Origin of the sequence: Micromonospora mangrovicola (assembly GCF_047200535.1) — a bacterium.
GTDB lineage: Bacteria > Actinomycetota > Actinomycetes > Mycobacteriales > Micromonosporaceae > Micromonospora.
On record NZ_JBJZOG010000051.1, the window covers coordinates 1 to 48,325 of the forward strand.

The window sequence follows — 48,325 nt, forward strand, 5'->3', positions numbered from 1 at the left end:
CGTGACCACGAACGTTCGCGGTGTTGGGTCAGGCTGCGCGGGCGGCGGGTTGGCCCCAGCGTCGTTGGCGTTCGCTGCGGATGCGGGCGCGTTCGCGGCGTTGGGCGGCCAGGACGTCGGGGTGGCGGGCGTTGGCGTTGCGCCAGCGCAGGTAGGCCTGCAGTTTCCGGGTCAGGGCGGGATGGTTGGGGTGGTTCGAGCCGGCCATGACGAAGGTGCGTAGCGGCCCGAACTGGGCCTCGATCGGGTTGGCCCAGGAGGCGTAGGTCGGGGTGAAGCAGAGCTCGACCTTGTTGCGGGCCGCCCACTGGCGGATCTTCGAGCCCTTGTGCGCGGACAGGTTGTCCAGGATGACGTAGATCGGCGCCCCGTCCGGACGCGCGGCGCGGATCGACTTGAGGGCGGCGAAGGTGTTCGCGGCGCAATTACGGCATCGGACGGCGCCCCAGAGCTGGTCGTCGCCGACGGAGTAGCAGCCGTGGAACTGCCGGACGCCGTGCAGCTTGTGGTAGTTCGCGGGCAACCTGCGCGGATGCCCGGCCGGCGCCCACCCGGTGCCGGCCTGCGGGCGGATCACCAGGGGCCCGAACTCGTCGAAGGCGAACACCCGCTGCGGGAAGTGGCTGCTCACATGTTCGATCCGGGCGAGTTTGGCGTCGCGCTGCGGGTCGGTGGACTCCTTCCACGTCTTGGTCCGCTGGAAGGTGAGCTTGTGTCGGTGCAGGATCTGCCGCAGCCGTTGCCGCCCGATCCGGATCCGTCGAACGGAGTGAACGCGCAGGTGATCGGCGAGCTTGCGGATGCTCCAGCGGGTGAACGGCCGCCCCAACTTCTCGGGGCGGGTGTTGGCCGTCTCGACGATGAACTGCTCTTCGTCAGGACTGATCTGGCGGGGACGGCCACCCGCCCATCGAGGGTCCAGGCTGGCCATCCCCATCTCGTTGAACCGGTGAATGACCTGCCGGATCGTGTCCTCGCCAGCTTGAACCAGGCGGGCGATGGCCGGCACCGTGTTCCCGCCGGCCGAAGCGAGCACGACCATCGCCCGTCGCAGCCGGATCGGGGAACCGGTTCCCCGGCGGGTGATTCTGAGCAGCTGCTGACCTTCCTGATCACTCAGCCGCCGCACGCGTACAAGATCTGCCACCGCCACAGCTTGACCGGCACAACGCCGCCCGGCCGACAGGCCGCGCGGCGTGTCAACCAACACCGTGAACGTTCGTGGTCACGGCACTAGCAGCATCTCATGCAGCCGCTGCCACACCCCAGCCCGGTTCCACTCCTCCAGGCGCCGCCAGCAGGTCATCCCCGACCCGAACCCCAGCTCCTGGGGCAGGAACTCCCGCTGGATGCCGGTGTGCGGCACGAACAAGATCCCGCACAGCACCTGCCGGTCCGGGATCCGCTTACGCCCCGGATGCCGCGGATTGCGCACGGGTTTGGGCAGCAACGGCTCGATGCGCTGCCACAGCCCGTCCGGCACGATCCACGGCGGCTGCTCACCACGCCTCACGGCCCGACATCGTAGATCATCCTCTACAAGGGGCGGACGGCCTAGAGATCCTTTTGTTAGGAACTCTTTAGTGGAGGGGCGGATGACCTGAGCAGTCCCTCGAAGGCATCCGGTTCCTGGAACGCACCAGGCGCTGGCGAGTTCGCCGTACCCCCACTGCTCTGAACCGCCCCGGGGCAGGTAGAGATCCGAGAAACCCGGGGAACATCAGCCCCGGCGGTTCAGTTCCGCGGCCCGGCAGGGCCGTGAAGGCCCTGCCGGGGTGGTGCGGGTGAGGGTGTTTGTTAGTTGTAGCGGTTGAGGGGGTGAAATTTGTTGAAGGTCCATTCGGTTGGTGAGGACCATCCGTTGGACGGGGGGTTGAAGCCGCCGCTGGTGGTGCTGGGCCAGGTGAACATTCTGACGGTGCCGTTGCTGTAGCCGTGGAGGGCGGCGAGGTCGTCGCGGCCGTCGCCGTTGTAGTCACCGGAGACGATCTTCATGTTGGGGTAGTAGTAGTTGCCGGCTGTGGCTGCCCAGGACTTGACGGGGGCGTTGAAGAGGGGATCAAGCCGGACACCCTCACGACTTTGCCGGGCCCTGCGGCCCTGGGGCCGGCCTCGCTGTGACGCGCCGGATTCTGACGCTCTCCTTCTCACGCCACTGTCGGCGCTGTGGCGGGCAGGAGACGGTCAACCAGGCGGAGGGCGCCTGGCCGCGCCTCGGTTGCCCGCCTGAGCGGGGTCTGAAGACGAATGATGTGTCTCCTGATCAAGGAGTAGGCGCCGATTCCCGGCATGACGACCGCCGTGGATACCGACGACGCGGCGGTGGACTTCACGCCCCGCGAGGTGCTCCTCAGTGCCGAATCGCATGTGTGGTCCTGCCTGGCCGAAGGCGAGGTGCGGGAGATGGGGCGCTTCCTCGCGCCGCGGGAGACTGGACCTGCTCTGACGGGTGACCCGCCGCGGCCGGCGGGACCTCGGCCGATGCATAACTTGCCGGCCTGGACGGCGTGCTCACCGACCTCCTCGCGGAGGCGGACCCGGCGCTGAGTCTCGATGATCGGCTTGGTCGGCCGGCGGGACGACCACAAACGGCAGAGCTTCGTGAACCAGCTCTAACTCGCGCTGTTCGCCTGGATCAAACGCAACCCGGCCGGGACCGTCCGCTCGGTGGCCTGTTTGTCATGGATGAGGCGCAGGCCCTCGCTCGGTCGAGGGCCTCGACCCCCTGCACCGAGAGCACGCTCGCCCTCGCCTCGCAAGTACAGGCTCGGCCTGGTCTTCGCCCCGCAGGCGCCGAAGAGGTTGCACAACCGCGTGGCCGGGAAGGCGGTGACGCAGTTCTTCGGCCAGCTCAACAGTCCCAGGTCGACGGCGAGGGTACTCGCCCGCGACAACGGCAGCGACATCCCGGACATCGCTCGCCTCGGCCGGGCCAGTTCAAGGCCGCCATCGAAGGCGGCTCCGAGCTCAGGAAGGTCCAGACGCCGCTGTGCCTGACGCACCAACCGCGAAGCCCGCAGACTAACGAGGAGGTCATCGACCGGGCCCGGCGGGCCAGTGACCGCAGCCGCGTCGGCGACCGGCCGTGGCGGACTCCACGACCGAGGCCGCCCGGCGCGGGGTGCGTCGTCGGCGTGCGCCCGCACGACGCGCCCCGCGCGGCCAGATGGCCCGCGCTTAGGCGACCATGGTGGTCGGCCGGGTGTCCGGCGCGGCGATCTGGACCGCCTCGGCCGCCGAGTCGTCGAGTTCGACGTGTGCGCGCCGCTCGGCCTCGACCCGGGCCAGGTACGCCTCGATCTCCTCCTCACGCCGCTGCTCGTCCCAGCCAAGCACGTCGGACACGAGGTCGGCGACCGCCCGCGCGGTCTCGGTGCCGCGGTGCCCCTCCTCGATGGAGATCCGCGACCGGCGGGCCAGCAGGTCGTCTAGGTGGAGGGCGGACTCGTGGGTGGCGGCATAGCGGAACTCGGCCCGCAGGTAGCGCTCGGCGCCGGGCACCGGCAGCAGCAGCGACGGGTCGTCCGCCCCGGCGGCCAGCACCTCGCCGATCAGTGAGCCGTACCTGGCGAGCAGGTGCCGGACCGTCCAGGTGGGCAGCCCGTGACGCTCGGCCAGGAGCGTGACTTGGTTGCGCAGCGCCGGATATCCTTCCGCCCCGAGCAGCGCGATCCGGTCGGTGACGGTCTTCGGCAGCGGCCGGTCGAGGTCCACCGCCGCGGCATCCACCGCGTCCGCCGCCATCACCCGGTACGTCGTGTACTTGCCGCCGGCCACCGAGATCATGCCCGGCTGCGTCCGGGTCACCACATGTTCCCGGGACAGTTTGGTGGTGTCCTCGCTCTCCCCGGCCAGCAACGGCCGCAGTCCGGCGTAGACGCCCTCGATGTCGTCCCGCGTCAGGGGCGTGGACAGCACCTCGTTGACGTGCCCGAGCAGGTAGGAGATGTCCGCCTCGGTCGCCGTCGGGTTTGCCTTGCCCAGCTCCCACGATGTGTCGGTGGTGCCGACGATCCAGTGCGCACCCCATGGGATGACGAACAGCACCGACCGTTCGGTGCGCAGGATCAGCCCGGTGCTGGAGTGGATCCGGTCCCGGGGCACCACAATGTGCACGCCCTTGGAGGCGCGGACGTGGTACTGCCCGCGTCGACCGGCCAACCGGTGTAGCTCGTCGGTCCAGACACCGGCGCAGTTGATGACCACGGTCGCCGATACGTCGTGGTGCTCGCCGGTTTCCACGTCCCGTACCCGGGCGCCGATGATCCGGTCGCTGGACCGGCGGAACTCCACCACCTCTGCGGAGTTGAGCACGGTGGCACCGTAGCTGGCCGCGGTGCGCGCCACGGTCAGCGTGTGTCGTGCGTCGTCGACCTGGGCGTCGAAGTAGCGGATGGCCCCGACGAGGGAGTCCGAGCGCAGCGACGGGCACAGGCGGCGGGCGGCGGTACGCGACAGCTGCTGGTGTCGGGGCACCGAGCGCTTGCCGGCCATGGTGTCGTAGAGGGTCAGCCCCGCGGTGACGTACGGCCGCTCCCACACCCGGTGCCGCAGCGGGTAGAGGAACGACACCGGCGTCACCAGGTGCGGCGCGATCCGGGTGAGCATCAGCTCCCGTTCCCGCAGCGCCTCCTTGACCAGCGAGAAGTTCAGTTGCTCCAGGTAGCGCAGGCCGCCGTGGAACAGCTTGCTTGACCGGGACGAGGTGCCGGCCGCGAAGTCCTTGGCCTCCACCAGCGCGACCTTCAGGCCCCGGGTGGCCGCGTCCAGCGCCACCCCGGTGCCGGTGACTCCGCCGCCTACCACAAGGATGTCGAACTGCTCGGAGCCGAGCCGCCGCCAGTTCGCGGCACGTTCCGCCGGTCCGAGCCGGGCCGTGTCAATCATGTGCCTACCTTCCGCTCCAGTTCAACGATCGATTGACGGCTTCCCGCCAGGTGACCCGCTGGCCCTCCCGCCAGGCGAGGTCGCGCTGCGGCGTGAAGCGGGCACCCGGGCGCCAGTGCCGGCGCAGCGTGTCCAGGTCCGGCCACACCCCGACGGCGAGGCCGGCGGCATACGCTGCCCCCGCCGCGGTCGTCTCGATGTTCTCCGGCCGCACCACCGGGATGCCGAGCTGGTCGGCCTGGATCTGCAACAGCAGGTCGTTTGCGGCCATGCCGCCGTCCACCGGCAGCTCGTCCAGCTCCATCCCGGTGTCCGTGCGCATCGCCTCCAGCACGTCGCAGGTTTGCGCCGCCGCCGCCTCCAACGCGGCCCGCGCCAGGTGCCGGCGGTCGGCGTACCTGGTCAGGCCGACGATGGTGCCCCGCGCGTCCGGGCGCCAGTGCGGCGCGAACAACCCGGAGAACGCCGGCACCACGTATACCCCGCCGTTGTCGTCAACCTGCCGGGCCAGCACCTCGACCTCGTCGGCGCTGCTGATGACGCCCAGGTTGTCGCGCAGCCAACTGACCAACGCGCCGGTGACCGCGATCGAGCCTTCCAGCGCGTACACCGGATCGTGGCCGGCCTGCTGGTAGGCGACCGTGGTGATTAGCCCGTGCCGCGACGGCACTGCGTCGCCACCCGTGTTGAGCAGCACGAACGAGCCCGTTCCATACGTGTTCTTCGCCTCGCCGGCGGCGAACCGGGTCTGCCCGAACAGGGCAGCCTGCTGGTCACCGAGGATGCCACCGATCGGCACGCCGGGCAGCGGGCCGTCCGGGTCCCCGTGGCCGAGTGTCCCGATCGACGGGCAGATCTCCGGCAGCATCCGCGGTGGCACCCCGATCTCGGCGGCGATGTCGACGTCCCAGGAAAGCGTGGTCAGGTCCATCAGCAGAGTGCGGGAGGCGTTCGTGCCGTCGGTGACGTGCCGCCCGCCCGAGACACCGCCGGTCAGATTCCACACCAGCCAGCTGTCCACCGTGCCGGCAGCCAGTTCCCCCCGCTGCGCCGCGTCCTGGGCACCGGGCACGGCGTCTAGGATCCAGCGGATCTTTGGCGCCGAGACGTACGTGCTCAGCGGCAGCCCGGTGCGCGAGCGGTAGCGGTCCGCGCCGGCCGGTCCGGCCAGCCGGCGGCACAGCTCGTCGGTGCGGGTGTCCTGCCAGACGATTGCCCGGTGCACCGGACGTCCGGTCCGGCGGTCCCACACCACCACGGTCTCCCGCTGGTTGGTGATGCCCACGGCGGCCAGGTCGGCCGGGGTCCGGCCGGCCCGGTCGAGCACACCGGCGATCACCGCGCAGGTGTTCGCCCAGATCTCCTCCGGGTCGTGTTCCACCCAGCCGGGCCGGGGAAAGTGTTGCCGGTGCTCGACCTGTGCCGTGGCCGTTGGCCGGCCGTCGGCGTCGACCAGCAGCGCGCGGGTGCTGGTGGTGCCCAGGTCGAGGGCGAGGACGAGGTTTCTCACAGCTGGACCACACCCTTTCCGACGGTGATGGCCGCGCCGGCGAGCGCGAGGATCACCACGGCCTGCCGGGCCCGCTGCGCGGGCACTCGGCCGGCCAGCCGGTCACCGGCGACGACGCCGACGAGCAGCGCGGCCCCGACGGCCACCCACCCGGCGGGGGGTAGCGACGGCGGCGCGCCCTTGGCCGCCAGCGATGCGGCGCCGAGGGCGGCGAAGACCAGCTGGGCGGTGGCGGCGAAGGACCGTTGCGGCCAGCCGGTGGAGATCGCGTACACGGTGAGCGCCGGGCCCCCCACCCCGGCGGTGACGTTCATGAAGCCCGAGCCGGCCCCGGCCAGCAACGCTCCTCGCCGGCCGCCGGTGGCTGCACCGGAGGTCTCGCCGGGCCGACGGAACCGGGCGGCGACGAGCACGGCGGCCAACGCCAGCAGCACCAGCCCGCCGACCAGCACGGCCAGCAGTGGAGCGGCCAGGTGGCGGGCCACCCACGCGCCGGCCGGTACGGTCAGCAGCGCCGGCACCAGCAGCCGTCCGGCCCGGCCGGTGTCCACGTCGCGCCACACCTGGACGAGCACCACCAGCGCGGTGACCATGCCGCACGCGTTCACCAGGAGCACCCCGTTGAACGGGTCGGTGAGCAGCACGATGAACGGCGACGCGACCAGCGCGAACCCGAGCCCGGTGATGCGCTGAGTGCCAGCGCCGACGAGGACCGCGGCGGTCAGTCCTGCCAGATGTCCAGCGGTCACGGCAGTCACGGGCGCCAGGCGAGGTACCGCACGTCGGTGAACTCGGCCAGCCCTTCGGCGGCGCCCTCCCGGCCGATCCCGGCCTGTTTGACCCCGCCCATCGGGGCGTACGCCACGGACGGCAGTGGGTCGTTGGCACCGAGGATGCCGACCTGCATGCGGTCCGCCATCCGCCAGATCCGGCCGGCGTCGCGGCTGTAGACGTAGCCGGCCAGGCCCACCTCGGGCACGTTGGCCATGGCGAGCGCCTGCTCCTCGGTGCCGAACCGGAACACCCCGGCGGCCGGGCCGAACACCTCCTCCCGGGCCAGGCCCATCTGCTCGGGCACGTCGGCCAGCAGGGTCGGCGCGAGGTAATGGCCACCCGTCGGCACCGCCCGGTCGGCGGTGAGCCGCCGGGCGCCGGCCGCGAGCGCCTCGTCCACCAGCGCGGTGACCGCCGCCACCCGGTCGGCGTCGATGACCGGGCCGAGGTCCGGGCAGGGCTCCGCCGACCCGTCGCCGATGGTCAGGGCGTCCAGCCGTGCGGCCAGCCGGTGCGCGAACTCGTCGTACACCCGCTCGTGCACCACGAATCGGTTCGCCGCCACGCAGGACTGCCCGGTGTTACGGGTCTTCGCCAGCACCGCGCCCTCGACGGCGGCGTCGAGGTCCGCGTCGTCGAAGACCACGAACGCGGCGTTCCCACCGAGTTCGAGCAGAGGGCGCACGATCCGGCGGGCGGCACCGGCCATGATCTGCCGGCCGACCCCGGTGGAACCGGTGAAGGTGACCACCCGCACCGCCGGATGGTCGAGCAGTGCCCCGGTGGTCTCCGCCGCCGGCCCGTGCACCAGATTGACCACCCCGGGGGGCAGGCCCGCGTCGGTGAGCGTGCGGATCAATTCGGTGATCGCCAGCGGTGCCTTCTCCGAGACTCGAGCCACCACCGAACAGCCGGCGGCGAGCGCCGGGGCCAACTTGCGAGCCTGGATCGAGCAGGGGAAGTTCCACGGGGTGAGGCTGGCCACCACCCCGGCCGGCCGGCGCAGGGTCAGCTGCCGCCGGCCGGGCTGTTCGCTGGTGAGCAGGTCACCGTGCGGACGCCGCGCCTCTTCTGCGAACCAGCGGAAGTACTCGGCACTGAAGGCGACCTCGGCGAGCGCCTCAGGCAGCCGCTTGCCTGACTCCCGGGCGAGTAGTTCACCGATCGTATGCTGGCGTTCATCGATCAGCTCCGCCGCACGTCGCAGCAGGTCGGCGCGGGTACGAGCCGGCGCGTCACCCCATTCACCGAGCGCGGCCGCGGCGGCGTCGGCGGCGGATCGCGCCCAGCGCCGCGCGTCGTCGACGTCGCCCCACCCGATCCGGCCGACCACGCTGCCGTCCGCCGGGTTGGTGACGTCGAGGTGCTGGTCGGGGCTGTGCCAGGTCCCGTCGATGAGCATGGTCCCCGGGCTGTTCACGAGGTTCCTCCTTCAGCCGATGAGCAGATCGGGTCGGGTACGGCCGGCGACGGTGACCGCCGGCCACTCGGGGTCGTGCACCAGCGTCTGCGGCCCGTCGGCGACGACCAGGCAGGTGTCCTCGACCTTCCAGCCGCCACCGGACGGGTTCCACGCCACCACGCTGTGCTCCGCGATGACGTCGGTGGCGCCCGGGTGCGCGGGGTACTCCCGGGGCTGCCAACCGGAGAAGCCGCCCTGGTGGTGGCGGTGCCACTCGGTGGGCGAGAAGCCGTGCGCCGGGTAGCCGCCGGTGCCGGCGGTGAACGCCTGGCCGATCCGGGCGCCGACCCGGGTGGCGTCGAGGAACGCGGCCTCCACGTCGAGCAGCCGCCGGTAGGTCTCGCGTCGCACGACGTCGGGCGGGGCGAAGCAGCGGATCCGGGTGACCGAGGCGATCAGGCCGTCGCGCCGGGCGCAGCAGACCAGCATCACCTGGTCGGTCATCGTCGCGGTGGTGGGCAGCGGGTGGCGGTGCCGGTCGCCACGCCCGTCGGCGGCCACGAACAGGGCGACCGGATCGAGCTCTCGCACCAGCAGTTCCTCGGCCAGCACCGCGGCGGCGGCGTACTCGGTCATGCCGGGCCGGCACCGACCGGCGGCCACGGTCGTGGCCCGCGCCGCGTCCGCGCAGACTCCGGCCAGCGTCTGCGCCTGGCCGGGAGTGAGCTGGCGGCGGGTGGCGGCGATCTCCGTTCGCACGTCGGTCATGCCGGCGACCGGCCGGTCCGACCCGACGGTCGGTCCCACCGGCAGCGCCGAGGTCCGCTGCGACCACCAGGGCAGCACGGCCCAGTCCAGCGGTACGCCGACGAGTTCGGTGTCGCGCAGCCGGGGCGCCTCGATCGAGTTGGTCACGGCGGTGAGCCGGGCGCCCCCGTCGTGCGGCTCCACCACGATGTCCATGCAGGACGTGTCGAGGGTCTGCGGGACGTGGCTGCGCGCACCGGTGAGCCAGCTGATCGTCGCCGGTTCGCGCAGCACCAGCGTGTCCAGGCCGCGCACCCGGGCCAGCGCGGCGAGCCGGGCGAGTTTCTCGGCGATGTCACCGGTGTGGGCGTCCACCCGGCCCGACTCGTCGGGGCGGGCCGTCGTCGGTCGCTCAGTCATGGCGGACGATCTCCGTCCGGATCGGTTGCCCACCGGTCGCGGTCACGCGAGTCTCGCGGATCGACACCGTCGTGTCGGTGCCGTCGAAGCCGGTCAGCCGCGCCTCGCGGTCGCCGGTGCCGTAGACGTGCAGGGTCCACGGCAGGCCGACCAGGTCGTCGGTGCGCCGGAACCGGTCCGGCAGCTCGATGCGGGGCAGCACCGCACCGCCACGCACCAGCACCGGCATCCGCTCCAGCGGCACCACGGTGGTGTGCCATCCGGGGCCGGGGTAGCGCTCGCCGGTGAGCAGGTCGAACCAGTCACCACCGGGCACATGGAACCGGCGGGGGACAGCCGCCTCACCGTCGTCGAAGATCGGCGCGACCAGCAGGTCGGCACCGAGCAGGAACTGTCCGTCCAACCCGGCGGCTACCGGGTCGTGCGGGTGGTGCAGCGCGTACGGGCGCAGCATCGGCCAGCCCTGGGCGGCCGACTCGGTGGCCACCTGCCACAGGTATGGCAGGAGCGAGTAGCGCAGCCGGATCCAGTCGCGGCTGATTGCCAGTGCCCGTTCACCGAACTGCCAGGGCTCCCGGGGCCGCAGCCCGTGCGCCCGCATCAGTGGTGAGAAGGCGCCGAGCTGGGTCCAGCGGACGTACAGCGCCGGGGTGAGTTCCGGGCCGAAGAAACCACCGATGTCGTGGCTCCAGAAGCCGGGTGCGGACAGCGCGTACGACAGGCCGCCGCGGACGGTCGCGCGCATTCCGGCCACGGTGGACTCGGCGTCACCACCCCACTGGCCAGGGTAGCGCTGCGAGCCCGCCCACCCGGATCGGCCCCAGACCAGCGGCGCACGGCCGGTCCGTTCGGCGATCACCGCGCTGACCGCGCCGTTGTAGCGCAGCGGGTAGAGGTTGTGGGCGTGCTGGGGCGGGGTGCCGTCGGCCAACGCCACGTCGTCCGGCAGCCCCTCGCCGAAGTCGGTCTTGAACACCGCGACCCCGTCGGCGAGGAAGTCGGTGTGCAGGTTCTGCCACCACCGGCGGGCCTCCGGGTTGGTGAAGTCGATCAGTGCTCGGGGTCGGCCGTCCGGCGTGGGTGTGCCGCGCAACCGGGCGATGTCGCCGGCGGTGTCCCGGACGAGGTAGCCGCGGTCCTGCGCCTCGACGTACCGGGGGGAGGCCGGGTCGAGGTAGGGCAGCTCCCAGACCGACAGCCGGCACCCGAGCCGGTCCAGCGCCGCCACGAACTCGGCCCGGTCACCGAACCGATCGGTGTTCCAGATGAAGTCGGTGTTCAGCCGGTCCACCACCAGCCAGTCCGGATCCAGGTGCAGCACGTCGCAGGGTACGTCGTGCTCGGCCATGCCCCGGGCCACCTGCTCCATCTCGGCACGGGAGTGGTAGCGGCAGCGGCCCATCCAGTAGCCGAACGCCCACAGCGGCGGACGGGGCGGTCGGCCGGTCAGCGCGGTGTAGTCACCGAGCCGAACGCCGGGGTCTGGGTCGGCGCAGACGTACAGGTCGAGGGCCTCGTCATCGGCGGTGAGGGCCAGCACGCTGGGTCGGGTGTGCCCGACGTCCGCGGTGACCGTCGCGCCGGTGTTGAGAAAACCGGTGTAGCCGGCGGTGGAGTGCCACACCGGTACCGGCTTGTACGCCCTGCCGGTGCCGGTGCCGAGCGCGTCCTCGACCCGCAGCCGCAGGTGCTGCCCATTCTTGACCAGCCGTCCGAACTGCTCACCGAAGCCGGTGATCTCCTCCTCGGGCCCGAGCTCGCAGTGCAGCGTGGTGCCGCCGTCGCCGTCGGCGAGCACCGGGGGCGCCATCGGGAAGCCGGCCACCTGACGCAGCCGTTCGGCGGTGCGCAGCACGGTGCGGCCGTCGGCGCCGAGCACCTCGATCGCGAACGGGAACCGGGTGAGCCGCACCCTGACCGATCCGGTGTGGACGTTGACGTGGCCGTCGTCCTCGGTGATGTCGGGCTCGACCGGCTCCGGGCACGCGTCCGTGACGATGCCCAGCCAGGTCGCCTCCTCGTCCCACACCCGCGCGCCGTCCGGCGCGGCCGTGATCCGGACCGTACGGGGTCCGGCGACGGACACCCGGACCCGCCAGGGCCGGCTGCTCAGCGGCGGCAGCCGCAGCTCGGGCAGGTTGGGCATGGTGGTCTCCACGCCCTGGTCGGTGACGGGCTCCCCGGTCAGCCAGCCAGGGGTGCCGGGCAGCCGTACCGCCGGATGGGCGTCGACCTCCAGCAGCACCGATGCGCCCTCCCGGCGGACCGCGCGGACCCGGCGAAGGATCTCGGTCATCGGCTCAGGCCCGCCGCCGCGTCATCGCCTCGTCCACCACATCGCCGAGGTGGCGCAGCCGGTCCACGGCGTGGGTACGCAAGCTGGCCGGCACGTCGTCGGCCCCGATGCAGGACGCCCACACGGCGCGGCCGGCCAGGAAGCCGGAGGCCCCCGCGGCGCACGCCAGCCGGACGGCGTCGGGGAACCTGTCCTGCGGTACGCCGGAGGAGAGCACCACCCACGGGCCGGTCACGCTCTCGCTGATCTGGGCGCACCGCCGCCGGATCTCGTCCGGGTCGCCCTGGCCGCGCAGCGGCACCTCCGCCTTGTACAGGTCGGCGCCGAGTGATCCGAGTTCGACCGCGGCGGCCAGCACACCCTCGTCCCAGTCCCAGGCCCGGCCGTCCAGCGGCTTGCGGGAGACCGGCTCGATGATGCTGACCAGGCCGGCTTCCCGGCACCGGGCGACGAATCGGTGCACCATGTCGACGCGGGGGGCCGGGTCGGTGTCCGGCCGCCAGAGCACGAGCAGCTTCATGGCCACCGCACCCTGGTCACGGACCCGTTCGGGCACCACCTCGGGGTCGATGCCCACCTCACCGACGAGTTCGCCGTGGGCCGGGTGGAACCGGTCCGCCGCCGCGATCAGGGCGCAGCCGGGTGCGACCGCACGCTCGGCGACCACCCGGTCGAACGCGAACTGCCGGTCGACCAGGACGGCCGACGCGTACGGGGTGAGGGTCCGGGTGGCGACGAGCTTGAAGGCGGTCACCTGTTCGTCGCTGACCGGCTCGGTCTGGTGTTCGGCGAACATCGCCCGCATCGCCTCGCGCTGGTCGACGGCGAGCATGGCGTAGCCGCCCGACGGTCGGCGCAGCGCGGACAGGTCCACGGTGGCGGACCCGCCGTCCACCGCACTGGTTTCGGTTTGCGGCTGCGGGGCCCACAAAGCCGGTTCACTCCTCACGCGTGCTCCTCTGGTCGATCAGTGCGGTCAGCAAGCAGGGTGGCCCGCACCTCGGCGTCGTTCGGGATGGCCGACCGGCCGTCGATCCCCTGGCAGGACAGCGCGGCGGCGACGTTGGCGTAACGCAGGCACTCGGTCAGGGGCAGGTCGCGGACCCAGGCCGCGAGCAGGGCGCCGTGGAACACGTCGCCGGCGCCCAGCGTGCTGACCACCTCGACCGAGAGGCCGGGCGCGGTGACCAGCGGGGTGCCGGCCCGGGCGGCGACCGAACCGTCCGCCCCTCGGGTGGCGACCACGGTGGTGGCGCCGTCGGCCAGCGCCGCGTTCAGCAGGTCGGTGACCGGCTGGATGCCGTACCGGCCGGCGAGCGACTCGACCGTGGGCACGTAGAGGTCGACGTCGCGCAGCCGCAGGCGCTCGATCGGGTTGCCGCCGTCGACGGAGACACCCGGGCGTCGGCCGGGCGGGAGACGGTCGAGCAGTGCCCGGGCCGCCGGCCAGCCCCGGTGGTCGACGTGCAGCCAGGCGCCCTCGGCCATCCGGTCGAGCAACCGGGGGTGGTCGGCGGGGTCGAGCGGTGCGACCGCCCGGGTGCAGATGGCCCGGGTGGCGCGGGCGCGGTCGATGACCACCACGCTGGCCTGCGACGGTTGTCCGGCCACCACGCGCAGGCCGGAGATGTCCACGCCCTCGGCGCGGAGCCCGGCGGCGATCCGTTCGCCCTCCTCGTCGTCGCCGACCGTTCCGACAAAGGCGCTCGGCGCGCCGAGCCGGGCCGCCGCGACGGCGGCGGTGGCGGCCGGTCCGCCGCCGGCGTAACGGACCGCGTGGGCGGTCTGCCGTTCGTTCGGGCCGGGGAAGTGGTCGACGACGGTGATTGCGTCATAGGTCGCCGCACCGGCGAACACGATCAGGGGCAGGGGATCGGTACTGACCATCCGGACCTCCTCGCGGCGCGACGTGCCGGCCAGCCGGCGGTGTGCGATGACCGACGAACCGTGTTAGAAACCAAACATACCGCTGTTGGAAAGTCAACGCGCACGCCGGCTACCCAACAGGCTCCGGGACCGGGGAGGCGAGCTGGGTCAGGTGGCGACGTGTACTGATACGTCGGCTTCGCGCAGTCGCCGAGCGGCGGCGACCGGTGGTTCCTGATCGGTAATCACCATGGACAGCCGGTCCAAACCGCACATGCGTACCGGAGCCGACGTCTGGAACTTGCTCGAATCGACCACCAACACCACCTCGTCGGCGGCCTCCATCAGGGCGTCCTTGGTCGGCCGCTCGATGTCGGTGGCGACGTAGACGCCACGTTCGTCGATCGCGGCGGCGCCTAGGAAGTAGGTGCGGGCCCGGATCAGGCGGGCGCCGGCCACCGTCATCGGACCGACGAACGCCTGGCTGGCGGACATCAGGTCGCCGCCGAGCCCGACCACCCGGGCTCCGGGTCGATTGAGCAGCAGCGCGACCACCGGCACGGAGTGGGTCACGATTGAGCCGGAGAACTCGGCCGGCAACGCCCTGGCCACCTCGAACGCCGTTGAGCCGGAGTCGACGATGATCGCGTCCCCGGCCTTGGCCAGGGTGGCGGCGTGCCTGCCGATGGCCCGTTTGGCCTCGGCGTTCTTGCCGGCACGGGTGTCATAGGCGGGGTCCATGCCGTTGTCCCGCCGCAGGCTCACCCCGCCGCGGACGAGGCGGACCTCCGCGGTTTCGGCCAGCCGCCGCAGGTCACGCCGCACGGTCATGTCGGAGACGCCGAGATCCCGGCTGAGGTCGGCGATGGACAGGAACCCGGTGGAGCGTAGTGCCTCAAGGATCTGCGCTCGTCGCTGTGGTGCGGATTCGTACTCGAACGGACCCAGCTTGGTCACGTAAACCTCCCGAGGGTCGAGGCGAAATGGTATCGAGCAACCTGTTGACTTCGCAACATCCGTTGGTAATGTCTGCACATCCGCTGCCGGCTTGGCAACAAGGAGGCGAACTGTGGCCCTGCATTCGACCATCGGTGGCCCCGTCCATCGGCGACAGGATGGCCGTCGATGACCAGGGTTCTGCTGATCGCCACGGCCCGTCCGACCTTCGCGGTCGACGTGGCGGCCGAGCGCGCCAAGGCCGCGCGGGAGACCCTGGTCGCCCTCGGCGCCGAGGTCATCGGACCGGACGGACTCGTGATGACGCCGGAGGATGTCGCCGCCGCCTGCCGGTACCGCACCGATGACGTCGACCTGGTCATCAACGCCTGCGCCTCGTTTTCCGACGCGACGCCCGTGGCGGAGCTCTACGCCGACCTGCGCCGCCCGGTGCTGCTGTGGGCGTTCCGCGAACCCGGCCCGGTGGGTGACCGGCTCTGGCTGAACTCGTTGTGCGGCGCCAACCTCTTCGGTCACGCACTGACCGGTGCCGGCGGCGAAGCCCGGCTGCTCTACGGCGATCCGGACGAGCCGGCCGTGCACGCGATGCTGACCCGGGCGCTCGCCGGTGACCTGCCGCCCGTACCGGCGCTGCCCGCCGTACAGCGTGAGCGGGCGCCGCTCGACGAGACCCGCGAGCACCTCGAACGGCTGCGCGGCCGGCGGATCGGCCTCGTCGGCGCGGCCCCGGCGGGCTTCACCCCCTGCGAGTACGACGCCGACCTGGTCAGCGGCCTGTTCGGAGTAGACATCGCCGAGCTGTCCGTGGACGAGTGCTTCGCCCTCGTGAACGCGGTCGACCCGGTCGAGCGCGACAGCGAGCGGCTCGCCGCCGCCACCGCCCAGCCGAGCCTCGACGCGCTCGACCCCGATCAGGTACGCCGATCCGCGGCGGTGACCGCGGCGCTGCGGGACTGGGCCGGTGGGCAGGCGCTGGCCGGCCTGGCGGTGCGGTGCTGGCCCGAATTCCCGAACCGGCTCGGCGTCTGCCCCTGCGCGTCGCTGTCCCGGCTTGCCGACGAGGGCACCGCCACCGCCTGCGAGCGCGACGTCTACGGGCTGCTCACCATGCTGTTGCTGGAGACTCTCGGCGCCGGCACGACCTACCTGGTCGACACCGTCGACCTTGGCGCCGCCCGCAACGTGGTCCGGTTGTGGCACTGCGGATCGGCGGCGACCTCGCTGGCGGCGGACCCGACCGAGGCGCGGCGGGAGGTGCACTGCAATCGCCGCATCGGCGTGGCAGGCAACTTCCCGCTGCGCACCGGGCCGGTGGTGTTGGCCCGGCTGACCGACGACCCGGCCGAGCCGGGGCGCCTGCGGCTGCTCGTCGCCGCCGGCGAGTCGCTGCCGGCGGCCAACCGGTTCCAGGGCAACACGGCCGAGGTTGCCCTGACCGTGCCGGCCGAGCCGTTTGTCACCGCGTTGGTGACCGGCGGCTTCCCGCATCACACGGTCCTCGCCTGGACCGACATTCGGCCTCGACTCCGGGCCGCCGCGGACCTGCTCGGCATCCCGGTCATCGAATGGTGAAACTCCTCTGATCCCACCACCCACCCCCGTCCCGAGGAGGAACACGAATGAGCGACAGTGCACGCCTCACCAGGCGAGGTTTCCTCTCCCTCGCCGGTGCAGCGTCCACCGCGGCAGCCCTGTCCGGCTGTGGTCTGTTGGGCAACAAGAGTAGCGGTGACGGCAAGACCATCAACTTCTATCACTGGCGGGCCGAGGACAAGAGCGTCTTCGACTCGCTCATCGCGAAGTTCAAGGAAGCCAACCCCGGCTACGACGTGACCATGACGATCCTGCCGTCCCAGGACTACCAGTCGACCGCGTTGCAGAAGTTCAAGAACGGCGGCTCGGTCGGTGACGTGTTCACCGCCTTCCGCGGCGCGCAGTTCGAGCAGATCGCGAAGGCGAACGCCTTCACCGACCTGTCGGGCCAGGACTATCTGAAGAACTACGTGCCGGCGCTGATCGAGGCCGGCGCGAAGGACGGCCGCCAGCTCGGTCTGCCGTACCAGCTCGTCTACAACATGCCGCTCTACAACGTCGACATGTTTACCAAGGTGGGCGTTACTGAGCTGCCCAAGGACTGGCAGGGCTTCCTCGACCTCTGCGACAAGCTGCGGGGCCTGGGCGTCGCGCCGATCGCGTTCCCCGGCGGCGACGCCGCCAACGCGGGTCAGCTGCTGAACTGCATGGTGATGAACGAGATGCCCAGCGACGACGGGTTCGCCAAGATCGAGTCGGGCGAGGCCAAGGTCACCGACGACTGGTTCCTCCGGGTGCTGACCCGCTACCAGGAGTTGGTCGCGGCCAAGGCATTCCAGGACGGGGTTACCGGAACCAAGACCGACCAGGCCATCGCGATGTTCGCCCAGGGCAAGGCCGCGATGCTGCCGACCGGCACCTTCCACATGGGGCCGGCCCGCAAGCAGGGCGCCACCTTCAAGATGAACCTGATCGGCCCGATCACCACCACCGCCGACAAGGTCAAGTACGAGGGCATCCACAACGCGACGTTCATCCTCGGTATCAATGCCAAGTCGGACAACAAGGACGCCGCGCATCGCTGGGTCCGGTTCCTGTCGGAGAAGGCGAACGCCGAGACGTACGCCAACGGCACCGTCCAGCACCTCACCGTGCAGGACCTGAACTACAGCAACGAGGACCTTGAGGCGACGGCTGCCTGGACCACGCGCAAGACCCTGCTCGCGCCCCGGTTCCAGTTCAACGACCTGGACATGCGTAACGCGACCGAGAACGCCGCCACCCGGGTGGTGGGCGGGGCCGACCCGCGGGAGGCCGCCGCGCAGGCCCAGAAGATCATCGACCAGAAGCGCGCGTCGAAGTGACCAGCGCGACCAGCACCCGGTTGCCGGGCCAGCGCGGGGACAGCACCCCGCGGCTGGCCCGGCCCGGCCGGCGTCGTCGGGTACGCAGGCCGAACTGGCCGCTGTTCGCCTTCGCGTTCCCGGCGCTGGCCCTGTATCTGGTGTTCTTCATCTTCCCGACCTTGCAGGCGTTCCAGTTCGCCACCAGCAACTGGGACGGCACCAGCGACACGTACGACGTGGTTGGCGCGAAGAACTTCGTCAACCTGCTCACCAACGACGACCGGTTCGTCAGCGCGTTGACCAACAACCTGAAGTTCCTGCTCGTCGTCGTGGCGTTCCAGAGCGTCTTCGCGTTGCTCTTCGCCATGTTCCTGGTCAAGAACACGCGTACGTCGATCCTTCTGCGCGCCCTGTACTTCTTCCCGACCGTGCTGTCGTCGGTTGCGGTCGGCTTCATCTGGAGCTTCGTCTACAACTCGCCGGACGGGCTGCTCAACCAGACGCTGCGCGTGATCGGCCTGGGCGGACTCCAGCAGGCATGGCTCGGCAGCCCGCAGTGGACGATCGTCTTCGTGGGCTTCGCCCAGGTGTGGGCGCACACCGGGCAGATGCTCGTGGTCTTCGTCGCCGGCCTCCAGCAGATCCCTCGCGAGCTATACGAGGCGGCCGAAACCGACGGAGCGTCCCGGTGGGCCCGGTTCCGCTACGTGACTTGGCCGATGGTGGCGCCGGCCACGGCGATCGTGGTCGCCTACACCACCGTGCAGTCGTTCAAGGCGTTCGACATCATCGGCGCCCTGACCAGCTTCGACGACTTCAAGACACAGATCCTCACCACCCAGATCTATCTCACCGCGTTCCAGAACGCTCGGTTCGGCTACGCCGCCGCGGAGTCGATCCTGCTTGTGCTGCTGATCGTCGTGATCACCTGGACCCAGCGACGGCTGGTCCGGGCGTCACGGGTCGAGGAGTGAGGGGGGAGACCATGGGGTTCCGGCTGACCCGACGGGTCCTGCTTGCCGTGTACGCGGCGTTGATCATCGTTCCGCTGCTGGTGGTCGTCTTCGGCACGTTCAAGACGAGCGAGGAGATATTCCGGCAGCCCTTGTCGCCGCCGATGGCGCCAAGCCTGGACAACTACCGTCAGATCTTCACCGACGGCAGCATCGGCCAGGCGTTCGGCAACAGTGTTACGGTGACCCTGCTCTCGGTGTCGCTGACGCTGGTGGTCAGCGCCATGACGGCGTTCGCGGTCGCCCGCCTGCCGGGCTGGCGCGGCAACCTCCTCTACGCGCTGTTCTCCTTCGGCATGGCGGTGCCCGCCCAGGCCAACATGATTCCGCAGTACACGCTCTTCGACCGGATCGGGCTCACCGACACCCTGCTGGGACTCGTGATCGTCAATTGCGTGGTCACCATGCCGGTCGCGGTGTTCGTCCTTGGCGGATTCATGAAAACACTGCCGCGGCAGATCTTCGAGGCTGCGGAGATCGACGGTGCTCGGCTGCGTACCCAGTTCCTGCGGCTGGCGGTGCCGCTGTCGGCGCCTTCCCTGGCGGCTACGGCGGTCTTCCTCTTCGTGATGCACTGGAACGATCTGCTCTATCCGTTGCTGTTCATCCAGGACGAGTCGTTGCAGACGCTGCCGTTGCGGCTGCTCGGTTTCAAGGGCGAGTACCTCACCGACTACCCGCTGCTGTTTACCGGCGTCGTCGTGGCCTCGGTGCCGATGGTGGTGGCTTACGTCTTCCTCCAGCGGTACTTCGTCGCCGGCATTACGGCGGGAGCGGTCAAGGGGTGAGTGCGATGCGTACCGGGATCATCGGAGTCGGCAACCGGGCCCGTAGCCTGGTCCGGGCCGCCCAAATGGCCGGCGTGCTCGACGTGACGTGCTACCACAGCCGGGACGAGAGCACGGCGCGCACTCTACTGCCGCACGCGACCGGATGCCCGGACGCGGAGTCAGTGATCGAAAAGGTGGATGCGGTCATCATCGCTGCGCCTAACAGCACCCACGCCGACCTGGCCGTGCGGGCGCTGGGCGCCGGACGGCACGTCTTCTGCGAGAAGCCGCTCGGCCTCGACCTGCCCGAGCTGCGCCGCGTGCTGACCGCCGCCGACCGTGCCGACGGCATCCTTCAGGTGGGCACTGAGCTGCGGTACGCGCCGATGGTGCGGGACATCACGGCGGCCGTGGCCGCGGCGGCCACGCCCGCCCGACTGCTCTGGGCACAGGAGTTCCGGGGCCCGCTGCGGCCCGGGGTGGACGGCTGGCGTCTCGACCCGGCCCGCAGCGGCGGCACGTTGCTGGAGAAGAACACCCATCACTTCGACCTGTTCGCGGTCTGGGCACACGCGGCCAGCCCCGGTGCCCGACCAGTCCAGGTGCACGCCGTCGCCGGCAACGAGCACGCGCGCGGCGTGGCCGACCACGCGGTGGTGACCGTGGTCTTCGACAGTGGCGCGCTCGCGACCCTGTCGGTGAGCCTGCTAGAGGACGAGGAGCGGCTGCGGGTCGGCGTGCTGGGCTCCGGCTGGAGCGTGGAGTACGACAACCGCCACCAGTCGGTCGAGATGCGCGACGCCGGCCGGGTCGAGCGCACCGCGTACGACGTGGACGTCCGCGGCGTGAACGCCGGCGGCTTCGATCACCCCGGTGAGGTGGAGCAGTTGGTCGCCTTCGCCGAGCGGGCGGCCGGGCGGCGCGACGGCGAGGCGGTGTCCCCTTACTGGGGGCACCTGATAGCGTACGGCGCTCGCGAGTCGGCGCGAACCGGACAATCGGTGGACCTGCTGGCCATGGAGCGGATGTGATCATCGACCTCCACCACCACCTCATCGCCGAGGACGATTACGTCGATGGGCTGCTGCGGGCGATGGACGCGACCGGCGTGGACCAGGTGTGCCTGTCTGGGCTCGGCGTGCCCTCGGGCGGCTGGCTGCCCGGCCTCACGCCGACCAACGACGACGTGGCCGCCGCGATGCATCGGCACCCGGAGCGGATCATCGGTTTCGGGGTGATTCGGCTCGGCGACGACCCACCGGAGCGGATCGCCCAACTGCACGACGCGGGCTTCCGGGGCATCAAGACGACCCGCCCCCGCGCTGACTACGACGACCCGCGCTTCGACGAGCACTACGCCCTCGCCGAGCGGCTCGGGATGCCCGTGCTGTTCCACACCGGCATGATCCTTCCGTCGCCAGCTGACCGGCGGGACGACGTGTCCAGCGCGCGCTGCCGGCCGGTCCGCTTGGACCGAGTGGCGCGCACCTTCCCGGAGCTGAAGATGGTCATGGCGCACCTGGGCATGCCATGGCACGAGGAAGCGGCGCAGATGTGCCGCTTCCACCCGAACGTCTACGTCGACCTCTCCGGCTCCCAGCAGGGGTGGCGCAACCGCAAGGCGCCGTCGTTCTTCGCCGATCTGTTCTGGTGGCCAGGTGCGCTAGACAAGATCGTCTTTGGCTCCGACGTGCACTGGCGGGAGCTCGCCAGCGCTCGCGGCGACCACGAACGAATCCTTGATCTGCTCAATATCACCGACGAGACCCGGGCCGCCATCTTCGGTGGCACCGCGTCCCGGCTGATCGGTCTGGAAGGTGCATCATGAGTCCCCGGCTCGACGTGCTCGACGACGCCGCCGCCGTCGCCCACCGATTCGCCCGTACCGTGGCCGACGAGATCGCTGTGAATAACCGGGCCGGCGCACCCACCAGGTTGATCATGCCGGTCGGCCCCACCGCGCAGTATCCACTGCTCGCGGAGATCTGTGCCGCCGAGGGGATCAGCTGGGCGAATGTGTTCGTGGTGACCATGGACGAATACCTCGACTGGCAGGGGCGGCCGATTCCGGGCAGCAGCCCCCTGAGTTTTCGCGGCTTCTTCACCCGATTCCTCGCCAGCCTGGATCCCCGCCTTGCCCCGCCACCCGAGCAGTACGTCTCCCCGGACCCGTTCGACATCGACCGGGTAGACCGGTTTGTCGCCGCGATCGGCGGCATCGACACCTGCTACGGCGGGATCGGCGTGCACGGACACGTCGCCTTCAACGAGCCGCCAATCTCCCGCTTCACCCGGATCAGTGACGACGAGTTCGCGGGCTCCCGGACCCGCGTAGTTGCGCTCGCCCCCGAGACGATCGTCATGAACGCCACCCGGGCCGCTGGCGGAGCGCTGCACGACTTCCCACCGATGGCGGTGACCATCGGGATGGCCGACATCCTCGCGGCCCGAAGGATCCGGCTCTTCTGTGACGGTGGACGCTGGCAGCAGGAGGCGTTACACCGGGCCGTGCACGGGCCGGTCGAATCGGCCTACCCGGTGACGCTGCTGCACCGTCACCCCGACGTGCTGATCACCGCCGACCGGGCCACCGCCGCAGCGATGTAGCCGACCGCACCCCGCCGGACTGTCCGAGTGAGGGTAACCGGTTCGGCTTGACACGTCGTGCCTGGAGTGCATGGCGGGAAGAACTGGCCACGGCCGGAATCACCGAATCCGTGCGGCAGCGATGGATACCCCAACAGCTCTGGCGAGGTGGGGTGGCGCGCAGTCCTGCGCACCCTGCGCGGCCGGTCACTCGCGGGGCTTGACCCCTGATCCTGGACAACGGGGGTTATGCGGCCGGGGCCAGCGTAGCCGGTGCTGGCCGGGTGTTCTTCTCGTAGGTGATCGGTGGCTGCTGTCCGAGCCGGGAGTGGCGTCGGACGGTGTTGGGCGGCGCAGCCAGCGGAACGCGGCGAGTCGGGCTTCGCGTTCGTCGGTGAAGGCGCGGCGGCCTTGCAGGGTCTCGCGTTTGAAGGTGGCGTTGAACGACTCGGCGGCGGCGTTGTCGGCGGAGCTGCCGACGGCGCTCATCGACTGTCGGACCCCGGCTGCGGTGCAGGCCTCAGCGAAGGCCCGGGAGGTGTATTGGCGGAGTGGTCCGTGTGCATGACCGCCCCGTCGAGGCTGCCTCAGGTGCGCTGCGCGGCGTGGAGGGCGTCGGTGACCAGTCGGTGCGCATGTGATCGACGATCGGCCAGCCGGCGAGGCGCCGCGAGTGCAGGTCCAGGACGGTGGCCAGGTAGAGGAGCCCGCGGTCCCCGACCGGCAGGCAGGTGATGTCGCCGACGTAGCGCTGGTTGACGGCGGCGGCGGTGAAGTCCCGGCCGATCAGATCCGGGGCCTTCGCCGCGCCCGGGTCCGGCACCGTCGTACGTGTTCGTCTGCGTAGCCGTAACCCTTGCACGCCGAAGCGGCGCATCACCCGGGCGACCCGCTTACGGTTGACCGCCAGTCCGGCATCGCGGAGTTCGGCGCTGATCCGCGGTGCTCCGTAGGTGCCGTCGTGAGCGGCGTGCACCGCCTGGATCCGGGCCGCGAGAGCGACGTCCGCGGCCCCCCGCACGGCCCGGGCCGCGGCGGCCGAACACCAGTAGTAGAAGCTCGAGCGGGACACCCCGACGTGAAGGCGCGGGGCGTGGATCGCGAGCCGACCGACGTTGGCCCGGGTGATAGCGCCGGGCGCGGGCAGATCCGAATGGGGAAAGACGGGCGGCGGTGCGAGCGAGTAAAGGAAGCTGCACCGTAGCTTCGTGACCTGACAGCACCAGCTCTGTCAGGAACGACGGCCATGCCTCTGACCTGCGGTGACAGCACTCGCCGTGCGGCTGTCAGGGTCTGTCAGCGAACGAAGATCGCGTCGTCGTCGTAGTTCGGATTGTCCGCCACGGGCTGGCCGTGGTCGCTGGGCAGCTCGCCGAGCCGGACCCGGCCGGTGGCGCCGACCGGGAGCCAAACCGCTTCGGCCGGGTGGCTGGTGTGGGTGGCCGGTCGCGACCGAGACACCGTCGTGCTCGCCGCGTAAGAGCCGGTGGAGGTGCTCCTCGCGGTGCTCGCCGCCGAGCCAGAACAGCACCGGGTAGCGGAGGCCGCCGCGCCGGATCAACTGCGCGTACCGGTCGAGCTTGGCCACCACTCGGCCGAGAGGTTCGGTGCCGGTGTCGGTCTCCAGGAAGAACCCCACCGTGGCGTCGCCGGCGCTCCACAGGCCGTGCCCGTCGGCGGTGATCGTCCGGAACTGCTTCGTGGCCATCGACTCGGACCGCCACCTGTCGAGCCGCGCCCCATGGTGGTGGCGGGCGTCCGCGGTGAGGCGGACGAAGAGCTCGTTAGCGGTGAGCAGATGGTTCAGGTGCGGGTTGGCCGACAGCCGCTGGACGGTCTGCCGGCTGGTGCGGAGGCTGGGTTCGGGTCGCTGATGGGCGGCGGCCTGGAACTGGTGCCCGTGGTGGCCGAGCGTCCAGTGCCACGGTTGGCTGCCGCCGCCGTCGCGGGCGAACCGGAACCGGTCCAGCAGGCCCAGCCCGTACAGGTCACCGAGCCGGATCTGGCACGTGCGTCGGGCGTGGAACAGCATGCGGTGGACCTGGTCGGTGGTGAGGACCTGGTGGTCGTCGAGGAGTTGGAGCAGCTGTTGGTCACGGCTGGTGATGTAGGGATAGATGGTCAGCAGGCTGGCGGTACGCGATTGCGGCATGGGCGTTCACCCCGTGGAGAGAGAGTCCCGTAGGGAGTCTGGATGAGTCGATCTTGGTTCTGTGCCTCCCGGAGGGCAGGTTCGGGCAGGTCACGCACCTGACAGGCCGGCTGCAGCGGGCTCGTCTGGGGCCTCGTGTCGCGGACACCCCCAGACGAGCCCCCGATGCCGCACCCAGTCGAGCCCTCGAACGAGCAGCGTCGGTGGTTAGCGGTCGCGGGAGTTCATGCGCCGGCGCATCGCCGTGCGGGCGAGCTGCTGCATCGGCGGCTCACCGTCGCCGCAGCGGTGCGTGCGGGCGCATTCTCGCCGGATCGCGGTCGCCTAGCCCACGATGGGCGCGGGTGGGTTGGTGGTGAAGGTGAAGGCGGGTAGTTCCCGGTTGCCGACCAGGAGCCGGGCAGCGGCGGTGTAGACGTCTAGCCCGTGTTTCGTAAGGAGTCTGCTGGGCGGTGAGAAGAGCCGGCGTGGCGGTGATCGATAAGAGAGGAGGTCTCCGGTAGATCGGTTAGCGACCAAGCGAACCGATGACCGACCGGAGACCTCGTGCCCAGGGTAGCGGCAGCGATGCGGCATGATCTCACCGACGCTCAGTGGGCGGGGCTGCGGCCTGTTGGGCAGGTACAAATAACGGCTGATCGACCGATCAAGGGAGAGACGCCAGATGACGACCGAGATCACCTCGGGGCAGGAGCCGGCCGTGGAGCCGGCGGGTGCGGTCACGGATGAGCAGTTGATCGCGATGCTGGTCGATCGGGCTCGCGGGGACGGGCTGAAGCTCACCGGCAAGGGCGGGCTGCTGCAGCAGCTCACGAAGCGGGTCCTTGAGTCGGCGCTGGACGGTGAGATCACCGACTACGTCGGCTACGACAGGCGCGACCCTGTCGGTCGGGGCAGCGGGAACACTCGTGACGGCAGCCGCACGGGCAGCAGCGGCTCGACCCGGGCGGTGGGCAGACTGTGCTCACCGATGTCGGGCCGGTCGAGGTCCGCGTGCCGCGGGACGCGGCGGGGACGTTCGAGCCGCAGATCGTGCGGAAACGGCAGCGCAGGCTGTGCGGGGTCGATGACATGGTCCTGTCGTTGTCGGCCAAGGGCCTGACGCACGGGGAGATCAGCGCCCACTTGGCCGAGGTGTACGGCGCCGAGGTGTCCAAGCAGACCATCTCCACCATCACCGACAAGGTGATGGACGGCATGGCCGAGTGGCAGAACCGGCCCCTCAACCCCCGTCTATCCAGTCGTGTTTATCGATGCCATCGACGTCGAGATCAGGGACGGGCAGGTCGCGAACCGGCCGATCTGCCTCGCGATGGCGGTCACCGTCGACGGCCACCGTGACATCCTCGGCATCTGGGCCGGTGACGGCGGCGAAGGCGCCAAGCACTGGCTGCACGTGCTCACCGAGCTGAAGAACCGCGGTGTCGCCGACGTGCTCATGCTCGTCTGCGACGGGCTCAAGGGCCTACCCGAGGCGGTGGAGACGGTCTGGCCACGCACGATCGTGCAGACGTGTGTGGTTCACCGAAGCCGTCAAGAAACAACCTGTGGCCTACTGCCGGTGTCCTTGATGGACTGTCGTGGTGACTCTGGATGGTCTACGTACTCAGCTCGCGGTGCGGCTTGACGCGTTGTTGCCTCATTTGAATGAGCGGCAGCGGCGGTTGCTGCTCGGGGTCGAGGCTCGGCTGCTCGGTCACGGCGGGATCCGCGTGGTGGCCCAGGTCGCCGGGGTCAGCGAGACCACGGTCCGTCGGGGTGTATCCGAACTGGTGGGCGGCGCCGAACCAATGCCGGTTGGGCGGGTCCGTCGGGTCGGCGGCGGCCGCAGCCGCGCTGAGGAGCGTGACCCGGGGCTGGTGCCGGCGTTGCTCGGGCTGGTTGAGCCGGACGAGCGGGGTGACCCGTGCTTCCCGTTGCGCTGGACGACGAAATCGCTGCGTAACCTGGCCGCCGAACTGGGCCGGCAGGGCCGGACGGTCTCGGCGATGACCGTCGGACGGCTGTTGAAGGTCAACGGGTTCAGCCTGCAGGGCACCGCAAAGACCCTGGAAGGTGATCAGCATCCCGACCGGGATGCCCAGTTCCGTTATCTCAACGACCAGGTCAAGGACCATCAGGCTGCCGGGCAGCCGGTGATCAGCGTGGACGCGAAGAAGAAGGAACAGGTGGGGCTGCTGCCGATGGCCGGGCGGGAGTGGCGGCCGTCCGGACAGCCGATCCGAGTCGAAGACCACAGCTTCTTCGCCGGCCCACGAGTTGACACGGTCATCCCTTACGGCATCTACGACATGACCACGAACACCGGCTGGGTCAACGTGGGACTCGACCACGACACGGCCGCGTTCGCGGTCGCATCGATCCGGGCCTGGTGGCACGCCAGGGGCCGACTGGACCACCCGCAGGCCACACGCCTGCTGATCACTGCGGACGCCGGGGGGTCGAACAGCTACCGCTACCGGCTCTGGAAGGCCGAACTGGCCGCGTTCGCCGCCGAAGCGGGCCTAACGGTCACGGTCTGCCACTTCCCGCCGGGCACCTCGAAGTGGAACAAGATCGAACACCGCTTGTTCTCCCACATCACGACCAACTGGCGAGGCCGTCCGCTGACCAGCCACGAGGTCGTCCTCAACACGATCGCCGCAACCACGACCCGGACCGGGCTGCGGGTCGAGGCCGTCCTCGACCACGGCACCTACCCGACCGGGGTCGCCGTTAGCCGCGACCAGTTGCAGGCCCTGCCAATCACCCCACACGCCGAGCACGGCCAGTGGAACTACAGCATCGCCCCGACCGGCGCCAGCACCACGCCGCCGTCCGCCGACCAACGCACCGCGGCCCGCACCCAAACCCTGCAGATGCTCGCAGACCCACGGCTGACCGGCATGAGCACCGCTGAGCTGGACGCGCTGCAGGCTCGGCTGGCGCCGGCCCAGGCAGCCCGCAGCGAACAGCATCGCTACGTACTGCGCGGCGGTCGGCGCGTCGCCACCACCGGCCGCAGCCGATCGCTGCTCCGCGACGCAGACGAGGTCCTGCTCACCGTCCTCTACCTGCGGCAGGTCTGCCCGCAAAAGGTGCTCTGCGACCTGCTCGGAATCAACCCGGTCACGATTGGCCAGGCCATCAAGGCCACCCGGCAGCTCATCGACGAACAGAAGATCAGCATCACCCCGACCGTCGTACGCTACTTCACCCGCGCCGACGACCTACGCGCCTGGATCACCAACACCGGACCGGCCACGCATCCGCCCACCCTGCCGGCCCGCCACCCCCTGACCGACCCGCGACTGACCGGCATGAACCGCGAAGCGCTGCATGCACTGCTCCAACAGTTGATCGTTCCCTACGCCGCCGCGATCGAAGAACGCCGCCACCGCCAACGCGCCGGTGACCGGCGCCTAGGCACCCGCGCCGGGGTCTTCCGACAAAAGATCACCGACAGCGACCGGATCCTCGCCACGATTCTCTACCGGCGCCGAGTTTGCAGCCTCAACACCCTCGCCGAACTGTTCGACGTCTGCCGCAGCACCCTCTGGAACGCCATCAACGACGTCCTGCCCATCCTCGGCGACCGCCGCATCACCATCGCCCCCGCGCAACATCGGTACGACACCTCCGTCGACCTACTTGCCTCCGTCGAGCAGCCTTCGACAGGAACCCACGGGGTGGGAAACCAGCAGGTTGTTTCTTGACGGCTTCACCTGCTGCGCAACTCGTTCCGCTACGGCGAGGCAGGACTGGGACAAGATCGCCAAGGCGCTGCGGCCGGTCTACACCGCGGCCACGGAGGACGTCGCCATGGAACGGTTTATGGAGTTCGCCGATGCCTGGGGGAAGAAATACCCGGCGATTGTGAAGCTGTGGTCGGATGCCTGGGCCGAGTTCGTGCCGTTCCTCGCGTTCGACGTGGAAATCCGCAAGGTCATCTGCTCCACCAACGCGATCGAGAGCGTCAACGCCCGTATCCGCAAGGCCGTCCGTGCTCGCGGCCACTTCCCGAACGAGCAGGCCGCGCTGAAGTGCGTGTACATGGCGCTGATGAGCCTCGACCCGACCGGCGCCGGCCGCCGGCGCTGGACCATGCGCTGGAAGGCACCATTGAATGCGTTCCAGATCGCCTTCGAGGGCCGGCTCACCCCGGCCAACCACTGACAACCCTCAACAACCAAGATCAGCCGTCAACTTGATGCGATGAAGGAGCGGGCCTCCGCTCCTCGTGACAGTCACCCTGGTCAGGGGTTTCCCTGGGGTTGTCACGACGTACCACGACGAAGGAGGCCCCAGTGGCAGAGTACGACGGCCGGCAGTATGTGGGGATAGACCTGCACCGGCGGCGCAGCGTGATCGTGCGGATGACCCGGGAAGGGCAGCGGATCGGTTCGATGGTACGGATCGACAACGATCCGTTCGAGTTGGCGCGGCAGGTCGCCGGCTGGGGTGAGAGCCCCGATGTGGTGTTGGAAGCCACGTATGGGTGGTACTGGGCGGCGGACGTGCTCGCCGAGTCCGGCGCCAAGGTTCACCTGGCGCATCCGCGGGGTGAAGGGATTCGCCTATCGGCGGGTGGGGCTTGACCCCTGATCCTGGACACGGGGTTAATGCGGCCGGGGCCAGCGTAGCCGGTGTCGGCCGGGTGTTCTTCTCGTAGGTGATCGGTGGCTGCTGTCCGAGCCGGGAGTGGCGTCGGACGGTGTTGTAGCGGTGCAGCCAGCGGAACGCGGCGAGTCGGGCTTGGCGTTCGTCGGTGAAGGCGCGGCGGCCTTGCAGGGTTTCGCGTTTGAAGGTGGCGTTGAACGACTCGGCGGCGGCGTTGTCGGCGGAGCTACCGACCGCGCTCATCGACTGCCGGACCCCGGCGGCCTGGCATGCGGCGGCGAAGGCCCGGGAGGTGTATTGAGCTCCGTGATCCGTGTGCATGATCGCCCCGTGCAGGTTGCCCCGGGTGCGCTGCGCGGCGTGGAGGGCGTCGATGACCAGGTCGGTGCGCATGTGATCGGCGATCGCCCAGCCGGCGAGGCGCCGGGAGTGCAGGTCGAGGACGGTGGCCAGGTAGAGGAACCCGCGGTCCCCGACCGGTAGGTAGGTGATGTCACCGACGTAGCGCTGGTTGACCGCTGCGGCGGTGAAGTCCCGGCCGATCAGGTCCGGTGCCTTCGCTGCGGCCGGGTCCGGCACCGTCGTACGCGCTCGTCGGCGTAGCCGTAGGCCTTGCACGCCGAAGCGGCGCATCACCCGCGCGACCCGCTTACGGTTGACCAACTGCCCGGCATCGCGGAGTTCGGCGGTGATCCGAGGTGCTCCGTAGGTGCCGTCATGCGCCGTGTGCACTGCCCGGATCCGGCCTGCGAGAGCCACATCCGCGGCATCACGGGCGGCCCGCGCTTCGGCGGCGGAGCGCCAGTAGTAGAAGCTCGAGCGGGATACCCCGATGACCTTGCACAACCGCTTCACGCCGTAGCGCTGCTGATGGTCGGCGACGAACTGGAAGCGGTTCACCAGCGCGTCTCCCCGGCGAAATACCGGGCCGCCTTCCGCAGAATGTCCCGTTCCTCCTCCAGTTCACGGACCCTGCGTCGCAACGCGGCATTCTCATCCTCGACCGACCCGGCCGCCGGCGGCGCCGCCGGCCCGGCCGCCGCGCCCCGGCGCTGATCATCAGCGCGAACCCAACTGCGCAACGTCTCCCGATTGACCCCGAGATCGTCAGCGATCTGCGCGATCGTCGCCCCCGGCCGAGACCGGTACAACGCGACCGCGTCGGCCTTGAACTGCGCGGGGTAGTGCTTGTTCACCATCTGTCAGGGGCTCCTGATCTCCCCGGACCGTCACGATCCAAGGCTCAAGTGTCCAGGACCAGGGGGCAACTCCCGGTGAAGAACTACGAGCGTGACGCGACCGATCTGGCTGACCTTCTGCGGATGGGTCGCCTCCCCGAGGCGTGGGTCGCCCTGCCCGAGGTTCGTGGTCTGCGGGAGGCGGTGCGTCACCGGTGCAAGCTGGTGGCGCTGCGCTCCGGGCTCAAGGCGCAGGTCCACTCGGTGTTTGCCAAGCAGGGCGTGCGGGTGGCCATGTCCGACCTGTTGGGCGTCGGCGGGCAGCAACTGCTCGACGATCTGCAGCTCGACGCGCCCTTCAACGCGCGGGTGTTGTCACTTCGCCGGCTCATCGACGCCGTCACCGGCGAGATCGACATCGTGGCCAAGCGCACCGGTGCCCAGTTGAAGACCCACCCGGGCTACCAGGCGATCCAGGCGTTGCCCGGCGTCGGGCCGGTACTCGCGGCGGTGTTCGTCGCCGAGATCGGCGATGTCACCCGCTTCGCCCGGCCGCAACAGCTGTGTTCGTGGGCAGGCATGACGCCCAAGCACCGGGAGTCCGACACCAAGGTCCACAGAGGGTGCATCACCAAGCAGGGCAACACGCTAGTCCGGTGGGCTGCGGTCGAGGCCGTCCAGCGCGTGCACACCGGGCCTATCGCGCGGACCCGGGTGCGCATCGGTGAGCGACGCGGTAACAACATCGCCAAGGTCGCCGCCGCCCGCGAACTGCTCACCCTGGTCTTCTACGGCCTACGCGGCGGGCGCATCCGTTGCCTGGCCCAAGCCGCGTGAGCCGCCAGCCCGGCGCGGCCAGGCGCGAGGTCGTGGAGTGTCTGACCCCCCACCCCGGTGGCGCGGTCGACCACACTTGATTGACCCCGCCCGGTCGCGGCCGTAACACTCCATGCCGCCTCGCCGCGGCGAAGGGATGACCGGCAACCGGACCTCCGGTTCGCCAACGTCCATTTCAGACGCCTTGAGAAACGCGGCGTTAGACCCACAACACCACATGCTTGTTCCGGCGCGCTGACTCTGCGCCGCCCGGGATCGGCGTCAAGACCAAGCCCGCTACGCGGGTCGACCCGCGGTCGAGTCTTGACCCCGACCCCTTGCCGGCGTTCGCCCACGTCGAGCCGGGAACCAGCCCAAACCGGTCGCAAAACCGCAGGCCGGAAGCGTTGACACGGCCCCGCTGAGACGAAACTGGACCTCGACCCGCCAGGCGGCAGCGTCAGGACGAAGTCCTGACGGGATTTGGGCGCCGGTTATGCGGCCAGTGCGAGCTCGACGGTGTAGCCGAGTTCCTGGAGCTTGCGGACGAGCTGGTTCTTGCGGATCTCGGGGTTGTCTCTGCGGGTGTAGTAGTCGGTGCCGAGGTCGGTGTAGTCCACCCCGGCATGCAGCAGGTGCCACACGATCACGCACAGCGTGTGGGCGATCGCGACGATGGCTTTCTTCACGGCGACCTGATTCCGGGCGCCGCCGAAGCGGCGTAACAGTCGTTGGTAGCGGGCCTTGAGCCGGGTGTCGGTGCGCACCGCAGCCCAGGCGGCCTCGACGAAGACGGACTTGAGGTACTGGTTGCCCTTGCGGGCCTTACCCGTCTTGCGCTTCCCGGCCGATTCGTGATTGCCGGGGCACAGCCCGATCCAGGACGCCAGGTGCCCGCCGGATGGGAACCAGGACATATCCACTCCGATCTCGGCAATGATCGCGGCGGAGGCACGCTCAGCGATGCCGGGCACGGTGCACAACCGGCGGCGTGGCACCTCGAACGGAACGATCATCGTTTCAACCTGGGCCTCCACACGCCCGATCGCAGCGGTCAGGTGGTCGATGTGGTCCAAGTGCAAGCGGCACATCAACCCGTGGTGGGCGTTGAACCGGCCCCCCAACGCCAACGTCAGGTCCGGGATCTTCTTGCGCAGCCGACCCCGAGCCAGCTCAGCCAGCACCGCAGGGTCACGCTCGCCGGACACGAGCGCTTCGATCATGCAACGAGCCGACACACCCAGCGATTCCGAAGCCACCGAGTCCACCTTGATCCCAGCGTCCTCGAGAACCTTGCACAGCCGCTGAGTCTCCCGAGTGCGTTCCTGAACGAGACTGGAGCGGTAGCGGGTCAGGTCCCGAATCGCGACCAGGTGCTCGGGTGGGGTGAAGCTGCCCCGCAGCAGACCTACCTCCAACAACTGAGCCAGCCACGCCGCGTCACCAACGTCTGTCTTGCGGCCCGGGACGTTCTTGACATGCGCAGCGTTGCAGACCAGAACCTCGAACCGTTCGGTCTCGGCCAACGCATGCCACACCGGCCGCCAGTAGATCCCGGTCGCTTCCATCGCCACGTGGGTGACGCCGAGCTCGGTCAACCACCCCACCATCTCCCGCAGCGCGGTGAAGAACGTCAGGTAACGGCGCACCAGCTGACGCCGTCCGCGTCGCGCTCCAGGTGAGCGCACCGCAACCGTTATCTCCTTCTTATGAACGTCGATCCCGGCGACCTTGTCGTACATGATCTCCACGTCGGACCTCGCCACAGCCGCGCCATCCAAGGCGTGCTGCCCGCAGAGCCCACATAGATCAAGACACTGAGACACGCGCTCGTAGCAGCAACCCGGGGAACCCGGCGGAGGGACTCCCGCGTCAATCTCCTTCACGGCCTTAACCAACCAGGCCAAGCGGGGTCGACGTCGGCGATCAACACGCTCAACCAGTTTCATCCACCCGTTGGGAGGCCCGCCAGGGCCATGGAATCTCCTTCAGGGATGACACTCCCGATCTCTTCCGTAGATCCGAAGGAGTCGAACTTGGGGACGCAGGTGGCGTGGGCGCCGCGGCGATAATGGCCACGCCAGTCGTGGCTTCTTGATGCCCGGCGTCGCATGTTTCTCAGAGTTTTTGAGTTGTCCCGGTCGAACGAGATCGGCGACGACCCCTGAGTGGATTACTCAACCACGCTACGTTGGTAGCTCAAGGTTGATCAGTTCGCTGTCAATCGAGCAGTGCCCGCAGGAACATCCGTTCGTCCTCTGGGACATATGAGGCGTAGTAGTCGTAGAGATTCTGGCGGGCGATCCGTGCCGCCGCGGTGCCGTCGCCAGCTCGTACCGCCTCAAGCACCTCGGCGTGGTGGGTGATGCTTTCCTCCATCTGCGCGGTGCGGTCGAGCGCGTGCACGATCTTCTCCGCGATGAGGGTGAGCGCCACCGACCGCACCACCTGATTGCAGACTTGGAGCAGTCGATTGCCGCTGGCTCTCGCGACCGCGTCGTGGAACGCGACGTCGGCCCGGCTGAACTCCTCGTATCCGAGAGACACGCTGTCGCGCATTACCTTCAGCGCTGTGTCCATCTCGAGGAGCTGTTCCTCTGTGCGCAACTGGGCGGCGAGCAGGTTGGCGGTCGCGTCCAGCAACATGCGGAACTGGATGAGTTCGGTGAGGGTCAGTTCGGAGAGCCGGGCCAGGGTGGTCATCGACTTCTGCAGCGTGACCGGGGAGAACGGCACGATCTCCGCACCCGCCGGGTCGCCCGCCCGGGACCGCACCATGCCGTTGCTCTGGAGGACCCGCAGCGCCTCCCGCACCGTCGCGCGGCTGACCGAGAACTGCTGGACCAGGTCCCGCTCGGAGGGCAGTCGTTCACCCGGGCGCAGCTCGCCGCGGAGGATCGCCTCCTCGATCTGCTGCACGATCCGCTCGTACGCCCGTACGGGCTGGACCGGCTGAAATCGCGGCCGCTGGGCCACTGGCTACCCCTCGTTGTCAAAGTCTGCAAGAGCGCTGGACCAGCGGGATCGCCATGGTGGGGCGAAGCGATCCGGCCAATTACGACTGTCTGTCAGGAATGGTAACGCCCTACGGCATCCGGCCGGCGCGACGGTCGAGTCCCGCCGGCCGGGTTCGAGGAGCGTGATTCGTCAGGTCAGGATCCGCTCCTTACGGCCGTTCGGCACCGGATCAGCAGGGCGCTAGCCAGCCCGATGAGCCCGACGAGGGCCAGCAGTCCGTTGACGAGTAGTGGTGACGGACCGCTGCCGCCAGAGGAGGAAGTGCTGGCGAGAGACAACGCCTGCCGCGGGTCGTCGGACTTCTTCTGTTGCGACGCCGGCGCGTTCGACTGGCCGCCCTGCCCATTGGCCGCCGAGCCGCCTACCGGCGGGGTGCCGGCGGAGATCTTCTCGTTGGCGGCGGCGAACGACTCAGTCGTCACCTCCGGTGCCTCGCCCCGCTCGTCCGCGGGTATCGGGCTGAGCTTGTCGCACGCCGAGGGGTACCGGTCGCAGTCGCTCCTTGCCGTGCCGACGGTGGTGGCGTTGAGAATCGCGTGCCCGACTGCGCGGGTCAGGGTGTCGGCGGCCGTGTTGAAGATTCGGTTGAGCTGGCCACCATCGGCGTTGACGCGAAGAGGGGTCCCGTTGCCGGTCGAGATCGCGAAGACGGTGTCGCCGTCGCTGAGACTGTGAATTGGGTTGATCGCCCGGGCCAGGCCGTCCTGCGCGTTGGCGGACATGCGGGCGGCGGCGGCCTTCTCCAGCGGCGCGTTGGTCGCGACCACCGCGATGGTGGTGTTCATCGAGGGACCGTCGGCCTTGGCGGAGTTGCCGGGCGGGTTGCAGTCCTGCACTTTCGGCGTCTGCAGACCGCGGAACTCGCTGGCCACCTCGTACCGCGCGGCGAGCAGCGAGCAGTCCCGCGGGTCCACCGGGGACCCGACCGAGTTCGCCACGACGATTGCTCCGACGATGCCGTTGTCGAGCACCATGCTGGCGGTGCCGACCCCGCCCTTCAGGCCACCCGAGCGCGCCCCGGTGCCGCCGCCGGCCACACCCTGTTTGACAGCGCCGGCCTTGGCGTTGTCGGCGGCGACCCAGCCCCAGGCCGGGCTGGTGCGAGCCCGGAAGTTGCCGCCTCGGCCGAGGTCGAAGATGTCGGCGGCGGGCACGATCGGAGCAACTCCGACGCCGACGCCGACGCCCTCGCGGCGTTCCTCGAGCCAGCGGATGACGCCGTCGGCGGCGGACAGGCCGTACATGCTGCTTCCGCCAAGCATCACCGCGTTGACGCCCGGGTTGGAGTTGAGGGGATCGAGCAGGTCGGTCTCCTTGGTGGCTGGCGCGTCACCTGCCTGGTCGACGCCGGTCACGGACATGCGTGGGGTGTAGACGACGGTGCTGCCGGTGAGGTAGGGGCCCGGGTGGACTGACCCTGGCCGACCTGGATGCCCGGGACGTCGGTGATCGCGTTGTACTGGCCGGGCAGGCCGGGAGTTTCCGCCGTCGCAGCGAGACCGGGGGTGGTGACGATGATGGCCGAGAACACACCAGCGCCCCGGCGAGCAGTGCGGCGGGCCGCGATGCCATGGATGCCATGAGATCCCCTCTGTGCGGGGTGGATGCCGCGTCTCTTCGAGACCGGAATCGATGGGCCCGGATCCCGCGAAGACCTTGGGATTGAGCTCTTGACCTTTCCTGCAGGCGGGTGAGAGCGTTGGGTCCACTGAGGCTACTGGTCAGACCAGGCAAGGTAAAGGGCATCCGCAAAGAACGGAGAGTTCGGCGTGCACGACCTCCGCGTGGCAGTGATTCCGGGCGACGGTGTGGGCCCCGAGGTGGTCTCGGCCAGCGTTCCGGTGCTCCGGGCCGCCGCCCAACGTGCCGGCAGCAGGCTCGACACGGTCGAGCTCGACTGGGGCGGCGAGCGATACCTGCGCACCGGACGGGCGATGCCGCCGGACGCCGTCGACGTGCTGCGCGGCTTTCGCGCGGTGCTGTTCGGGGCCGTCGGCCGGCCGGACGTGCCCGACCATGAACTGATCTGGGGGCTGATCATCGGGGTACGTCAGGCGCTCGACCTGGCTGTCAACGTCCGGCCCGTCCAGTCCTGGACGGGCGTGCCCACGGTGCTGCGCGACCCGGACGGAATCGACCTGGTCATCGTGCGGGAGAACACCGAGGGGGAGTACGCGGGCATCGGCGGCCGGGCGCACGTCGCCACCGCACACGAACTTGGCATCGAGGTGGCCGTTCACTCCCGACCCGCCATCCTGCGGGCTGCTCGGTACGCCTTCGACCTCGCTCGGACGCGCCGGCGCAAGGTGAGCCTGGTGACCAAGTCCAACGCGCTCCGGCACGGCTACACGCTCTGGGATTCCCTCGTCGCGGAGGTGGCGGCGGAAAACCCCGATGTGGAGTGCGAGCACGTGCTCGTCGACGCGATGGCCGTCCGGCTCGTGCAACAGCCCCGCGAACTCGACGTACTGCTGTGCAGCAATCTCTTCGGCGACATCCTCTCCGACCTCGCGGCCGTGCTCGCTGGCGGAATGGGCATGGCGCCGAGTGCGAATCTCCTACCTGGCGGCGGCGGGCCGGCGCTTTTCGAGCCGGTGCACGGCTCGGCCCCGGACATCGCCGGGCGTGGCGTGGCCAATCCGGTCGCGTGCATGCTGTCCGGAGCCATGCTCTTCGACCACGTCGGCCTGCGGGTGGCCGGGCGAATCGTGCGGGACGCGGTCGCGACCGCGCTGCGCGATCCTTCCCTGCGCACCCCCGATCTCGGTGGCAACGCCACCACGAAGGAACTCGCGGCGGAGATCCTGGCCGCCGTGGAGACCACCACCGCACTGTGATCACGTCCCACCAGTCCGTTCGCCAGCCCGGACCGGCTTCGCCCGGCCCCTGCCCCAGGAGAAAAGCCGTGACACGACCGTTCGCCCGGCTCGTGGCGGTGATCGCGACCGTCACGCTCGCGATCACCGCCGCGGGTTGTTCATCGGGAACCTCGGGAGGCTCCGCCGCCACCTCGAGCATGTCGGTCGGCTTCGTAGCCGAACCGGCCAACCTCGACTTCACCAGCACCGACGGTGCCGCGATCCCGCAGGCGCTGCTCGTCAACATCTACGAGGGCCTGGTCAAGCTCGACCAGGACGGCAAGGTCGTGCCGCTGCTCGCCGAGTCGTGGGACGTCAGCCCCGACCGCAAGACCTACACGTTTCACCTGCGCGACAACGTCACCTTTACCAACGGCAAGAAATTCACCGCCGACGACGTCGTGTTCAGTATCAATCGGGTCAAAGCCGACTGGAAGGTCTCGCTAAAGTCGGCCATGGACGTCGTGGCCGACGTGGAGAAGAAGGACGACACCACCGCTGTTGTCACCCTGAGCAAGCCGAGCAACTCCTGGCTGTACAGGATGACCACCCGGATCGGGGCCATGTTCAGCCGGGACGGGGTCGCCGATCTGGCCAACAAGCCGATCGGGACCGGTCCCTACAAGCTCGAATCCTGGCGCCGCGGCGATGCGATCACCTACGTGGCGAACGAGAACTACTGGGGCGCGAAGCCAAAGGCGGGCAAGGTCGTGCTCAAGTACTTCAAGGACGCTACGGCCTTGAACAACGCTCTGCTCACCGGCGGCATCGACATCATCTCGAGCGTTCAGGCTCCGGAGTCGATCCGGCAGTTCTCCGACACCTCGAAGTACGAGGTCATCGAGGGCACGACGACCGGTGAGGTGCTGCTCTCGTTCAACAACGGCAAGCCTCCGCTCAACGACAAGCGGGTCCGGCAGGCGATCCGGTACGCCATCGACCACAAGGCGCTGCTCGACACCGCCTGGGCCGGGCGGGGCCAGCTCATCGGCAGCATGGTGCCGCCAACCGACCCCTGGTACGAGGACCTGACCAACCTGTACCCGCACGACCCGGCGAAGGCCAAGGAACTGCTCGCCCAGGCCGGACAGAGCAACCTCAAGCTACGAATGCGCATCCCCAACCTGCCGTACGCGGTCGCATCGGCCCAGGTGGTCAAGTCTCAGCTAGCCGCCGTGGGGATCACGGTGGACATTGAGCCGCTGGAGTTCCCGGCCCGGTGGCTGGACGTCGTGTTCAAGCAGGCCGACTACGACATGTCGATCATCAACCATGTGGAGCCCCGCGACATCACCGCCGTATTCGGCAACAAGGACTACTACCTGCGCTACAACAACCCGAAGGTGCAGGAGTTGTTCGCTAAGGCGGACGCCGGCACCGAGGACGAGCAGGTCGCCGCGATGAAGGAGGCCGCGCGGATCATCTCCGAGGACGCGGCCGGCGACTTCCTCTTCCTGTTCCCCAACCTGATGGTGGCGAAGAAGGGCATCACCGGCCTACCGAAGAACGTGGTGTCCGAGTCCTTCGACCTGAGCGTGCTGTCCCCGTCCGAGGCCTAGCACAATGGGCCTGTACCTGCTGGTGCGCGCGGCGGTGCTCGTGGTGAGCACCGCCGTCGCCTCGGTCGTGGTCTTCGCTGTCATGGCGGTGCTTCCCGGCGACCCGGCCGAGGTCGCGCTGGGAGTCAACGCCACGGCGGAGGCGGTCGCGGCCAAACGTGCCGAGTTTGGAACCGACCGGCCCCTGACCGCCCAGTTCATGGACTGGGTGTCGGGCCTGCCGACCGGTGACTTCGGCGTCTCCTACGTCACCTCGGACCGGATCGGTCCACAGATCATGGACCGGCTCGGGGTGACGCTCTGGCTGGTGCTGTTCGGGATGCTGATGGCCGTCGTGGTGGCGGTTCCGCTCGGCACCGCCGCCGCGGTACGTCACCGGACCGTCGGCGGGCTGCTCCTGTCCGGGCTCAGCCAGATCGGTGTGGCCGTGCCCGCGTTCCTCGCCGGCATCCTGCTGGTGTTCCTGTTCGCCGTCACGTGGCAGGCCCTTCCCTCCGGCGGCTACACCCCGCTGCGGGAGGACCCCGTCGCCTGGTTCCAGCAACTGCTGCTGCCGTCCCTCTCCCTTGGGCTGGTGCAGGGCGCGGTGCTCAGCCGGTACGTACGGTCCGCGGTGCTGGACGTGATGAGGGAGGACTACATCCGCACCGCCCGGGCCAAGGGCCTCGGGCTCTACCGGGCGTTGTGGAAGCACGGCGCGCGCAACGCCGCGATCCCCGTGGTCACCGTGCTCGGTCTGCAACTGGCCACGTTGCTCATCGGCGCCGTCGTGGTGGAACGGGTCTTCACCCTGCCCGGCCTGGGCAGTCTCCTGCTCGACGGCGTCGCCAACCGCGACTTGCTGCTCGTGCAGGGCACCGTCATGGTGCTCGTCGTCGCCGTGCTCGGCATCAACTTCCTCGTTGACGTCCTATACGCCCTGCTCGACCCGAGACTGCGGGGGGTCCGATGACCGCACTCGACGACGCTCCCGCCGTGGTACGCGTGTCCCGCCGGTGGCGGCGGGTCAACGCCAGCCTGATGGTGGGCGGGATCCTGGTGGCACTGGTGGTGCTGGCCGCCCTCACGTCGTTCGTCTGGACGCCGCACGACGCCGTGCACGTCGACGCGGCGCACCGGCTGGCACCCGCGATCAGCGACGGCTTTCTCCTCGGCACCGACAAGTTCGGCCGGGATGTGGCCAGCCAGCTGATGGTGGGAGCTCGCACGACGCTCCTCGTCGGAATCGTGGCGGTGGGCGTGGCCGCGGTACTCGGCACACCGCTCGGCGTCCTCGCCGGCATGGCCGGCGGCTGGCTGAGTGAGGTGGTCATGCGCGCCAACGACCTGCTCTTCGCGTTCCCCGCGCTGCTGCTCGCAATCATGCTCGGCGCGGTTTTCGGCGCGAGCACCCTCACCGCCATGATCGCGATCGGTGTCGCGACGATCCCGGCGTTCGCCCGCGTCGCCCGCAGCCAGACGCTCGGCGTCATGCACACTGAGTACATCGTCGCCGCTCGCGCGGCCGGCCGGTCCCGGCTCGCCATCGCCGTGCGCCATGTGCTGCCGAACATCGCCAGCATCCTCATCGTCCAAGCGTCGGTGTCGTTCGCCATCGCGATCCTGGCCGAGGCCGCGCTGTCGTTCCTAGGCTTCGGTACCCGGCCACCCACCCCGTCCTGGGGCCGCATGCTGCAGGAGTCGCAGGAACTCCTGTTCTCCACTCCCCGCCTGGCGTTCCTGCCCGGCCTCGCCATCGCCCTCGCAGTCCTCGGCTTCAACCTGCTCGGCGACGGGCTGCGCGACTGGCTCGACCCCAAGCTGAGGGAGCACCGATGACGGCCGCGGCGCAGCCACCCGGCACCGGGACCGGGACGGGAGCCGTACTGTCGGTCGACGGCCTGGGCATCCGGGTCGGTCCGGTCCCGCTGGTGGAAGATGTCTCGTTCACCATCGGCAGCGGCGAGCGGGTGGGGCTGATCGGTGAGTCCGGGTCCGGCAAGTCCCTCACCGCGTTGGCTCTGATGGGCCTGCTGCCCGAGGGTGTGCGAGCCACCGGGTCGATCCGCCTGCGAGGCATGCCCGACGACCTACTGCGGATCGGTGAGGGCCAGCTGGCGAAGGCCCGCGGCAAGGCCGTGTCCATGGTGTTCCAGGAGCCAATGACCGCGTTGAACCCGGTAATGCGCGTCGGCGACCAGGTGGCGGAAGTGATGCTGCTGCACCGCACGCGGGACAGCCGGGCCGAGGCGGCCGGGGCGGCGGTCGAGTTGCTCGACCGGGTGCGTCTGCCGGAGCCACGGGCGACCGCGCGGGCCTTCCCGCATCAGCTCTCCGGTGGGCAGCGCCAGCGGGTGATGCTCGCGATCGCGCTGGCCAACGATCCCGCCCTGCTGATCTGCGACGAGCCGACCACAGCTCTCGACGTCACCGTGCAGGCGCAGATGCTCGACCTGATTCTCGATCTGGCCGCGGAACGGAACACCGCGCTGCTCTTCATCACCCACGACCTGGCGGTGGTTGCCTCGGTGTGTCAGCGCGTCCTCGTGATGTACGGGGGCCGGGTGGTCGAGACAGGCGAGGTGTACGACGTGTTCACGGCACCGCGGCATCGCTACACGGAAGGGTTGATCGCCGCATCCGACCTGGCCGTGGTCGACGAACGGGGCCGCCTCCGGACGATCCCCGGAGCGGTGCCCAACGGCGGCGAGTTCCCGGACGGGTGTGTCTTCCGCACCCGATGCGCCAGCGCGACCGCCCGGTGCGAGCGCACACCGGAGTGGTCCGGCAGCGCCGCACGGGGGTTCGCCTGCTGGCACCCGGTGGGGGAAGACCGATGACCGAGACTCCGCAGATCGGCACGCCGGGGCCGGCCGCCGTCGCGGGCGACGCAAGGACGGCGACCGCGAGCACGCGGCCAGACCTGGTGATCAGCGCCCGGCAGGTGGTCCGCCGCTACCGGCGGCCCCGTCGCTCGCTGACCCGGCCGGGGCCGGTCGTCCAGGCGCTCCGCGGGATCGATCTCGACATCGCGTACGGGCAGCGGCTCGGCATCGTCGGCGAGTCGGGGTCGGGCAAGTCGACCCTCATCCGGCTCCTCTCCGGCCTGGACCGCCCGAGCTCCGGCTCCATCACCTTCGCCGGGCGGGACATCACCCGCCTGCCGGACCGGTCATTGAAGTTCCTCCGCCGGGACCTGCAGATGGTCTTCCAAGACCCGATGAGCTCACTCGACCCCCACATGACCGTGCGCGATATCATCAGTGAGCCCCTCGTGGCGCTGGGCCACCCCAACCCCAGGGCCCGAGTCGCGGAACTGCTCGACGCCGTCGGGCTGCCCACCGCGGCCGCGCACCGCTACCCGCACCAGTTCTCCGGCGGTCAGCGGCAGCGGATCTCCATCGCCCGGGCCCTCTCGCCACATCCGAAGGTCCTCGTCGCGGACGAACCGGTCAGCGCCCTGGACGTCTCGGTCCGGGCGCAGATCCTCAACCTGCTGATGGACCTCGCCGACGACTTCTCGCTGACTCTGGTGTTCGTGTCCCACGACCTCTCGGTCGTCCGGCATCTGTGCGACACGGTGATGGTGATGCACGACGGAGAGATCGTCGAGCGGGGCCCCACCACCGCGGTGTACGAACGCCCGACCCACGCGTACACCCGGGCGCTGCTCGCGGCCGCGCCCACGCTGCAGAAGGCCCTCGCGGTCCACGCGGCGAACAGAGACCGGAAGGAGCCGCAGCAACCATGAGCGTCTCGCCCGAGGTTGACACCATCCGAATCGACGAGGAGGGCGTGGTCGCCTTCACCCAGGCTCTGGTACGCATCCCGAGCGTCAACGACCCCGGCAGCGGCCGGTCCGAACAACCGGCCGCCGACCTCGTCGCCGCCAAGATGCACGAGTTCGGGTGGGTTCCCCTCGTCTCCGAGGCCGCGCCCGGCCGACCCAACGTGGTGGCCGTTGTGGACGGCGGCGGTGGCGACGGGCCGACGCTCATGTTCGAAGGGCACACCGACGTCGTCACCGAGGGTGCCCTCGACACCTGGACGGTCGACCCGTACGGCGCCGAGATCCGCGACGGGCGGCTCTACGGCCGCGGCTCCGCGGACATGAAGTCAGGAGTGGCGGCCATGCTGTACGCGGTGCGGGCCCTGCAGCTCGACGGGCCGTTCCCCGGCCGAATCAAGGTGTGCGCCCTAGCTGACGAGGAGGGGCTCATGCTCGGCGTCCATCACTTCGTGGACTCCGGACTCGCCGCGGACGTCGACGCGGCGATCGTCTGCGAGCCCGAGGCCGGCGAGATCTGCGCGGTGTCCAAGGGGGCGATCCGGTTTCGGGTGGACTTCCACGGTCGGATGGCCCACGGCGCCATGCCGCAGCACGCCCGCAACCCCATCCGCACGGCCGGAGCCTTCGTGCTGAAACTCGCCGAACTGGAGCAAGAACTCCAGTCTCGGCACGGCGCACATCCCCACCTGGGCCTGCCCTACGTCACGCCAACGGTGGCCTCCGCCGGCGACCTTGACCAGATCAACGTGATCCCCGCGTACGCGACGGTCGCGATCGACGTACGTACCGTGCCCGGCGTGGACCACCCCTCCCTCGTCGAGCGGGTCCGTGGCATCGCCGCGGCGGTGGGGGCGGACGAGGAGGTGCGCGCGGAGGTCGCTGTCCTGGTCGACCGGCCGCCGGTGGACACGCCCGTCGACACCCCGGTGGTCGCCGCGCTCGCCGAGGCACACAGCGTGGTGACGGGAGAGGAACCCGTGTACGGCGGAGTGCCGGGCACCACCGACGGCACCATCCTCACCGCCCTCGGCGGCGTGCCGAGCGTCGTCTACGGTCCCGGCGGCAAGTGGATCGCCCATCAGGCCGACGAATATGTCGAGCTCGCGGAGATCATCCGTTGCACCAGGGTCTACGCCGAGGCGGCCCGCCGCTTCCTGCACGCGGCGCCCCACCCGGGCGGCACCCCATGACCGCGCCGGTTCGACCTGGGCCGCGTAATAGCCTGACCGACGTCGCAGGTGTCCGCGTCGGGCACCACCAGCGGACCGGTGCCGGCTGGCTCACCGGGACGACCGTAGTGGTTGCACCGCCTGGCGGGGCGGTCGCCGGCGTCGACGTCCGTGGCGGCGGCCCTGGCACCCACGAGACCGACGTCCTCGACCCACGGAACCTGGTCGACCGGGTGAACGCGATCCTGCTCGGCGGGGGTAGCGCGTACGGGCTGGCCGCGGTCGCCGGCGTGATGGACCGCCTGGCCGACGCCGGGATCGGTTTCTCCGTGGGCACCGAGCCGGGGCAGGTGGTACCGATCGTTCCCGCAGCGGTCCTGTTCGACCTCGGCCGTGGCGGCGACTTCCGCGCCACGCCCGGCCCGGAGTTCGGGGCGGCCGCCTACGACGCCGCGACTGACGGGCCGGTCGCACTCGGCACGGTCGGGGCGGGCACCGGTGCGGTAGCCGGCGGCATCAAGGGTGGCGTCGGCTCGGCCAGTGCAGTCGTGGACGGTGTGACCGTCGGAGCGCTGGCTGTGGTGAACGCGGTGGGCTACGCCGTGGACCCCCTTACCGGCGAGCTGTACGGCGCCCGGTTCGGCCTAGCCGGCGAGTTCGAGGGTGTACGCCCGCCCAACCAGCGGGAGCGGGCCGCCGCCCTGGAGGTCACCGAAGCGCCCGCCGCGACGGCCGACCGTGGCGTCGCCGCGTCGTTCCACACCACGATTGGTGTCCTCGCGACGGATGCGACCCTGACCAAGGCCCAGTGCCAGAAACTGGCCGGCATCGGGCACGACGGCATGGCCCGCGCCATCCGGCCGGTCCACTCGATGTTCGACGGTGACACCGTCTTCGCCCTGGCCACCTGCGCCGGCCCCGGCCTCGACCCGGTGGCGTTCAACGCGCTGCTCGCCGCGGCCGCGGACGCGTTCACCCGGGCGGTGGTGCACGGCATCCTCACTGCGGGCAGCGCCGGGGGATACCGCGGGTACGCCGACATCTTTCCTAGCGCCGTTCAGGAGTGGAGGCGACGATGAGTCCGTTCGAGGCACCGTTCCCGGCCGGTCTGCCGGTGGGCCGTGGTTGGGTCGCGGCTCCCACCGCGCCCGTGCGGTTCCCACACGACGGGGCGACGGTCGCCGTGGCGCCTGTCGGGGATGCCGAACTGGCCCGCACCGCGCTGGACGCCGCGGTGGCCAACGTCGACACGGTGGCGCGTCTTTCCTCACACGTTCGCCGGGCGGCGCTGCTGCACACCCGCGACGCACTGGCTGCCCAGCGCGAGGAGTTCGAGCTGCTGCTCGTGCTGGAGACCGGAAAGCCGCTGGTCGACTGCCGGACGGAGGTCGCCCGTACCCTCGTCACGCTGGAGACCGCGGCCGAGGAGGTGGCCCGGCTGCACGGTGAGACGGTCCCACTGGACCTGCTGCCGTCCGGCGAGGGACTGATCGGGTTCTGGACGCGTCGGCCGATCGGCGTGGTGGTCGGCATCGCCGGGTTCAACTACCCCCTGCTGCTCGCGACCCACAAGATCGCGCCGGCGATCGCGGCCGGCTGCCCGGTGGTGTGCAAGCCCGCGCCCCAGACACCGCTCGCCACGCTCTGGCTGGTGCACCTGCTGCGCGAGGCGGGCGCGAGTGTCGGGCTGCCGCCGGAGGCGGTGCAGCTCGTCACCGGCGGCGCGGAGGTGGGGGAGACGCTGGTGACCGACCGGCGGGTGGGTGCCGTGTCGTTCACCGGGTCGGCCGCTGTGGGGCACACCATCGCCCGGGCTGCCGCACCCACCAAGGTTCTACTTGAACTCGGATCCAACGCCGCCCTGGTGGTGGCCGCCGATGCGGACCTGGCCGCCGCCGCCGACGCGGTGGTACGCGGTGGCTACTATGCCTCCGGCCAGGCGTGCATCTCAGTGCAGCGGGTGGTGGTGGAGGCTCTGGTCGCCGAGGAGTTCCTCGGACTGCTGGCCGATCGAGTTTCCGCCATGACCGTGGGCGACCCGCGTGATGAGGCGACCCGGGTCGCGGCGCTGATCGACGCGCGGTCGACCCGGCGGGTTCGCGAGTGGATCGGCGAGGCCGTCGTGGCGGGCGCGAAGGTCGTGGCGGGCGGTGACGGCGACGGACGGATGCTCCGGCCGACGGTCCTCGCCGACGTGCCGGACGGCCTGGCCGCGTGGGACGAGGAGATCTTCGGCCCGGTGGTGTGCGTACGCGCGGTCCCCGACATCGACAGCGCGTTCGACTTGGTCAACCGATCGAGGTACGGCCTGCACGCGAGCGTCTACACCCGGTCGCTGGCGACCGCCTTCGCCGCGGTCGAGCGGCTGCAGGTGGGCGGGGTCGCGGTGAACGAGGTGCCGGGTTTCCGCGCCGACAACATGCCCTACGGCGGGGTCAAGGACTCCGGCATCGGCCGGGAAGGCCCCCGCTTCGCGGTGGAGGAACTTACCGTGACCCGGATGGCGATCATCCGCCCCGCCTGAACCCCTGTCGACGCCACGAGCGCGAATCACGAGGATTGTCCATGAGCAACTGCTCCGAGGATGAGGAGGTTGAGCCATGTCCGCGTACGAAAAGCTGTTTCGGCTCGACGGTCGAAGGGCTGTGGTGGTTGGCGCCGGCAGCGGCATCGGCCGCGAGTGCGCTCGGGCGCTGACGGCGCACGGTGCCGAGGTCGTCTGCGCCGACCGCGACGCTGAATCCGCCGCCCTCTCCGCCCAGATGGCCGACGGCTCCCCGTACGTTCTGGATGTTCTGGATGCTTCGGCAGTGCACCTGGCAGCGGCTGAGCTGGGCGATGTTGATGTTTTGGTCTTCACCGCCGCCACGAACGTCCGTAAGCGTCTGCTGGACTACACGCAGGAGGAGTTCGACCGGGTCGTCGGGCTCAACCTTGCAGCCTCCTTCGCGCTGGTTCGGGCGTTCGGCGCCGGGATGGCGAAGCGAGGTAGGGGCAGCATCATCGGCTTTTCCTCCATCCGCGCCTACACCGTGGAACCGGGTCAGGGCGTCTACGCGGCGACAAAGTCTGGTCTGGTGCAGCTGCTGCGGACCGCCGCCGCCGAACTCGGGCCGCGCGGTGTACGGGTCAACGCGGTCGCCCCTGGTGTCGTGGAGACGCCCCTCACGGCGCAGATCAAGGCGAATCCGGAGTGGTACGACGCATACGCCGCTAAGAGCGCCCTCGGGCGCTGGGCGCGACCGGAGGAGATGGCGGGTGCGGTGGTCTATCTCGCCAGCGACGCCGCGAGTTTCGTCACCGGCACCTGCCTGATCGTGGACGGCGGGTGGACTGCGGTCGACGGCCGTTTCGAGCCGCCCAACTGAACAAGCTGACGCGGCCAGCGTGCGATGAGCTCGGCATAGCCGAGGCCAGTTTTGTGCACCCGCTTCTCACTGACATGTTGTAGGCAAGGCTCGCGTAGGACCAACGGGAGTTGCCCCCTGGTCCTGGACACTTGAACGTTGGCTCGCGACCCGCTCGAGCTACTACTACTGGCGCTCGGCCGCCGAAACGCGGGCCGCCCGTGATGCCGCGGACGTCGCCCTCGCGGGCCGGATCCAGGCGGTGCACGCCGCTCACGACGGCATCTACGGATCACCGTGGATCACCGCCGAACTCCGCGATGGCGGACTGGCGGTCAACCGTAAGCGGTGAGCCGCATGTGCGGCCAGGACGATGGGTGCCGGTGGATAGTGCTTGAGGGTCATGCCCATGCCACCGCAGTCAGCCATGACCTTCAGGAGTCGGCCGGTGTGGTCGACCAGGTCATCGTCGACCTCCTGCTGGTAATCGCTTCGTGCAGGTGGGCTGTGGTGGCGACCTGGCCAGCGAAATAGCCGTTGAGGAAGTCGCCGTCGCAGGCGTGGCGCAGCAGCCACGACCGCGAGGCATAGCCGCCGTGGCGGCATAGCGCCTCGACGATGTAGACCCGACCCCAGCCCGCGACACGCTTGGCCAGCCACAGCAACGCTTCCCCGCCTCCGCGGCGGCGTTGCAGCGCCTCGGCGGCCAACGCCCCGAATCGGTTCGACAGCAGGCCGATGGTTTGGATCAGCGGGATATCATCTTCCGCCCGATCCGTGGCCAGCAGCGCAAGCCCGACCGTCGCGGCGCAGCGATCCGTACTATGCCGCACCAGCCACCGGCCGGTCTGCCGCACTCGCTGCCGGTCCGCCCGCAACGCCGCGGCGGCGATGTGCTCGTTGCGGTGGATAGGCACGTGGACGACGTGGAACGCGTCGGCAAGTTCGCTTGGTGGCGCATCGGTCTTGGCGAAGTGCCCGTCGAGGATGGCGGCGACATCGACGCCATCGAGTCGCCGATCTTTTTGGGGCTGGGGGTCGCGGCCGCCGATGGTGGAGCTCGTCGTCTGGATACGGCTCGCCGTCACGCGGCAGAACGCCGTCAGGATTTAGCTGATGGAGACGAAGGGCGTGCGCGAACAGAGTGGTTTGGGGTCCGAGCGGTCCGGGCTCGGTCGTCACGCTCACCGGCGGACGGAGGACTCGATTTCGCGATCATGGCGGCGATGATGCCCACCCCAGACCCGCCTGAGCAAGCAACGCGCGCCGCGTCAAGCATCTTCGAGCCAGTGATTGACACCCGAGGAAAGTGCAAGTGACTGTGCGTAATGCTGATCATGGTACCGATCGCTGCGGAGATGTGCTGATCTGCAGCTGAGCGGGCACGCTGGCTAGGCGTCGTCCTCCTCGTCGAACGGCTCGTCACTCCACCGCCACCACGCCTCGTTACCGTCGATGTGGAGAAGGAATTCAGGGACCTGGCGACCCTCCGGGTGCCGAAGCGTCACTGCGTTCCGGATTGCCTCGTACGCACGCTCTCAGGACTCGACGTCCTCATCAATGCCATCGAGTAGCCGCAGTTCCTTGGCGAAGAGTGGTCGGACCTCCGCGAGCCCTTCCCTCGGGTCGACACGAGCGTTCAGCCACGGGAAGTCGCCGCCAGTCACGACGAGATCAGCAAGTACCCGGCCGTCGCGCTGGTGCAATGTCCATGTGCCGCTGTGATGATCCACCACGATGGCACATTAGCTAC

38 protein-coding genes and 5 pseudogenes are annotated in these 48,325 nt (G+C 69.8%); 23 read left to right on the forward strand and 20 right to left on the reverse strand.

Annotated features, from left to right (window positions below):
* Positions 1–28: 28 nt before the first annotated feature.
* The 12 genes and pseudogenes from ACL02O_RS20295 to ACL02O_RS20350 form a co-directional block, all read right to left on the reverse strand.
* The gene (locus ACL02O_RS20295; protein WP_412819686.1) at positions 29–1,147 is read right to left on the reverse strand and encodes an IS630 family transposase; all 1,119 of its coding nucleotides are present in this window, start codon (positions 1,145–1,147) and stop codon (positions 29–31) included.
* 87 nt (positions 1,148–1,234) lie between these two features.
* Positions 1,235–1,486, reverse strand: a pseudogene (locus ACL02O_RS20300) (transposase); the annotation flags it as partial.
* Positions 1,487–1,797: 311 nt separating this feature from the next.
* Positions 1,798–1,995 carry a hypothetical protein gene (locus ACL02O_RS20305; protein ID WP_412819687.1) on the reverse strand — a complete coding sequence of 66 codons (198 nt, stop codon included), beginning with the start codon at positions 1,993–1,995 and terminating at the stop codon, positions 1,798–1,800.
* Between the two features lie 1,182 nt (positions 1,996–3,177).
* Positions 3,178–4,884 carry a glycerol-3-phosphate dehydrogenase/oxidase gene (locus tag ACL02O_RS20310; protein WP_412819720.1) on the reverse strand — a complete coding sequence of 569 codons (1,707 nt, stop codon included), beginning with the start codon at positions 4,882–4,884 and terminating at the stop codon, positions 3,178–3,180.
* Between the two features lie 7 nt (positions 4,885–4,891).
* Positions 4,892–6,397, reverse strand: a complete 1,506-nt coding sequence (gene glpK / locus ACL02O_RS20315) for a glycerol kinase GlpK (RefSeq protein ID WP_412819688.1) — start codon at positions 6,395–6,397, stop codon at positions 4,892–4,894.
* Entirely contained in the window at positions 6,394–7,155 is a 762-nt protein-coding gene (locus ACL02O_RS20320; protein ID WP_412819689.1) for a TSUP family transporter, read from the reverse strand. Before ACL02O_RS20320 ends, glpK begins: the two co-directional genes overlap by 4 nt.
* The gene (locus ACL02O_RS20325) at positions 7,152–8,591 is read right to left on the reverse strand and encodes an NAD-dependent succinate-semialdehyde dehydrogenase (RefSeq protein WP_412819690.1); all 1,440 of its coding nucleotides are present in this window, start codon (positions 8,589–8,591) and stop codon (positions 7,152–7,154) included. Before ACL02O_RS20325 ends, ACL02O_RS20320 begins: the two co-directional genes overlap by 4 nt.
* Before the next feature lie 12 nt (positions 8,592–8,603).
* On the reverse strand, positions 8,604–9,740 hold the full coding sequence (locus ACL02O_RS20330; RefSeq protein WP_412819691.1) for a M24 family metallopeptidase: 1,137 nt from the start codon (positions 9,738–9,740) through the stop codon (positions 8,604–8,606).
* Positions 9,733–12,036: a glycoside hydrolase family 31 protein gene (locus ACL02O_RS20335; RefSeq protein ID WP_412819692.1), complete on the reverse strand. Its 2,304-nt coding sequence runs from the start codon at positions 12,034–12,036 to the stop codon at positions 9,733–9,735. The genes ACL02O_RS20330 and ACL02O_RS20335 overlap by 8 nt, the downstream gene beginning before the upstream one ends.
* Positions 12,037–12,040: 4 nt before the next feature.
* Positions 12,041–12,985 (reverse strand): hypothetical protein, encoded by a 945-nt coding sequence (locus ACL02O_RS20340; protein WP_412819693.1) that lies wholly within the window; start codon positions 12,983–12,985, stop codon positions 12,041–12,043.
* Positions 12,982–13,923, reverse strand: a complete 942-nt coding sequence (locus tag ACL02O_RS20345; RefSeq protein WP_412819694.1) for a carbohydrate kinase family protein — start codon at positions 13,921–13,923, stop codon at positions 12,982–12,984. The genes ACL02O_RS20340 and ACL02O_RS20345 overlap by 4 nt, the downstream gene beginning before the upstream one ends.
* Positions 13,924–14,070: 147 nt before the next feature.
* Positions 14,071–14,991 (reverse strand): DeoR/GlpR family DNA-binding transcription regulator, encoded by a 921-nt coding sequence (locus tag ACL02O_RS20350; protein ID WP_412819695.1) that lies wholly within the window; start codon positions 14,989–14,991, stop codon positions 14,071–14,073.
* 36 nt (positions 14,992–15,027) lie between these two features.
* Between ACL02O_RS20350 and ACL02O_RS20355 the strand changes: the two genes are divergently transcribed.
* The 7 genes from ACL02O_RS20355 to ACL02O_RS20385 are packed head-to-tail and all read left to right on the forward strand — an operon-like array spanning position 15,028 to position 22,128.
* Positions 15,028–16,431 carry a hypothetical protein gene (locus tag ACL02O_RS20355; RefSeq protein ID WP_412819696.1) on the forward strand — a complete coding sequence of 468 codons (1,404 nt, stop codon included), beginning with the start codon at positions 15,028–15,030 and terminating at the stop codon, positions 16,429–16,431.
* A 47-nt stretch (positions 16,432–16,478) separates the two neighbouring features.
* Positions 16,479–17,756 carry an ABC transporter substrate-binding protein gene (locus tag ACL02O_RS20360; protein WP_412819697.1) on the forward strand — a complete coding sequence of 426 codons (1,278 nt, stop codon included), beginning with the start codon at positions 16,479–16,481 and terminating at the stop codon, positions 17,754–17,756.
* Positions 17,753–18,712: a carbohydrate ABC transporter permease gene (locus ACL02O_RS20365; RefSeq protein ID WP_412819698.1), complete on the forward strand. Its 960-nt coding sequence runs from the start codon at positions 17,753–17,755 to the stop codon at positions 18,710–18,712. Before ACL02O_RS20360 ends, ACL02O_RS20365 begins: the two co-directional genes overlap by 4 nt.
* A gap of 11 nt (positions 18,713–18,723) precedes the next feature.
* A complete protein-coding gene (locus tag ACL02O_RS20370; RefSeq protein WP_412819699.1) occupies positions 18,724–19,539 on the forward strand; it encodes a carbohydrate ABC transporter permease in 816 nt (271 codons plus the stop codon).
* Between the two features lie 5 nt (positions 19,540–19,544).
* A complete protein-coding gene (locus ACL02O_RS20375; RefSeq protein ID WP_412819700.1) occupies positions 19,545–20,552 on the forward strand; it encodes a Gfo/Idh/MocA family protein in 1,008 nt (335 codons plus the stop codon).
* On the forward strand, positions 20,549–21,349 hold the full coding sequence (locus tag ACL02O_RS20380) for an amidohydrolase family protein (protein WP_412819701.1): 801 nt from the start codon (positions 20,549–20,551) through the stop codon (positions 21,347–21,349). Before ACL02O_RS20375 ends, ACL02O_RS20380 begins: the two co-directional genes overlap by 4 nt.
* On the forward strand, positions 21,346–22,128 hold the full coding sequence (locus ACL02O_RS20385; RefSeq protein ID WP_412819702.1) for a sugar phosphate isomerase family: 783 nt from the start codon (positions 21,346–21,348) through the stop codon (positions 22,126–22,128). Before ACL02O_RS20380 ends, ACL02O_RS20385 begins: the two co-directional genes overlap by 4 nt.
* A gap of 226 nt (positions 22,129–22,354) precedes the next feature.
* Here the strand turns inward: ACL02O_RS20385 and ACL02O_RS20390 are convergent.
* Positions 22,355–23,179: pseudogene (locus tag ACL02O_RS20390) on the reverse strand (IS3 family transposase); the annotation flags it as partial.
* 159 nt (positions 23,180–23,338) lie between these two features.
* Positions 23,339–24,259: a replication-relaxation family protein gene (locus ACL02O_RS20395; protein WP_412819703.1), complete on the reverse strand. Its 921-nt coding sequence runs from the start codon at positions 24,257–24,259 to the stop codon at positions 23,339–23,341.
* A 742-nt stretch (positions 24,260–25,001) separates the two neighbouring features.
* On the opposite strand from ACL02O_RS20395, the pseudogene ACL02O_RS20400 reads away from it, so the two are divergent.
* The 4 genes and pseudogenes from ACL02O_RS20400 to ACL02O_RS20415 all read left to right on the forward strand — a co-directional run.
* A pseudogene (locus ACL02O_RS20400) lies at positions 25,002–25,793 on the forward strand (IS256 family transposase); the annotation flags it as partial.
* A 46-nt stretch (positions 25,794–25,839) separates the two neighbouring features.
* A complete protein-coding gene (locus tag ACL02O_RS20405; protein ID WP_459560888.1) occupies positions 25,840–27,954 on the forward strand; it encodes an ISAzo13 family transposase in 2,115 nt (704 codons plus the stop codon).
* Between the two features lie 3 nt (positions 27,955–27,957).
* A pseudogene (locus tag ACL02O_RS20410) lies at positions 27,958–28,414 on the forward strand (transposase); the annotation flags it as partial.
* Positions 28,415–28,545: 131 nt separating this feature from the next.
* Complete coding sequence (locus ACL02O_RS20415; RefSeq protein ID WP_412819723.1) at positions 28,546–28,836, forward strand: hypothetical protein; 291 nt, start codon at positions 28,546–28,548, stop codon at positions 28,834–28,836.
* A gap of 25 nt (positions 28,837–28,861) precedes the next feature.
* On the opposite strand, the pseudogene ACL02O_RS20420 reads toward ACL02O_RS20415, so the two are convergent.
* Positions 28,862–30,057: pseudogene (locus tag ACL02O_RS20420) on the reverse strand (IS3 family transposase); the annotation flags it as partial.
* A 48-nt stretch (positions 30,058–30,105) separates the two neighbouring features.
* Between ACL02O_RS20420 and ACL02O_RS20425 the strand changes: the two are divergent.
* The gene (locus tag ACL02O_RS20425) at positions 30,106–30,873 is read left to right on the forward strand and encodes an IS110 family RNA-guided transposase (protein ID WP_412819704.1); all 768 of its coding nucleotides are present in this window, start codon (positions 30,106–30,108) and stop codon (positions 30,871–30,873) included.
* A 473-nt stretch (positions 30,874–31,346) separates the two neighbouring features.
* Here ACL02O_RS20425 and ACL02O_RS20430 read toward each other — a convergent pair whose 3' ends face one another.
* The 3 genes from ACL02O_RS20430 to ACL02O_RS20440 all read right to left on the reverse strand — a co-directional run bounded on the left by ACL02O_RS20430 (position 31,347) and on the right by ACL02O_RS20440 (position 35,231).
* Positions 31,347–32,594 carry an IS110 family RNA-guided transposase gene (locus ACL02O_RS20430; RefSeq protein ID WP_412819722.1) on the reverse strand — a complete coding sequence of 416 codons (1,248 nt, stop codon included), beginning with the start codon at positions 32,592–32,594 and terminating at the stop codon, positions 31,347–31,349.
* A gap of 478 nt (positions 32,595–33,072) precedes the next feature.
* Positions 33,073–33,771 carry a FadR/GntR family transcriptional regulator gene (locus ACL02O_RS20435; protein WP_412819705.1) on the reverse strand — a complete coding sequence of 233 codons (699 nt, stop codon included), beginning with the start codon at positions 33,769–33,771 and terminating at the stop codon, positions 33,073–33,075.
* Between the two features lie 233 nt (positions 33,772–34,004).
* Positions 34,005–35,231 carry a P1 family peptidase gene (locus tag ACL02O_RS20440; protein WP_412819706.1) on the reverse strand — a complete coding sequence of 409 codons (1,227 nt, stop codon included), beginning with the start codon at positions 35,229–35,231 and terminating at the stop codon, positions 34,005–34,007.
* A 423-nt stretch (positions 35,232–35,654) separates the two neighbouring features.
* Between ACL02O_RS20440 and ACL02O_RS20445 the strand changes: the two genes are divergently transcribed.
* The 11 genes from ACL02O_RS20445 (at position 35,655) to ACL02O_RS20495 (ending at position 46,924) form a co-directional block, all read left to right on the forward strand.
* A complete protein-coding gene (locus ACL02O_RS20445; RefSeq protein WP_412819707.1) occupies positions 35,655–36,707 on the forward strand; it encodes an isocitrate/isopropylmalate dehydrogenase family protein in 1,053 nt (350 codons plus the stop codon).
* Between the two features lie 68 nt (positions 36,708–36,775).
* Positions 36,776–38,287: an ABC transporter substrate-binding protein gene (locus tag ACL02O_RS20450; protein WP_412819708.1), complete on the forward strand. Its 1,512-nt coding sequence runs from the start codon at positions 36,776–36,778 to the stop codon at positions 38,285–38,287.
* Between the two features lie 4 nt (positions 38,288–38,291).
* A complete protein-coding gene (locus ACL02O_RS20455) occupies positions 38,292–39,239 on the forward strand; it encodes an ABC transporter permease (RefSeq protein WP_412819709.1) in 948 nt (315 codons plus the stop codon).
* Positions 39,236–40,105 carry an ABC transporter permease gene (locus ACL02O_RS20460; RefSeq protein ID WP_412819710.1) on the forward strand — a complete coding sequence of 290 codons (870 nt, stop codon included), beginning with the start codon at positions 39,236–39,238 and terminating at the stop codon, positions 40,103–40,105. The genes ACL02O_RS20455 and ACL02O_RS20460 overlap by 4 nt, the downstream gene beginning before the upstream one ends.
* Complete coding sequence (locus ACL02O_RS20465; protein WP_412819711.1) at positions 40,102–41,106, forward strand: ABC transporter ATP-binding protein; 1,005 nt, start codon at positions 40,102–40,104, stop codon at positions 41,104–41,106. Before ACL02O_RS20460 ends, ACL02O_RS20465 begins: the two co-directional genes overlap by 4 nt.
* Positions 41,103–42,017, forward strand: coding sequence for an ATP-binding cassette domain-containing protein (locus ACL02O_RS20470; RefSeq protein ID WP_412819712.1), 915 nt, complete (start codon positions 41,103–41,105; stop codon positions 42,015–42,017). The genes ACL02O_RS20465 and ACL02O_RS20470 overlap by 4 nt, the downstream gene beginning before the upstream one ends.
* Positions 42,014–43,246, forward strand: a complete 1,233-nt coding sequence (locus ACL02O_RS20475) for a M20 family metallopeptidase (RefSeq protein WP_412819713.1) — start codon at positions 42,014–42,016, stop codon at positions 43,244–43,246. Before ACL02O_RS20470 ends, ACL02O_RS20475 begins: the two co-directional genes overlap by 4 nt.
* Positions 43,243–44,304, forward strand: coding sequence for a P1 family peptidase (locus ACL02O_RS20480; protein WP_412819714.1), 1,062 nt, complete (start codon positions 43,243–43,245; stop codon positions 44,302–44,304). The genes ACL02O_RS20475 and ACL02O_RS20480 overlap by 4 nt, the downstream gene beginning before the upstream one ends.
* Entirely contained in the window at positions 44,301–45,749 is a 1,449-nt protein-coding gene (locus tag ACL02O_RS20485) for an aldehyde dehydrogenase family protein (RefSeq protein WP_412819715.1), read from the forward strand. The genes ACL02O_RS20480 and ACL02O_RS20485 overlap by 4 nt, the downstream gene beginning before the upstream one ends.
* Positions 45,750–45,825: 76 nt before the next feature.
* Positions 45,826–46,593, forward strand: coding sequence for an SDR family NAD(P)-dependent oxidoreductase (locus ACL02O_RS20490; RefSeq protein WP_412819716.1), 768 nt, complete (start codon positions 45,826–45,828; stop codon positions 46,591–46,593).
* A 241-nt stretch (positions 46,594–46,834) separates the two neighbouring features.
* On the forward strand, positions 46,835–46,924 hold the full coding sequence (locus tag ACL02O_RS20495) for an IS3 family transposase (RefSeq protein WP_412819717.1): 90 nt from the start codon (positions 46,835–46,837) through the stop codon (positions 46,922–46,924).
* An 82-nt stretch (positions 46,925–47,006) separates the two neighbouring features.
* On the opposite strand, the gene ACL02O_RS20500 is transcribed toward ACL02O_RS20495, so the two are convergent.
* Together ACL02O_RS20500 and ACL02O_RS20505 are read right to left on the reverse strand one after the other, a co-directional pair.
* Positions 47,007–47,660: a hypothetical protein gene (locus tag ACL02O_RS20500; RefSeq protein ID WP_412819718.1), complete on the reverse strand. Its 654-nt coding sequence runs from the start codon at positions 47,658–47,660 to the stop codon at positions 47,007–47,009.
* A 450-nt stretch (positions 47,661–48,110) separates the two neighbouring features.
* Positions 48,111–48,308 (reverse strand): hypothetical protein, encoded by a 198-nt coding sequence (locus ACL02O_RS20505; RefSeq protein ID WP_412819719.1) that lies wholly within the window; start codon positions 48,306–48,308, stop codon positions 48,111–48,113.
* Positions 48,309–48,325: the final 17 nt, after the last annotated feature.

Coding starts and splice junctions, on each gene's coding strand:
- ACL02O_RS20305 (WP_412819687.1), bottom strand. CDS start 1,995: ATGAAGATCGTCTCCGGTGACTACAACGGCGACGGCCGCGACGACCTC.
- ACL02O_RS20330 (WP_412819691.1), bottom strand. CDS start 9,740: ATGACTGAGCGACCGACGACGGCCCGCCCCGACGAGTCGGGCCGGGTG.
- ACL02O_RS20335 (WP_412819692.1), bottom strand. CDS start 12,036: ATGACCGAGATCCTTCGCCGGGTCCGCGCGGTCCGCCGGGAGGGCGCA.
- ACL02O_RS20345 (WP_412819694.1), bottom strand. CDS start 13,923: ATGGTCAGTACCGATCCCCTGCCCCTGATCGTGTTCGCCGGTGCGGCG.
- ACL02O_RS20350 (WP_412819695.1), bottom strand. CDS start 14,991: ATGGTCGAATGCAGGGCCACAGTTCGCCTCCTTGTTGCCAAGCCGGCA.
- ACL02O_RS20355 (WP_412819696.1), top strand. CDS start 15,028: ATGACCAGGGTTCTGCTGATCGCCACGGCCCGTCCGACCTTCGCGGTC.
- ACL02O_RS20360 (WP_412819697.1), top strand. CDS start 16,479: ATGAGCGACAGTGCACGCCTCACCAGGCGAGGTTTCCTCTCCCTCGCC.
- ACL02O_RS20370 (WP_412819699.1), top strand. CDS start 18,724: ATGGGGTTCCGGCTGACCCGACGGGTCCTGCTTGCCGTGTACGCGGCG.
- ACL02O_RS20375 (WP_412819700.1), top strand. CDS start 19,545: ATGCGTACCGGGATCATCGGAGTCGGCAACCGGGCCCGTAGCCTGGTC.
- ACL02O_RS20385 (WP_412819702.1), top strand. CDS start 21,346: ATGAGTCCCCGGCTCGACGTGCTCGACGACGCCGCCGCCGTCGCCCAC.
- ACL02O_RS20395 (WP_412819703.1), bottom strand. CDS start 24,259: ATGCCGCAATCGCGTACCGCCAGCCTGCTGACCATCTATCCCTACATC.
- ACL02O_RS20430 (WP_412819722.1), bottom strand. CDS start 32,594: ATGTACGACAAGGTCGCCGGGATCGACGTTCATAAGAAGGAGATAACG.
- ACL02O_RS20440 (WP_412819706.1), bottom strand. CDS start 35,231: ATGTCCGTGACCGGCGTCGACCAGGCAGGTGACGCGCCAGCCACCAAG.
- ACL02O_RS20455 (WP_412819709.1), top strand. CDS start 38,292: ATGGGCCTGTACCTGCTGGTGCGCGCGGCGGTGCTCGTGGTGAGCACC.
- ACL02O_RS20460 (WP_412819710.1), top strand. CDS start 39,236: ATGACCGCACTCGACGACGCTCCCGCCGTGGTACGCGTGTCCCGCCGG.
- ACL02O_RS20465 (WP_412819711.1), top strand. CDS start 40,102: ATGACGGCCGCGGCGCAGCCACCCGGCACCGGGACCGGGACGGGAGCC.
- ACL02O_RS20470 (WP_412819712.1), top strand. CDS start 41,103: ATGACCGAGACTCCGCAGATCGGCACGCCGGGGCCGGCCGCCGTCGCG.
- ACL02O_RS20475 (WP_412819713.1), top strand. CDS start 42,014: ATGAGCGTCTCGCCCGAGGTTGACACCATCCGAATCGACGAGGAGGGC.
- ACL02O_RS20480 (WP_412819714.1), top strand. CDS start 43,243: ATGACCGCGCCGGTTCGACCTGGGCCGCGTAATAGCCTGACCGACGTC.
- ACL02O_RS20485 (WP_412819715.1), top strand. CDS start 44,301: ATGAGTCCGTTCGAGGCACCGTTCCCGGCCGGTCTGCCGGTGGGCCGT.
- ACL02O_RS20490 (WP_412819716.1), top strand. CDS start 45,826: ATGTCCGCGTACGAAAAGCTGTTTCGGCTCGACGGTCGAAGGGCTGTG.